Annotated in this window: 48 protein-coding genes (2 of these 48 running past the window's edge); 14 read left to right on the forward strand and 34 right to left on the reverse strand. The window is 45.8% G+C overall.

The features are described from left to right. From ACXHJ2_RS21960 to ACXHJ2_RS22010, 11 genes are all read right to left on the reverse strand, one after another. On the reverse strand, positions 1-5 hold the start of the coding sequence (locus tag ACXHJ2_RS21960; protein WP_165083171.1) for an FAD-dependent oxidoreductase. It extends 1,606 nt beyond the left edge of the window; the window shows 5 of its 1,611 coding nt (coding positions 1-5); the start codon lies at positions 3-5; its stop codon lies beyond the left edge, outside the window. A 23-nt stretch (positions 6-28) separates the two neighbouring features. Continuing rightward, positions 29-970: an ROK family protein gene (locus ACXHJ2_RS21965; protein WP_238791112.1), complete on the reverse strand. Its 942-nt coding sequence runs from the start codon at positions 968-970 to the stop codon at positions 29-31. A gap of 116 nt (positions 971-1,086) precedes the next feature. Further along, a complete protein-coding gene (locus tag ACXHJ2_RS21970) occupies positions 1,087-1,926 on the reverse strand; it encodes a MurR/RpiR family transcriptional regulator (protein WP_013369019.1) in 840 nt (279 codons plus the stop codon). Beyond that, entirely contained in the window at positions 1,904-2,623 is a 720-nt protein-coding gene (locus tag ACXHJ2_RS21975; RefSeq protein WP_013369018.1) for an N-acetylmannosamine-6-phosphate 2-epimerase, read from the reverse strand. Before ACXHJ2_RS21975 ends, ACXHJ2_RS21970 begins: the two co-directional genes overlap by 23 nt. A 5-nt stretch (positions 2,624-2,628) precedes the next feature. Next, positions 2,629-4,170: a DUF4127 family protein gene (locus tag ACXHJ2_RS21980; protein ID WP_165083175.1), complete on the reverse strand. Its 1,542-nt coding sequence runs from the start codon at positions 4,168-4,170 to the stop codon at positions 2,629-2,631. 95 nt (positions 4,171-4,265) lie between these two features. Further along, positions 4,266-6,092, reverse strand: a complete 1,827-nt coding sequence (locus tag ACXHJ2_RS21985; protein WP_165083177.1) for a protein O-GlcNAcase — start codon at positions 6,090-6,092, stop codon at positions 4,266-4,268. Between the two features lie 48 nt (positions 6,093-6,140). Beyond that, a complete protein-coding gene (locus ACXHJ2_RS21990) occupies positions 6,141-7,034 on the reverse strand; it encodes a carbohydrate ABC transporter permease (RefSeq protein WP_165083328.1) in 894 nt (297 codons plus the stop codon). Next, entirely contained in the window at positions 7,034-7,915 is an 882-nt protein-coding gene (locus ACXHJ2_RS21995; RefSeq protein ID WP_013369014.1) for a carbohydrate ABC transporter permease, read from the reverse strand. Before ACXHJ2_RS21995 ends, ACXHJ2_RS21990 begins: the two co-directional genes overlap by 1 nt. Before the next feature lie 64 nt (positions 7,916-7,979). Beyond that, complete coding sequence (locus ACXHJ2_RS22000; RefSeq protein WP_025674444.1) at positions 7,980-9,254, reverse strand: ABC transporter substrate-binding protein; 1,275 nt, start codon at positions 9,252-9,254, stop codon at positions 7,980-7,982. 185 nt (positions 9,255-9,439) lie between these two features. Then, positions 9,440-10,006: a DUF420 domain-containing protein gene (locus tag ACXHJ2_RS22005; protein ID WP_013369012.1), complete on the reverse strand. Its 567-nt coding sequence runs from the start codon at positions 10,004-10,006 to the stop codon at positions 9,440-9,442. A 284-nt stretch (positions 10,007-10,290) separates the two neighbouring features. Next, positions 10,291-10,566: a GNAT family N-acetyltransferase gene (locus ACXHJ2_RS22010; protein WP_013369011.1), complete on the reverse strand. Its 276-nt coding sequence runs from the start codon at positions 10,564-10,566 to the stop codon at positions 10,291-10,293. A 193-nt stretch (positions 10,567-10,759) separates the two neighbouring features. Between ACXHJ2_RS22010 and ACXHJ2_RS22015 the strand changes: the two genes are divergently transcribed. From ACXHJ2_RS22015 to ACXHJ2_RS22025, 3 genes are all read left to right on the forward strand, one after another. Then, complete coding sequence (locus tag ACXHJ2_RS22015; RefSeq protein ID WP_185156542.1) at positions 10,760-11,722, forward strand: ATP-dependent DNA ligase; 963 nt, start codon at positions 10,760-10,762, stop codon at positions 11,720-11,722. A gap of 111 nt (positions 11,723-11,833) precedes the next feature. Beyond that, the gene (locus tag ACXHJ2_RS22020; RefSeq protein ID WP_165083179.1) at positions 11,834-12,373 is read left to right on the forward strand and encodes a MarR family winged helix-turn-helix transcriptional regulator; all 540 of its coding nucleotides are present in this window, start codon (positions 11,834-11,836) and stop codon (positions 12,371-12,373) included. Continuing rightward, on the forward strand, positions 12,370-13,293 hold the full coding sequence (locus ACXHJ2_RS22025) for an alpha/beta hydrolase (RefSeq protein ID WP_165083332.1): 924 nt from the start codon (positions 12,370-12,372) through the stop codon (positions 13,291-13,293). The genes ACXHJ2_RS22020 and ACXHJ2_RS22025 overlap by 4 nt, the downstream gene beginning before the upstream one ends. A 68-nt stretch (positions 13,294-13,361) precedes the next feature. On the opposite strand, the gene ACXHJ2_RS22030 is transcribed toward ACXHJ2_RS22025, so the two are convergent. Then, positions 13,362-14,297 (reverse strand): manganese-dependent inorganic pyrophosphatase, encoded by a 936-nt coding sequence (locus ACXHJ2_RS22030; RefSeq protein ID WP_269203392.1) that lies wholly within the window; start codon positions 14,295-14,297, stop codon positions 13,362-13,364. 362 nt (positions 14,298-14,659) lie between these two features. On the opposite strand from ACXHJ2_RS22030, the gene ACXHJ2_RS22035 reads away from it, so the two are divergent. Continuing rightward, positions 14,660-18,949 carry a S8 family serine peptidase gene (locus tag ACXHJ2_RS22035; RefSeq protein ID WP_165083181.1) on the forward strand — a complete coding sequence of 1,430 codons (4,290 nt, stop codon included), beginning with the start codon at positions 14,660-14,662 and terminating at the stop codon, positions 18,947-18,949. Positions 18,950-19,032: 83 nt separating this feature from the next. Here the strand turns inward: ACXHJ2_RS22035 and ACXHJ2_RS22040 are convergent, their stop codons facing one another. Both ACXHJ2_RS22040 and ACXHJ2_RS22045 read right to left on the reverse strand, forming a co-directional pair. Next, complete coding sequence (locus ACXHJ2_RS22040) at positions 19,033-20,529, reverse strand: sensor histidine kinase (RefSeq protein ID WP_165083183.1); 1,497 nt, start codon at positions 20,527-20,529, stop codon at positions 19,033-19,035. Beyond that, on the reverse strand, positions 20,526-21,212 hold the full coding sequence (locus ACXHJ2_RS22045; protein WP_014599406.1) for a response regulator transcription factor: 687 nt from the start codon (positions 21,210-21,212) through the stop codon (positions 20,526-20,528). Before ACXHJ2_RS22045 ends, ACXHJ2_RS22040 begins: the two co-directional genes overlap by 4 nt. A gap of 241 nt (positions 21,213-21,453) precedes the next feature. On the opposite strand from ACXHJ2_RS22045, the gene ACXHJ2_RS22050 reads away from it, so the two are divergent. The 5 genes from ACXHJ2_RS22050 to ACXHJ2_RS22070 all read left to right on the forward strand — a co-directional run bounded on the left by ACXHJ2_RS22050 (position 21,454) and on the right by ACXHJ2_RS22070 (position 27,119). Then, positions 21,454-23,736, forward strand: coding sequence for an ArnT family glycosyltransferase (locus ACXHJ2_RS22050; RefSeq protein WP_185156543.1), 2,283 nt, complete (start codon positions 21,454-21,456; stop codon positions 23,734-23,736). A gap of 17 nt (positions 23,737-23,753) precedes the next feature. Beyond that, positions 23,754-24,845 (forward strand): glycosyltransferase family 2 protein, encoded by a 1,092-nt coding sequence (locus ACXHJ2_RS22055; protein ID WP_058831192.1) that lies wholly within the window; start codon positions 23,754-23,756, stop codon positions 24,843-24,845. 3 nt (positions 24,846-24,848) lie between these two features. Beyond that, entirely contained in the window at positions 24,849-25,271 is a 423-nt protein-coding gene (locus ACXHJ2_RS22060) for a GtrA family protein (RefSeq protein ID WP_025674426.1), read from the forward strand. After that, positions 25,268-26,149: a UTP--glucose-1-phosphate uridylyltransferase GalU gene (galU, locus tag ACXHJ2_RS22065; protein WP_040102337.1), complete on the forward strand. Its 882-nt coding sequence runs from the start codon at positions 25,268-25,270 to the stop codon at positions 26,147-26,149. Before ACXHJ2_RS22060 ends, galU begins: the two co-directional genes overlap by 4 nt. A gap of 142 nt (positions 26,150-26,291) precedes the next feature. Next, complete coding sequence (locus ACXHJ2_RS22070; RefSeq protein WP_165083187.1) at positions 26,292-27,119, forward strand: class I SAM-dependent methyltransferase; 828 nt, start codon at positions 26,292-26,294, stop codon at positions 27,117-27,119. Between the two features lie 164 nt (positions 27,120-27,283). On the opposite strand, the gene ACXHJ2_RS22075 is transcribed toward ACXHJ2_RS22070, so the two are convergent. The 14 genes from ACXHJ2_RS22075 to ACXHJ2_RS22140 form a co-directional block, all read right to left on the reverse strand. After that, on the reverse strand, positions 27,284-28,030 hold the full coding sequence (locus ACXHJ2_RS22075; RefSeq protein WP_025674420.1) for a glycerophosphodiester phosphodiesterase: 747 nt from the start codon (positions 28,028-28,030) through the stop codon (positions 27,284-27,286). Between the two features lie 90 nt (positions 28,031-28,120). Further along, positions 28,121-29,182, reverse strand: coding sequence for a hypothetical protein (locus ACXHJ2_RS22080; RefSeq protein ID WP_165083189.1), 1,062 nt, complete (start codon positions 29,180-29,182; stop codon positions 28,121-28,123). Between the two features lie 24 nt (positions 29,183-29,206). After that, positions 29,207-31,102, reverse strand: coding sequence for an HSP90 family protein (locus ACXHJ2_RS22085; protein ID WP_165083191.1), 1,896 nt, complete (start codon positions 31,100-31,102; stop codon positions 29,207-29,209). 414 nt (positions 31,103-31,516) lie between these two features. After that, positions 31,517-33,031: an arabinosylfuranosidase ArfA gene (arfA, locus tag ACXHJ2_RS22090; protein WP_013368995.1), complete on the reverse strand. Its 1,515-nt coding sequence runs from the start codon at positions 33,029-33,031 to the stop codon at positions 31,517-31,519. A gap of 247 nt (positions 33,032-33,278) precedes the next feature. Continuing rightward, positions 33,279-34,061 carry a muscle M-line assembly protein unc-89 Uncoordinated protein 89 gene (locus tag ACXHJ2_RS22095; protein WP_165083193.1) on the reverse strand — a complete coding sequence of 261 codons (783 nt, stop codon included), beginning with the start codon at positions 34,059-34,061 and terminating at the stop codon, positions 33,279-33,281. Between the two features lie 431 nt (positions 34,062-34,492). Continuing rightward, on the reverse strand, positions 34,493-35,386 hold the full coding sequence (locus tag ACXHJ2_RS22100; protein WP_238791106.1) for an ABC transporter ATP-binding protein: 894 nt from the start codon (positions 35,384-35,386) through the stop codon (positions 34,493-34,495). 45 nt (positions 35,387-35,431) lie between these two features. After that, positions 35,432-36,340 (reverse strand): ABC transporter ATP-binding protein, encoded by a 909-nt coding sequence (locus tag ACXHJ2_RS22105; RefSeq protein WP_238791107.1) that lies wholly within the window; start codon positions 36,338-36,340, stop codon positions 35,432-35,434. A 63-nt stretch (positions 36,341-36,403) separates the two neighbouring features. Next, positions 36,404-37,549 (reverse strand): hypothetical protein, encoded by a 1,146-nt coding sequence (locus tag ACXHJ2_RS22110; protein WP_165083195.1) that lies wholly within the window; start codon positions 37,547-37,549, stop codon positions 36,404-36,406. Further along, positions 37,546-38,235, reverse strand: a complete 690-nt coding sequence (locus ACXHJ2_RS22115) for an ABC transporter permease (RefSeq protein WP_025674410.1) — start codon at positions 38,233-38,235, stop codon at positions 37,546-37,548. The genes ACXHJ2_RS22110 and ACXHJ2_RS22115 overlap by 4 nt, the downstream gene beginning before the upstream one ends. Positions 38,236-38,239: 4 nt before the next feature. Next, positions 38,240-39,085, reverse strand: a complete 846-nt coding sequence (locus tag ACXHJ2_RS22120; protein WP_457874355.1) for an ATP-binding cassette domain-containing protein — start codon at positions 39,083-39,085, stop codon at positions 38,240-38,242. A 23-nt stretch (positions 39,086-39,108) separates the two neighbouring features. Continuing rightward, positions 39,109-40,530 (reverse strand): PapB family radical SAM/SPASM ranthipeptide maturase, encoded by a 1,422-nt coding sequence (gene papB / locus ACXHJ2_RS22125; RefSeq protein ID WP_165083197.1) that lies wholly within the window; start codon positions 40,528-40,530, stop codon positions 39,109-39,111. 712 nt (positions 40,531-41,242) lie between these two features. After that, entirely contained in the window at positions 41,243-42,097 is an 855-nt protein-coding gene (locus ACXHJ2_RS22130; protein ID WP_013368987.1) for a carbohydrate ABC transporter permease, read from the reverse strand. 18 nt (positions 42,098-42,115) lie between these two features. Continuing rightward, positions 42,116-43,000: a carbohydrate ABC transporter permease gene (locus ACXHJ2_RS22135; protein ID WP_013368986.1), complete on the reverse strand. Its 885-nt coding sequence runs from the start codon at positions 42,998-43,000 to the stop codon at positions 42,116-42,118. A gap of 36 nt (positions 43,001-43,036) precedes the next feature. Further along, positions 43,037-44,290, reverse strand: coding sequence for a sugar ABC transporter substrate-binding protein (locus ACXHJ2_RS22140; RefSeq protein ID WP_165083199.1), 1,254 nt, complete (start codon positions 44,288-44,290; stop codon positions 43,037-43,039). A 572-nt stretch (positions 44,291-44,862) separates the two neighbouring features. On the opposite strand from ACXHJ2_RS22140, the gene bglX reads away from it, so the two are divergent. The 3 genes from bglX (at position 44,863) to ACXHJ2_RS22155 (ending at position 51,662) form a co-directional block, all read left to right on the forward strand. Beyond that, positions 44,863-47,037, forward strand: a complete 2,175-nt coding sequence (gene bglX / locus ACXHJ2_RS22145) for a beta-glucosidase BglX (RefSeq protein ID WP_185156545.1) — start codon at positions 44,863-44,865, stop codon at positions 47,035-47,037. 13 nt (positions 47,038-47,050) lie between these two features. Next, a complete protein-coding gene (locus ACXHJ2_RS22150; protein WP_165083203.1) occupies positions 47,051-50,491 on the forward strand; it encodes a GH36-type glycosyl hydrolase domain-containing protein in 3,441 nt (1,146 codons plus the stop codon). A 166-nt stretch (positions 50,492-50,657) separates the two neighbouring features. Beyond that, positions 50,658-51,662, forward strand: a complete 1,005-nt coding sequence (locus tag ACXHJ2_RS22155; protein ID WP_165083205.1) for a LacI family DNA-binding transcriptional regulator — start codon at positions 50,658-50,660, stop codon at positions 51,660-51,662. 93 nt (positions 51,663-51,755) lie between these two features. On the opposite strand, the gene ACXHJ2_RS22160 is transcribed toward ACXHJ2_RS22155, so the two are convergent. From ACXHJ2_RS22160 to ACXHJ2_RS22185, 6 genes are all read right to left on the reverse strand, one after another. Continuing rightward, on the reverse strand, positions 51,756-52,433 hold the full coding sequence (locus ACXHJ2_RS22160; protein ID WP_238791109.1) for a hypothetical protein: 678 nt from the start codon (positions 52,431-52,433) through the stop codon (positions 51,756-51,758). Positions 52,434-52,523: 90 nt separating this feature from the next. Beyond that, positions 52,524-53,741: a stalk domain-containing protein gene (locus ACXHJ2_RS22165; protein WP_165083209.1), complete on the reverse strand. Its 1,218-nt coding sequence runs from the start codon at positions 53,739-53,741 to the stop codon at positions 52,524-52,526. Between the two features lie 362 nt (positions 53,742-54,103). After that, positions 54,104-54,589: a cytochrome c biogenesis protein CcdC gene (locus tag ACXHJ2_RS22170; protein ID WP_016820221.1), complete on the reverse strand. Its 486-nt coding sequence runs from the start codon at positions 54,587-54,589 to the stop codon at positions 54,104-54,106. A gap of 39 nt (positions 54,590-54,628) precedes the next feature. After that, positions 54,629-55,396, reverse strand: coding sequence for an ABC-2 transporter permease (locus ACXHJ2_RS22175; RefSeq protein WP_165083211.1), 768 nt, complete (start codon positions 55,394-55,396; stop codon positions 54,629-54,631). Then, complete coding sequence (locus ACXHJ2_RS22180; RefSeq protein WP_165083213.1) at positions 55,393-56,106, reverse strand: ABC transporter ATP-binding protein; 714 nt, start codon at positions 56,104-56,106, stop codon at positions 55,393-55,395. The genes ACXHJ2_RS22175 and ACXHJ2_RS22180 overlap by 4 nt, the downstream gene beginning before the upstream one ends. Then, positions 56,103-56,516: a GntR family transcriptional regulator gene (locus ACXHJ2_RS22185; protein WP_017425681.1), complete on the reverse strand. Its 414-nt coding sequence runs from the start codon at positions 56,514-56,516 to the stop codon at positions 56,103-56,105. The genes ACXHJ2_RS22180 and ACXHJ2_RS22185 overlap by 4 nt, the downstream gene beginning before the upstream one ends. Positions 56,517-56,729: 213 nt before the next feature. On the opposite strand from ACXHJ2_RS22185, the gene ACXHJ2_RS22190 reads away from it, so the two are divergent. Beyond that, a complete protein-coding gene (locus ACXHJ2_RS22190) occupies positions 56,730-57,302 on the forward strand; it encodes a hypothetical protein (RefSeq protein WP_165083215.1) in 573 nt (190 codons plus the stop codon). Between the two features lie 259 nt (positions 57,303-57,561). After that, positions 57,562-57,671, forward strand: the start of a protein-coding gene (locus ACXHJ2_RS22195) for a GNAT family N-acetyltransferase (protein WP_165083217.1). Its footprint extends 436 nt past the window's final position; only the first 110 of its 546 coding nucleotides appear in the window; it begins with the start codon at positions 57,562-57,564; the stop codon falls past the right edge of the window.

Here is a 57,671-nt window from a genome sequence, read left to right on the forward strand (position 1 = left end):
GTCATGGTTCGTTCCCCTTTCATTTTTACTAAGATTCCGTCATCTCAAAAGCAAGCCTGGCAGCGCCAATGAATCCAGCGCGGTTTCCCAACATTGCCCGACTTACTTCTGTCTGAACTCCCAGTCGGTCCAGATGCTTTTCCAGCAAGGGCCACCAGACATCTCCCGCGTCCGCTACTCCTCCCCCAACAATGATCAACTCAGGATCAAGAGGCACCGATATATTAGCCAGAAGAACAGCTAAATCTGCTGTGTAGTCATCTAGCGCCTGAATTGTCTTCAGGTTGCCGTGAGCGGCCTCTTCCACAATCTCGTTCCCAGAACAATACAGTTTTCCGGTGCATTCACTACCTCGACGTAACAGGGCGCTACCTGATACGTATTGCTCAGCACATCCCTTTTTCCCGCAATTGCAGAGGTGACCTCCAGGAAACAAAATACTGTGCCCCCAATCGCCGCCGCTCCAATGAGCACCTCTACACAAGAGGCCATTTTCCATATACGCGCCTCCGACCCCTGTTCCCAAGGTGAGCATGGCTAGGCGCTGCTTACCCTTCCCGGCCCCCTGCCAAGCTTCTCCAAGTAACGCAGCGTTCGCATCATTATCAGCAACCGCACGTAAAGCAAGCTTTTCTCTAGCCCACCTCACCAAGGATGTACCCTGCCAGCCAGGTAGGTTATCTGTAGCGTACACAACTTCACCGCTCTCCACATTCACTCTGCCAGCAGTAGCAATACCTAAAGCGCCTATACCTACAGGGGTACTCACACTGGTATCCCCAAAAGAACGCATCAGTCCGAATACAGACTCAGATACACGCGACAACACCCAGTCACGCCCACGGGAGGCATCTGTATCCATTCGAATTTCATCAAGTACAGATCCATCCCGTGCCACTATGGCGGCCTTTACAGAAGTCCCTCCAATGTCGATCCCAATGACTTTGTTCAATGCAACTGCCACCACCATATCCTCCTTGTTCCCCCACATAAAAGCTTACGAGCTCTTAGCACAAACCTTCTATAGATAGAAAAACATGATGAACTGTCGGAGCGTGCCGTATTCCAATCCACAATCGCAGAATTTCAATAACTTCGTTCAATCACCGCTCTCGCTGTTTTTTCCTTCATTTGTTTGGTGTGACTCGTGTGCTTGCGAGCAAGTCCTTCACAGATGAGGTCAATCACGAATAGCTGTGAGATTTTGGCGCCGATTGAACCGCCTTCTATCGGAGCTTCCTTCCCTGCGGTCAGTAAAACAATATCTGCAATGGAGGTAATAGGTGATTTTGCATAATTCGTAATTGCGATAACTGTTGCACCGTTCTGCTTGGCCTTGTGCAGCATGTCGTTCGTATCCAGCGTACTTCCTGATACACTGATACCAATAGCGACATCACCAGGACTCATGGACACCGCCATCATCGACTGAATATGTCCGTCTGCCACAGCCTCGGCGCGCCGCCCAATCCGCAAGAAGCGGTTTTTAGCATCCTGCGCGGAAATGCCAGATGCACCTACCCCGAAAAATTGAACATAACCCGCTTGATCGAGACACGCTATCGCACGACTAAGCTCCGAACGATCCAAGAGCCCCATACTGGAATGCAATATATCGAGCATATTGTGATACACCGTGCGGGTAATATCATGTTCGTTATCTGGGTCGATGTTCTCCTCGCTCATATCAGTTTTGCGATAAGTCTGGTTTTGTGCCAACGACAATCGGAAATCCTGATACCCTTTAAAACCAATTTTCCGGCAAAAACGCATAACAGTCGTTTCGCCTGTACCTGCAAAGTCAGCCAGCTCCGTCACGGAGAAATATATGATGTCAGCGGGGCACTCCAGTACGCACAAAGCGACCTTTTGCTCCGATTTCGTTAATGAAGGATAATACGTGTTAATTCGGTCGTTCATCTCCATAGATGCATTTCACTGCCTTCCTTGCGGCATCGGCAAACCGCTGCGTAATCAATTGGGGTCTAGTAATCGCCGAGCCTACAACCACTGCATGTGCACCCAGCCGAAACGCTTCCTCTACTTGTGCCGGATCATGGATTCTGCCCTCTGCAATGACAGGAACAGGAACCAGCTCTGATGCTCTCCGAACTAATTCCAGATCCGGACCCTCTATCTGAGTAGAATATGGCGTATAACCGGATAACGTCGTGGATACGCAGCCTATACCAAGGGAAGCCGCATGAAGTGCTTCCTCTAGTGTCGATATATCCGCCATGGAAGCGACTCCGTGCTCATGGGCGTAATCTATGAGGTGTTTCAACTTACACCCCGCTGGGCGCGGTCTCAATGTGGCATCCAGCGCAATGATATCCGCACCTGCCTCCACCAGTTCCTCCATTTCACGGAGGGTAGGCGTAATGTAAATATCAGAATCATTATAATCCCGTTTAATCAAACCAATGACTGGTAGAGGGATCGCCTGTTTAATCGCACGTACATCCGATGCACCATTGGCACGAATCGCTACAGCTCCACCCTCCTGTGCAGCACGCGCCATTTTGACCATAGAATCTGCTCCATGCAACGGTTCGCCTGGTAGCGCCTGACAGGAAACGATCAGTCCATGCCGAACCTTGGATAATACACCTTCCATTCCCATAGGAATCACTCCCTCCCCTCGGCATAATGCCGTACAGTCAATCCAACTTCAAAGGTACGGTTCCACGGCATGTAGCAATCTGTAATTTCCACGCGACCTTCCGGCCCGTTTACATATTCATCGAGCGCCTGCTCCAGCCGTCCGCGAATGACCTCAGCTACCGATCCTCTAGAGCCATCGAGCATAAACTTGTTAAAACCCATCTGCTCCACAATTCCATTATTCATAGCTGTACGTACCACAGCGCAATAACAGGCATCCTCAGCGTAGCGTAGCCCCAGAAATTCCAGGTGTTCCTCCGTAGGACCATAGCGGACATAAAGCATGGACTGGGCAATGACGGTACCGAGCGTATTAGAACTGGTATTCCAGCCTGCATAGCCTGCCAGTTTAAAAAGCAGTCCTTTTTGCTTCAATAGTCTAAGCAGCTTGAGATCGGCGCCGTTGGCGTAAGCTACATCAGCAATTGCAATATATTTATTGGCATCATGCTGCATATGAGCACCGTACTCCACCAGTTCTACCAGATTCCGATGTACATCATATCCGGCCATCGCATGCTGCTGGGATGAAGCTTCTGCCATCGTGTCACCAGGTGTGTTGGCCAGCAAAATCAAATCAGCCTCCGCTGCTGAGGAAGCAATCAGCCCACCTGCCGCTATAATCTGATACTTTAACGTCTCGTAAAAATAACGATCCTCAAAAAGCGGGACTACAAATGCTCCCTGCAAAGCAGACAATCGAGGATATACCAGTGGAACTACATGATTCGTCTGATTCACCCAACGAGCTAGCAACGTACAACCCACTTCGTCTGCCCCCGGGTACATATATACTTTCAAATCTAACCCAAGCTCGGAAATACGACTTCTTAGCCGTTGTTGATCCTTGGCGGTATAGCCGTAGGGAGCCGAATCATCCTGTGGGATGATCATAAAATCAATCACGCCTTCTGCTACCAGTTCCAGTGCTACTTGATTGGCTTCCAAATTCACACGGCGACGCCCTAGATAATCATCCAAAATCTCTATAGGCAAACGCTCATCGATGTACGCTAATTCCAGCAACTCTTCTGCGGTAGCGATCGCTAGCTCCTGACGATGCTCAATGAAACCCTTTCTGAATATCTCACGGCCCCAATCAGCATAGTAGTCTGGTTCCTCATCAGCTAAAGAGTACTGCGGACAACGCATAATCAATTGAAATGCATACAGAGTCAGTTGCGGGTATAGTTGCTTTAACCTGCGAAGACGATTAGCCCTGTTCCTGACCTGCTCACTTGACATTCCGTGTAGCCGAGAGGGTACGATCCCCCCGTACAGCAGCGTATCCATCGCAATAATAGCTCCATCAGCACTCGCCGCACGTTCTTCGAGCCATGCCCATAGTCTGGTCGTATCGCCAGGGGTTTTCTTTTGTCCCATCCATTCCAATGGAGGGCGCTCCATTTCAAGGTCTGTGCCCTGTGCCAGTAAGTAAGGAAATTGATAATTACAGGGCCGCTCATCCAGCGGCACAAAAAGTAATCGAGTATTTGGCTTCACCATACGCTCCACCTCTCCTGAAAATCACCGTTATCCTAACGGCAAATGGTAATTTTCAAGGCAGCTATGCTGCCTTGTCTCTTAACCATCACAAATTCTCACAAGATCAGTCGATGTTTGCCTTGTTCATCCTGATCGACATAGCCCCACTGCACGGCGGCACGGATCGCCGGATTGCTTCCCAGCCGAGCCTCCGCTTCCAGGCAAGCCGTAATACTGCGTCGTAGTTCGTCCACGACCTCGTCCGTCAGAGGCGGCGGCTCTTGTCCGTCAGTTGCTTCGCTCTGCATGAGATTTCCTAGCGACTGCACATCCTTCTGGCGCTCGCTACCGAGCGCAGCTTGGCGCAGCACTTGCCACAGGCTCACGTCCAACTTGGCACGTTCCAGCCAAGGCGCAGCCTGTGCCACGAAGCCTGCCGCCGGATCATCGGCAGATATATTCTGTAGGACGCTCACGACGTAAAGCAGCCGCTCGAAGTATATATCCAGCGCAGGGATATCGCGCATTTGCAAAGCAAGGTCCACATCCTCATACGTGCTGCCGCCCAGTCGGCTGTTCTTGTTTTGGCGACAGAAAAACATCAGTTCATCTGTATGCTCCCCCGCCAACTCCCGCACAGCCCATTCCCAGGACAGCTCTGGCATATACCGCTCACTGTTCCACATATAGTGGGACATCGTAATGAGCGTCACTTTGGAGCACTCCCACTGGTTCATCGGGTTGGCTACCATGCCGGTATGTCCGCAATCTGGAAGACCGGAATACCGTCCGCGCAGTGGATCGAGGAATAACCGATCATGGTCACAATCATTCACCGGAACGTTATCCCACAACCACAGCTCATGCCCATAGAACGCATGATTATCGGCAGCATGCTGGCGACTAATCTGTGGAGCAAAAACAAAGTATCCCGTCCAGAACACCTTAATCTCCGGATGCAATCGCTCCCGGAAATCCTTTTTGTATTCGGTATCCCAATAGGACCAATATTCCGAAGGACAGACTGTCAGCGTAAATTCAGGCAGCCGTTCAGCCAACCATGTATGAACCTTATTCGTCAAAAAGACATGGGCGTGGCCCGAGCGGCCCAGCAAATGTCGATTTTCTCCTTTAAGGACATAATCAATGTCATCCATTAATATAGAAAAATGGCGCACGCCAATCGCCATCATGGCCGCCAGCTTTTCCGTTAATTTGAGGAAATCTTCATCGCTGCCAAAACTCAGGTCATTCCCTGGACTGATACAATAATGAAAATCAACCTCGTGCCGTTCACAGGCTTCCTTTAATTCGCGGATTTGGGCAAACGTCTCCTCAGGGTACGGTTCCCTCCATAGCTCACGATGATATGGATCGTCCTTGGGAGCGTACATGAACGTGTTCATCCGATGTGCAGCCATAAAATGGACGGCATCCAACCGATCCGCAAAACTCCACGGTTTTCCGTAGAAGCCTTCAATGATTCCTCTGACCGGAAAGGAAGGCTCATCTCGAATAGATATCACCGGTAGCGTACATCGTTCCTGTTCTACTTGAAGCAGGAGATGCAGGGCATCCATGCCGTACTTGAGCCCTCTTTTATTGGACGCATGGATTTCAATTCTACCTTCCTTCTGAATGTCCAAACGATATCCATCTGCAGTAAGCGTTCCGTCATACTCAAGTACCAACTGCACGCTTCCCCTTGTTTCAGTCGGAACACCGGGTCCCGGAGGTGCAATGAGCCTGATCGGTCCCTCGGGGTCCAGTGCACCTTCATATTCCTGGTTCATTGCGAAGCGAGAGGACAGTTCACAGATCAGGTTCGGTTCAGAGATAACCAGTTTGTCCCCACTGTCATACACATCACGAAAATAATATTGAATCTCCTGCGGTGTTAGCCCTACACCCGAATTAGGCCGCATTCCTTTGGACAGTTCCATCGCAATCGTCTCCTTCCATTTACAGACTCTCCGTAGCCGAGACTTGAATTATCCCTTTACCGCTCCCGCCAAGCCTTCCATATAATAGCGCTGTGTGAACAGGAACAATATAATGATCGGCAATACCGAAATCATTGTGCCTGCAGCAATCCAGCCAAAATTATAAGCAAACTGACCATTGAGATACGTAAGTGCAGCTGCCAGCGGGTATAGCTCCGTATCGTTCAGAATAACGATAGGCCACAGGAAGCTGTTCCAGAACGACATGGCCTCCAACAGAGAAATCACAGCAAGCGCCGGCTTGACCAGCGGAAGCACCAACTGCCACCAGATTCGAAACTCCGAAGCACCGTCCATTTTACCCGAATCACGCACGTCGGCGGGGATATGAATAAACGTCTGCCGCATTAGAAAAATGTTGAACACAGAGACTGCCCCAGGCAAAACTACACCCATATATGTATTGCCCAGATGAAGTCCTTGAATGGTCAGATAATGCACAATAAATGCCGTATAAGAAGGAATAATCATTGTAGCAATCAGCAACGTAAACACCACATTTTTACCTTTAAAACGAAATACAGCCAGGGGATATCCCGTCAAACTGGCCAGTATCACATTGAGCACAACGCCCAACACCGTAATGATGACTGTATTCAGCATATATTTAGGAAAATCCATGAACTGCCACACCTGACCATAGTTGTCGAAATCAATAAAGGTCGGGAAGATTGCAGGCGGCGTTGAAAAAATATTACGACCTGGCATGAGGGATACACTAAGCAGCCATAGAAACGGTCCCATTAAAAAGAGGGCTAGCAGCACTAAAAGCAAATACATTATCGTCATTCTGAGCACTCGACCAAGACTACGCATGATGCGACTGCTGCTCTCCTTTTTAGGAAGAGACGAGTGTAGCATTTTATCATTCTGTAGATTCATCAATAGGGATTGACACCGCCTTTCCTATTGAATCGGAATACGATAATACTAAGTACCGCAATCATTGCACCGACAATTAAGCCAAGTGCCGAAGCGTACCCAAAATTAAACTGCTCCATCCCCTTTTGAAAAATATACAAGCTGGATGTCAACGTGGCCGTTCCCGGTCCACCCTTGGTTAACACATATACCTCATCAAAAACACGAATAGCTGCCATAAGCGATATGAGGGTACAGAATAAAACGTAAGGTTTTAGCAGCGGAAGCGTAATATGAATAATCAAACGCCATCGACTTGCTCCGTCCACCCTAGCGGCTTCGTATAGATCATGAGGAATGTTTTGTAATCCTGCCAGATAGAGCATCATATAATACCCGAGTCCCTTCCACATCGTGATGAACATCAGTACATACAAGGCTAAATTACTGTCCGATAGCCAGTGTATGTCTTTGCTTATCAAACCTGCTTGTATAAGCAAATAGTTCACTACGCTGTTATTGCCCAACAGCCAACTCCAAATTAAGGCCACAGCTACCATTGAAGTCACAACAGGGATGTAGTAGGTCGTACGAAATATTTTAATTCCAGGGATACGGCTGTTCACCAGCACAGCCATCAGGATAGAGAAAAGTTGAAGAAAGGGGACAATGAGCACGTATAACAATGAATTCCAAATCGAAATAAGAAAGTTACGGTCCTTAAACGCTGCTTCAAAATTATCCAAGCCGACAAAATGGGTATCTGATATGACAGAGTAGTCCGTCAATGCCAGCGGAATGCTGTAAATAATAGGCCAAAATACAAAGACGGCAAGCAATAACAGTCCCGGCGTCATAAAGGCCCAGGCCGTAAAGGACTCCGACCTCAACCATTTGATCATGCTGCATCACCACCTGATTTTGATAAATGAACAGGGGAGTATTCGCATTACTCCCCTGTCATACCTATTGCTTTAAAATATCGTTTACTTCCTGCTCCAGGGCAGTAAGCGTCTCCTTCGTATCTCTTCCGTTCAATAAAATATTTTGCAAGGCTCGCGCGATCGCGCTGTTCACATCCTTGGCATTAGGCACACCGACCATATAATCTGTCGCCTTATCCAAGCTTTGTGCAGATACTACCTTGGCTTGTGCTTCTAATGATTGGTCAGACTGAGTAAAATACGAGTCTTTAATGGATTCTTTCGTGGAAGGTAGCGTATTGGCCTCTTTAGAAAAAGCCGTTTGACTCTCAGCATTTGTTAAGAAAACAGCAAATTTCACCGCCTCGTCTATATGTGCAGACTTGGTAGGTACGACCAGGTCCATAGAGTTGGAGAGCCGCACATCAGCTTTGCCGGTTGGGACCGGAACAGCAATCGTATTCTTATATACGTCCGGCGCCGCCGTTTTGATAAAATTGATGAACGTCGGACCTGCCAGCTCAAAGGCAACCTGCTCGCCGGCATAATATTTCACTTGCTGTGAAAAATCAGCATCTTCCTTAAGCACGACACCATCTTCCATCTGTTTTTTTAGATTATCAATCATGGTGACTGCGTCTGGAGTGTTGAATGCAGCTGCTGTCTTCTCTTTATTTAGAATGGGAATACCGTCAACCGCAAAAAGCTTGGATACGAGCTGCTGAGCATAGCCAGCCTTACCGATTTTTCTATTGATTTGGCGGCCCCATTCTGACAATTCCTCCCGCGTTTTGGGCGGATGAGCAGGGTCCAATCCAGCAGCTTTAACCAGCTTTGTATTCATGTAAAGTACTTCCGTGCCAGTATACCAGGGTAGTGCATAAGCTTTACCGTTAATAACCGTAGAATTATAAATACCCTCGAAATAAGCAGCCTTTTCCTCGGGCGACAAGTGTTCATTCATATCAACAACAGCACCCTTAGAGCCCATTTGGCTAGCAAATTCCGTATTGAGATTCACTACATCCGGGCTGCTGTTGCTAGCAATACTCGTCAATAACTTATTGGTCACTGCATCATACGGGTAATCCTTCCAATCAATTTTGACATTAGGGTTCTTCTGCTCATAATCGGCAATGACCCGATTAAAATACGGGGTAAATGTAGGTTGTAGCGCAATGGTCCAAAATTGCAGTGTCACTTTCCCTCCGTCTACCTTTTCCGGCTTTGAGCCTCCGCCACCGCAGCCGCTCAGCAGTACAACCAGTGCCAGCATAGATACAAGCAACCGTAACCTGCCTTTCGCTTTCTTTGTCACATGGTGACCCCCTTGTTCTTAGTTGATTAAGGTAAATTATAACAGAAATACCGTTATAGAAGGAACATTTTTTCAATAAAATAAATTTAGAAGGAATAATTTTTCTTTTATTGGATACAAAAAAAGACGCCTCTTCAATAGAGACGCCATGTTTTCCAAATCAACCTACAAAGGATTCACATCTATTAATAATATGGAGCCATGAAAACGTACACCAAAACCCCAGTCAAGCTCACATATAGCCAAATAGGCATCGTCCAACGGGCAATTTTACGATGTTTCGCTACCTGCATCGTCCATCCCCATACAACTGTGAATAGCGCCAGCGGTACGATAATTGCAGCCAGTATACTGTGCGAAATCAACAGCGTAAAGTAAATCGGCCGAAGGATACCCACACCACCATATTTTGCAGTTTCCGGCGAAATGTAATGGAAGGTTAGGTAGGAAAATAAAAACAAAACGGTACTGGCAAAGGCCAGCAGAATAAAGGTTTTATGCACCTTAATGTTTTTCTTGAAAATCGCAACCAATGCAGCCACCAGGAAAATAAATGTGAAGCTGTTAAAAATCGCATTCAACCTTGGGAAAATAGTGAGATCAAAACTAACACTCCCCTGGTATCCGATCGGCGAAAAGAACAGTAGCAAAATAATCACATTGGCTATAATGGAAACGGTGATAATCAAGGCTGTAAAATTACGATTGCTCGTTGGAACGTACTGCTTGTCCTCACTCGCTTTATTCATCATGAGCGTCTCCTTCGTTTAAATTCTGGTTTTCGTTATTTTTGCGGTCATAACCATAATATATTATATAGAACTCATAGATAGCCTGTGAAGTGACAACAGTATGAACAATTTCACAGCGATTCTCCTGAAAATATGCTTCATCATTTGGGAATCGCTCTTATCTCCCCATATCAACGGTAGAATGCATTCATTCTACAAGCTTTATGACACAAAAAACACCGAAAAGGGATCGTTCCCCACTCCGGTGTTGTGTCGGCTATGCAATACGCTGCCATGATATATATCTATTGCTGCCAGACGTCACTGTATTCCTGATGACGCTTGAACAGAGCCAGCGCGTACGAGCAAGCAGGGATCACCTTTTTATGCTGTTCCCTTGCCATAGCAACAACTTTGTCGATAAGCTCCTTGCCAATTTTTTGACCCCGTAACTGCTCGGATACAAATGTATGGTCAATGACCAAAGAGTGGTCATCTACGGATTTATAACCTACTTCTGCAACTACCTGTCCATCATCCACCATGACTACTGCATGGTCTTCCTCGCGAATTTGTCTCATGAGACCAATCCCCTTTCTGACTGAAGAAAATGCCGGTACAACTCCATGCGAACGAGTACTGCAATCACTTGATGCCCACGCTAGATATCCTTATCATTCCCCTATTTAGGGGACAGCGAAACATCACATACATAAAAAAAGAACTATCGTCGACACTATATTTATTCCAATTAAGGTAAAGGGAGGTGCTGTGTTGGGTACGGAAATGAAGCCTGTCATCCCGTTTGAACCAGAACTGAGCGAAAAGGTCCCTGTAGATGCAGGCCTTTGGCGTTACGAAATAAAATGGGACGGTACAAGAATTTTAACGTATCACGATCAGGGCAGCACGCGTCTGTTCAATCGCAAGCAGCATGAACGAACGCTATTGTACCCGGAGCTTGCTCGCTTCTCCTCCTACTGCAGGGCAGATTCAGTCATACTGGACGGGGAGATGATCGCACTTGGTGCCGACGGTAAACCGTCGTTCCATGAAATTATGCGCCGGGATCTGATTCGCCGGACGGATCGAATTCAGGCAGCCTATAAAGCCGTACCCGCTACTTACATGCTGTTCGATATTGTTTATCTAAATGGGGAATGGGTTCATCGCAAACCGTTACAGGAAAGGCTTGAACTGCTGCATCAGATCATCATACCGAGTGAACGGATCCAACTGGCTCCTGCTCATCCTGATGGACAAGCTCTATTTCAGGTTATGTGCAGCCAAGGAATGGAAGGTATTGTGTGCAAAAAACTGGATAGTCCGTACACATTGGGCGGACAGGACAGACGATGGGTCAAGGTCAAAAATTATGGTGATATCATTGCCGTTATCGGTGGCTATACCCTAAACGGAGGCGTTATCAACGCTGTATTGCTGGGCCAGTATGATAGACAAGGAATACTGCGCTATATCGGGCACGTGGGTACAGGTAAGCTGACTCGTGGAGATTGGCGTCAGCTAACCGAGCGCCTCTTGCCACATACCATATCGGAGCGACCTTTTATTAATAAACCGGATCGGCATCAAGACGCATTTTGGGTAAAGCCCATGTTTACCGCCAAGATTCAATATAGTGAATGGCGATGGCAAGAAGGACGTACCTTGCGTCAGCCCTCCATCCAAGCTCTTGTGGATCAAGGTATTGAACAGTGCATCGGACCTTGGAAGTGACGTTTTGCCGATACTTTTTCAAAAAAATGCAGAACAAAGTTTGTATAAATCATTGCAACCAGTGGTTAATTAAATTACAGTTAACTAATTAACTACATCGAGGTGGATCGCATGTTCTTTTTTTTGGACTCCGAAATTCGTCAACTGGCCTATAATCTATTTCCAGGTGGCAATAAGCCGATTGGTGTTTTGGTAGATTTATTTTCTATAACGTACGAAATAAGAAAAAATATGGAAAAACGTTCGCGTGAATTTGGTCTCTCCTACGGGCAATATATTGCACTTTGTGTACTTTCTGCGCAAAGAGATGAAATGTCCTCTCCTTCTGCTTTAGCTGAAAAGATGGGTGTCAGCCGAGCAGCAATCAGTTCTATGGTCATTTCTCTTGAACAAGAAGGATTCATTAATAAATACGACGATCCCAATGACAAGCGGGGAGTGTTTGTTTCCCTGAATGATAAAGGAAGAAGTAAAATTCAGCAGATGGACCCTTTTTTTATAGGGCTGGCTTCACGTCTGATGTCAGACTTTACTGAAGCGGAACTCTGCCAGTTTCAGACCTATTTGTCACGCGTACGAGATGCTTTTGAAGATGTTAAAGGTTCGCGTCTAACCCCCCCCAGTGCCCTCAGAGAGGAGAAAGACAAATAGTGCGAAGACTGAGACAAACTCTGTTCGTCAAACTTGCCCGCAGATCGGCTGGCCGGATGATAACAGCATCCGATTTTAAACCTTCGCATTCTCCTAAAGTACATCGGACAGAGAGGATGATTCCCACCTCTGTAGGTGATTCCAGGGTGATTGTATATGAGCCTTCCCTCAGGTCTGCTGATCCACTCCCCGTATTCGTCAATTTTCATGGTAGCGGATTCATTATGGGCAGCGCTGAAATGGATGACCCCTGGTGCCCGGTCATTGCCGAACGTGCGAATTGCGTCGTCGTTAATGTCGATTATCGCTTGGCCCCGGAGCACAAATTCCCTATTCCGCTACAGGAAAGCTATGATGTGACCCAATGGGTGTACAAGCATCCTAAAGTGCTGAACATCGATCCCCAACGCATTGCGGTCGGCGGACATAGCGCAGGAGGTAATCTTGCAGCAGCACTGTGTCTTATGGCCCGAGATCGCAAGGAATTCCCGATTGTGTATCAGGTGCTGGATTACCCTTCACTGGATATCGCTACAGATCCCAAGCTGAAGCCTCAATTTGAGAAGGCCATTCCGCCTCGCGTGGCAAAAATCTTCAATGAAAGCTATTTGCGCTCGCCAGATGAGGCGCAAAATCCGTTGGCTTCTCCTATTTATGCAGAATCGCTACATGATCTCCCTCCTGCGCTGATCATAACGGCCGAGCTGGACTCCTTGGCTGATGAAGCTGAGTTGTATGCCAAGCGGCTGATTGAAGCGGATGTACCCGTAATGTATAAGAAATACATGGGTGCCGCACATGCTTTTACTCATAGCGGGGATCTCGCTGTAGCTGAAAGTGCCTGGCACCTGATGAGCGACCAGTTGAAATTGGCATTTGAATTTGGGATTGAGGATACTCTGGCAGAGCTGAGGAAATAAAAATAAAAATAAGCCTCCTGCTACCACTGCCTTCATGCAGTCGGGTTCAGGAGGCTTATTTTATATCATTACAAACTGTTAAAAGCTTCTGTCAATACAGGCACAATTTGCGATTTGCGCGATACGACGCCTTTCAGAACAGCTTTATTGTCATCCAACTGTACATTGTAGGCTTTTTCAACTGCTTGGGCTTGGCTTCCTAGCGCAATACCAATGGAATCACTGTTCACAATGTCTGTTACGACGAACAAGAACAAATCAAGATTTTTAGCTGCAATGGTTTGAGCCAATGCAGCTTCCAAATCAGCTTGACGGGACAGCACATCGTTTACGTCTACTGCGTTCACTTGTGCAATTTCCACTTTGCGTCCATTCATCTGGAATTCTTTTGCGTCCAAGCTTACTAATTGCTCAATCGTGTGACCACTCAAATCAGCACCCGCTTTAAGCAAGTCAAAACCGTAACGATCTGCATCTACACCAGCAATTTCGGCCAGTTCGCGGGCAGCGGCTACGTCCTGATCTGTGCAGGTCGGGGATTTGAACAACAGGGAATCGGAAATAATCGCGGACAACATCAGACCTGCGATTTCTTTGGGAATGGCTACACCGTTTTCCTTGTAGAGCTTGTTCAAAATGGTGGCTGTGCAACCTACTGGCTCAGCGCGGAAGTACAGCGGCTGGCTTGTTTCAAAGTTAGCGATCCGGTGGTGATCGATGACTTCAGTTACGCGCACCTTGTCAATGTCTGTTGCGCTTTGCTGGCGTTCATTATGATCGACCAGAATGACGCTGTCTGTTTCAGCAGCAACCTGCTCAACCAGACGCGGCGCGCTCACTTTGAAATAATCCAGCGCATACTGCGTTTCCCCGTTAACCTCTCCCAGACGAACCGGCTCTACGTCCGCACCCAATTTGGTTTTCAAGTCTGCATAAGCAATAGCTGAGCAAATGGTATCCGTATCCGGATTTTTATGCCCAAAAATCAATGTTTTTGCCAACATAATCGACTCCTTCACCTTAAGCATTTTACGTGATTGTGTAACCTCAACAATTCCAATGCAGATTATATCATTAAATCTTGCATTCTCCCATTCCCCTTCGATTGATTTCAAAAATAATCTAGTAAATTCATAACATTTCCATGGAATCTACATGTGAAGTTAACCTTATTTTTTCTAAAAATATAAAAAACATATAGTAATATATCCCACCAATATGGTAAGATATGCCTCAAAACTGGCAAGTTAGTCACCAGTGGTCAATTCTATTATTTTAGATATTAAGGGAGGCGTGAGAACAACGGCAGTGGCTTCAAATCCTAGTATGTAGAGATATCATATTTTGATTGAAAAGAGGGAAATCTTTGAAAAAGCCGATCATTTTGCAAAAAATACCTGTCGTATCACTCGCTCTTGCCTTGACGGTAAGCTTATCTCTGCCGTCTTTCAGTTCTGCCGCTACCGCAGATCTACAAATCAATTCATTTTTAAAAGCTCAGGAAGCATTAACTATTGAGGCGGCTCCGGCCTTTATCTCACCTGAGCTGAGTACAGACTCCTCCCGTCAGGTCAGAGTCATCGTGCAGCTTGATGGTGAGCCCCTAGCAGTGGACAAATATGCAGCACGTTCAAGCGCCAAAGCTTTCACCGCTCAATCCGAGCAAAAAGCCGAATCTGCGATCGCCACCGAGCAAACCACGTTCGTAGACCAAGCCGCTGAGCACGGTATTTCTCTTCAAGTAAATTACCAGTACAACACGGTGCTTAACGGACTGGAGGTTACAGTGCCAGCCAATAAAATTCCAGAATTGGCTAAACTACCAGGCGTTAAATCCATTCACGAAAACAAAACATATTATTCTATCCCCGTGCAGGACCCGCCAACACTTACAGCCAACGAAGCCACTTATGACAATGCGCCACTGGACCAAATTGGTGTTCCTGAAGCCTGGGCCAAAGGATTGAATGGCGAGGGAATCAAGGTCGGGGTTATTGATACCGGTATCGATTATGAGCATCCGGATTTGAAAGAAGCCTACAAAGGCGGTTATGACTCTTTTGAACAGGACAACGACCCCTACGAGGAACCGTTCCTTGAAAAAGAGAATGATCCATACGGCACAGGTTTTAGTGGAACGACACATGGTACTCACGTCTCCGGTACAATTGCCGGGAAAGCCGCGAATAAATCCTCAGATATTGTACAAAAAGGGATTGCCTATAAATCGGACTTATACGTATATAAGGTGCTTGGACGCAATACCAAGACCGGTCGTTCCTCCGGTTCCTCGGCACAGGTCATTGACGGTATAGAACGTGCTGTCAAAGATGGCATGAACGTCATCAACCTGTCGCTAGGCTCGGATTCTGAAAAGGATCCCAACTCCCCAGACGCCATTGCCATCAATAATGCGGTACTTTCCGGGGTAGTCGCGGTCATCGCAAACGGTAACGCTGCACAACAAGGGCCCTATTTTTACTCCATGGGTTCTCCCGCAACATCCCAGCTGGCGATTTCCGTTGGTGCAGCCACTTCACCGAGCAAAAGCTTCTCGGGCACAGCCTCGGTCACACGCGACTCCTATTGGGAGGCTAACGGTGAATTAAAGAAAACCGTAACTGCTGATGCTTATGCACATTACGATTTTAATTTGATGGGCTGGGAGACAGGCAGAGAAGACTTTGCCTCGGTTTTGGGAACTGCCCCTTATGAGCTTGTATATGCTAATTTGGGACAACCTGATGATTTTGAAGGAAAAGACGTAGCAGGAAAGATTGTTCTCGTTTCACGGGGCAACTTGGCATTCGTAGATAAAATCACAAATGCGAAAGAAAACGGCGCGAAAGCCGTGATCGTTTTCAATGGAAATACGAAACCTGGTGACATTACCAAGGCTGATTTAGGGGAAAGTATTTCAGGTCGCGATGACTACGTTAATTCCAATTTGGGTGACAGCTTCGACTTTATTCCAACTTTTGACATGAAAGGTAAGGAAGGCCGTGCACTTGCTAAGCAAATCGTGGACAACGCTGGAGAAAAGTTCTCCGTTTCCTTTGGAGCAAACTATATTCGCACAGATAATGCAGGTAATACCATGGCCGATTTTAGCTCCCGTGGACCAAATGGAGATGAACTGCTGAGTATCAAGCCAGACGTGAGCGCACCGGGTGTTGGCATTTTGTCGACGTACCCTGCCTTCGCCAAGTTCTATCCAGATGCATCCTATGAGCAAGCTTACAAACGCAGCAACGGAACGAGTATGGCATCCCCACATGTAGCTGGACTGGCTGTGCTGCTGAAGCAGCAGCATCCGAACTGGACACCGTTTGATATCCGCGCTGCTTTGGCAAACACTTCGGTTACACTCTATGATGAGGATAAAACTCAATATGATGTGTATTCCCAAGGTGCAGGTCTTGTAAACATTGCGAATGCGATTCAGACTCCAGCCCTGCTGGAAACCGTTGAAAAGATTACGATTCTTGACAAGAACTTTAATCGGCAGGAGGTTGTGAATTATAATCCTTCCGCCAGCTTCGGGCTGTTACGACCTGGTAGTGATGCGAAGCAGATCCAGCTTCAACTCAAAAACTTGTCCGCAAACCCTGTGCAGTATGAAGCCAGCTACGTTTTACATGATAACGTCACCTCTGATCCAACTAAGCCTATTGCAACACCTGACGTAAGCAACATTGCCGTTCAGTTGCAGGGGGTTGGCGCGAATGGATCTATCTCGGCAGAACCAGGCAAATCGCAACCGTTCTTCCTGTCTGTACAACCAAGTGCGAATGCAGCTACTGGTGTATATGAAGGAGAGGTTATTCTAAAAAGCGCTGGACAGCCGACACTTCATCTTCCGTTCGTTGTGCATGTCGGCAAAGAAAATCCAACGACAGGCTTCGGCTTGCAGGACCTGAGTTTCACGAACCCGATTATTTACCCAAATCGTACAGGTGCGCAGCGCACAACAGATTTGGCTTTCCGTCTGACCACAGATAAAACCAATCAGATCGCGCTCTATGTATATGGATTAGATGATAAGCTGATCGGTCTGATTGATGGGATTGCCACTACCAAGGAGCAAGGTACTAACGCTCGCCTCAAACAAGGCGCATATTCCTTCAAGGGGATTGGCGGAAGTTACGTTGAATTTGATGACAATGGCAAGCCTGTTCTGGATGCTAACGGTCAGCCTGTTATTCAGCACTTGAAGGATGGCGTGTACAAGCTGGAAGTCAGCTCTCCAGAACTGAATGAAAAGGGAGAAGTCGAACGCAATACCGATGGTCCTAAACTGTTCACTGCCACTAAATCGATCCGTGTGGATAATAGTGCCCCATCCGGTGGTAGTAGTGGCGGCGGGGGTGGAGGTGGCGGCAGAAGCAATACTACACCTTCTGCTGCAACTAATACATCCACCCCTGTCGCTACATCTGCACCTTCACTGCAAAGCGTAGTGAAGCAAGGACAAGCTGTAAAAGCTGTGCCTACAGCCGTTGCGTTAAACAATAATATACAGTCACTGACAGTAGCTGATGCAGACCTGCAGGCTGCTGTGACAACAGCTGGCTCCAGCCCGACAGCTATCGTATTGTCGGCTACTAGCCAAGCAGGCCAAACGACTAAAGCATCACTCACTTCGTCACAGCTGGCAACGCTGGGCAAAGCCGCAGCAGGAAGCAGCCTGATTGTGGGCAATACAGGTTCTTCCCTAGCATTGCCAGTATCAGCTCTAAAAAATGCACCTCAAGGTGCAGGCATTGAAGTGAGTATCAGCAGCCAAGCAGAGGCGAGCGGCACATTTACAGGCAAGCTTAAAGGCTCGAATGTGATCGGCACCCCGGTAGGGTTTGAGGCCAACGTAATCACTGGCGGTAAGAGCCAACCGCTCAAAGTTGCGCCAGGACAATTTATTAGCCGATCCTTTACCGTACCTGGTCAAATTGATCCTAATACAGCCGGTGTGCTCTATACAGCGAACGGAAATGTCTATCCCGTCCCATCCGTCTTCACCAAGCAAGTTGATGGATCTACCGTCGTTAAGGTAAGCCGTCCGGGCTTCTCGACGTATGCAGCGGCGACACGACCTGTTAGCTTTGAAGATATTTCATCGTCGTATGCCCAATCCGAAATTCAATCGCTTGCAAATAAATTGCTCATTAACGGCACAACCGACACGAAATTCTCACCGAAGCAAAACGTGACGCGTGCAGAATTTGCAGCCTTGGTCACCCGGGCACTTGGCCTGACACCAGGTACTGCTGCACCATTCAGTGATATTCCGGCAGGGAGCTGGTATGCCGGGGATGTGGCGGCCGCTTATGAGGCCGGATTGATTACAGGTCGCAACAACGACAAGTTTGATCCGCAAGCAAATATCAGTCGTCAAGAAATTGCTGTTGTGCTGGGCAAAGCAGTAGACCTGCTTCAAATCAAAACAGCAGCCGATGGTCCTGCACGCACACCGTACCATGATACTTCATCCTTTGCAGGCTATGCCAAGGACAGTATTGAAAAAGTAAGTGCGGCAGGTATTATTAACGGAGCCACGATTAAAGGCTCTTCCTACTTCCAACCGAATGTACCTACAACACGTGAGGCATCTGCCAAGGTGCTGCATGTTCTCTTACAAAAAGCTGCACTCATTAACTAACAATTACAAAGCCCCCCGAGCCGTTATTTAACCAAAGTCGCGGTTCGGGGGGCTATTCTTATGTTAGACCATAATCTGCGATACTATACTGTTCCTGCTAAAGGCAGCGTTACTTTAAATATACTTCCCGTTCCCAGTGTACTTTCAGCTGTAATGCTCCCTCCGTGTGCTTCCACGATTGATTGCGTAATAGCCAGACCAAGGCCCGCTCCGCCTGAGCTGCGTGTACGCGATTCATCTCCACGATAAAATCGCTCAAATATCCGCTCCAGCTGTTCCTTCCCCATGCCGGGTCCATTATCACGAATTTGAATATCTGCTAGCTTCTTACCAGCCGATAAGTTGACATGGATCACTCCCTGCTCCATATCGGTATGTTGAACAGCATTGTGAAACAGGTTAAGTACGACCTGTTTGATCTTATCGCCTTCTGCCAATACCCGAACACCTGCCGTCATATCAAAAAATACCTTACGTGTGCCTGCCAGCATAAGGAGCTGTGGCTTCATTTCCAGCAGCAATGCATCTAGCGATATATCTTCCAGCTTCAACTCCGGTGTTCGGTCCAGCTTAGCCAACAATAGCAAATCAGAGACAAGCTTGTTCATGCGCTTGGATTCACCATACATACTTTCTAGTGCTGATTGGAGCTGCTTCGGATTGGATGCTGCTCCACGAAGCAGCACTTCCAAAAACCCGTGGATGGATGTGAGCGGGGTACGCAGTTCATGAGAAGCATCCGCAATAAATCGTCGCATTTGCATCTGCAATTCCCGCTCGGCAGCAAAAGAATGCTCCAGCCGCTCCAGCATTCCATTAAATGAAACTGCCAGGCGATCTACCTCATACTGACCCTGCTCTGCGTCAAAGCGCTCGTCCAAATTGCCCGCATCAATACGTTTGACTGCCTCGACCATTCTGGAAAGGGGCACCAATGTACGGCGAAGCACAGGAAGCATAAGCGCCAAACCAATCGCAAGTGCAATCAGAGACAATAAAATAAAGGTGCGGAGTTGATTAATCAGCTGCTCTTGCATGGAATTCGTGGAGACGCCCATTTGAAGTAACCCTGACGAACGGTCTGGTGGACCGAGCGGTCGAAACACAACCAGCTGCTCTTTTCCCTGTGCATCCGTAATTAATTGATAGCCGTGACGCATGCGCTTGCTCTGCTGCATTGCTTGATACTGCTGAGTGGTGAGGCGCGGCGGTTTAAGCCCATTTTCGTTGGACAAGCTCTGAAAGGTGCCGTCTATACCTATAGAAGCAAGCGACATATCCGGCCAAAACAGAAACGGCCCCGGTCGATTACCTCTCCGATTGGTATCATCTTGGGGAGCGGCGATCCCATTCCCACTATTTTCCTGTGAATCCTTAATCAATAAGTCGACAGGAATTGAATTCAGCTGTGTATTCATAGCGTCTGCTCGACTGCGATACAGAAAATCTTTCATTAGAAAGTATTGGAGAAAACCGATCAACACGAGCAGCAATGCCAAAATGAGTAAGGTTCTGGCCAAAAGCTGGGACCGGAGAGAACGAAGCGCATATTTTCTCCGTTTTTTCCTCCCCGCCTTCATAACAGATCCACTCGGTACCCAACACCACGCAGCGTCCGAATGACCCGATGCTCCTTATCTTTGAGTTTTTCTCGCAAGGAGCGAATATACACTTCCACAATATTATCCTCGCCCCCAAAGTCATACCCCCAGACTCGGTCCAGAATACGACTTTTACTCAGTACGATTCCGTGGTTTAACACCAAAAACTTCAATAGTTCGTATTCGGTAGGCGATAGCTCCAGCACCTGACTCTGATAGCGAATCTCCTTTCGTCGGTCATCCACTTGAAAGGGTCCGTGAACCACTTCCCCCAACAGGTCAGGGAACTGATTTCGCAAACGCGCTTCAATACGAGCCAGCAGCTCATTAAAACTGAAGGGCTTAACGATATAATCATCCGCGCCGAGCTTGAGCCCTTTTACCCGATCATCCACATCATCCTTGGCGGTCAGCATAATAACTGCGATGTTATCCTCTGTCTCCTTGAGACTTTGGCATACCTCAAATCCGTTCATTTCAGGCATCATTACATCCAGCACCGCTACATGCGGACGAAACTCTCTTGCCAGATCGAGTGCATCACTCCCGTTCTCGGCGGTTCTGACTTCATATCCTTCATTAATCAGTCCAAGCTCTAAAAATTGCAAAATATGAGGCTCGTCATCCGCCAGCATAATCTTAACTCCGTGTATTGGATTCATTATTAATCTTCCCTTTCATATTGCTTCATTTTTATCATATTAAAAGTCGATTCATTTTTACCTGTATCTAATATACCTGAATCCTGCCGTAAAAAAAGCACCTCACCCCAGCTTTCAGCTAACGTTCAGGGAGCGCTCAGAACCCATTAAGGTACGTCTGGCATGATAATAGCAAGCCGGTAGTTCACCGGGCCAAGATCGGAATAAATACAAAGAAACTTTCACAGGGAGTGGAATGAACATGATTAAGAAATGGTTTAAGACCAGGGCGGACATCCCCCTGATCATCATTATGCTGATATCCGCATTTTTGAACGGATACAACATCTGGCAAGACAAGTACGTAAACACCTACTACACGACGGCAGTAGCAAGCATGCTGCAGAGTTTTCACAATTTCTTTTTCGCCTCACTTGATTCTGCAGGATCGGTAACGGTAGACAAACCGCCTGTGGTGTTCTGGATTCAGACGTTGAGCGCCTATATATTCGGACTTCACGGATGGAGCGTGATCCTGCCGCAGGCACTGGCTCAGGTCGGATCGGTCTTGCTCGTTTACTTACTCGTCAAACCGAGCTTTGGTACACTGGCCGCACGTTTGGCTGCCTTCGCCATGGCAACCACACCGATAGCCGTAGCGGTTAGCCGCACGAATAACATTGACGCCATGTTGGTCTTCACATTATTGCTCGCAACTTGGCTATTGTTCAGAGGCCTTAAAAATAGCAAAACCGGGCTGATCCTGGCTGCTTTCGCAGTCGTCGGCATTGCCTTTAACGAAAAAATGTTGCAAGCCTATATGATCGTTCCTGCGTTGGGCCTGTTCTATCTGCTGGCTTCCAAGTATAACTGGAAACGAAAAGCAATAACGTTGGCAGGATCGGCAGTGGTTCTCCTGATTGTATCGCTCTCTTGGGCAGTCGTAGTGGATTCCACTCCGGCCGATGAACGTCCTTATATGGGGAGTAGCGGAACCAACTCTGTACTGAATTTGGCCTTCGGTTATAACGGCCTGTCTCGCCTGACAGGAGATCAGGGAACAGGTGGCAATCGTGGCGGTCAACGCTCAGAGCAAAACAATAACGCTGCAACGAATAGCAACATTACGAACACGGATCAGATCCAGACGACTACATCCTCCAACAGCACTACCACTACGGATGACTCTGGTGCCAACAATATGGCAGCAGGCGGACCCGGTGCAGGTGGTCAAATACCACCCGGCGGATTCGGGGGGAACGGACAAGGTGGAGAGGGCCAGGGTGGTCCAGGCGGTGGCCCGGGTGGAAATTCCGGTGGCAGCATGTTCGGTACTGGTGAAAAGGGACCTTTGCGGTTGTTCCAATCTTCCCTGTCAGGCCAAGCCAGCTGGCTGCTTCCGTTCGCAATCATTGCTTCCATCGGCCTGCTTGCCAGTATTCGACGCCGTAATATCACACGGAAACATAAAGAAGTTATCTTCTGGCTCGCCTGGTTGATTCCCGTAGCTGCATTTTTCAGCGTAGCAGGTTTCTTCCATCATTATTACCTAATTATGCTCGCACCACCGATTGCAGCGCTCTTCGGAGCAGGATTCGTAGAATTGTGGCAGCAGTATCGTGAGCGTTCCAACTGGCTCTCCTGGCTGTTACCCGTGGCAGTATTAGCAACATCGGTATTTAGCTGGTTCATTCTACAAAATTACAACGATACCATCGGCAGTAGCTGGTCCATCGCGGTATTGATCCTAGGGATCATCGGCACAGCACTCCTGGTGGTAGCACGAATGAAATCCGAGAAGTTCACAAGATATGCCATTATCGCAAGTGTACTCGCTATGTTTATCGGCCCTGTGTACTGGGCATTGACACCAATCGTCTACGGGGGGAACAGCATGATCCCACAAGCTGGACCGACTCAATTTGGCGACGGCGGTGGCGGAATGCCAGGCCGCAATGATGGCAATAGAGGTGCAAGCTTCAATGGTCAACAAGCCGAAGGAACTCAAATGAATAACCAGACTCAAAATGCAGAGAATTCCAACTCTGTTGGAAATACTTCAAGCACACAAACAAGTACAGACACGGAACAAAAAACTTCTACCCGTTCCAGAGGAATGGGAGGCCCGAACGGTAGCCAAAGTTTAGATCAAAAAACATTGAGCTACTTGCAAAAAAATAACACAGGTGAAACCTATCTTTTCGCAGCAAGCAATTATTCAACAGCCGCTCCTTACCTGGTCGAGGCCGGACAAAAAGTAATTATTATGAACGGTTTTGTGTCTTCCGATCCGGTCTATACCGTCGATAAAATCAAGGCGCTGGTCGAAAGTGGGCAAGTGAAATACTTTATGATTTCTGGTGGCGGCGGTGGACCGGACGGCGGCAACTCCGAAGTCACTGCTTGGATCAAGGAACACGGCAAAGTAATCCCTACAGATGAATGGAAAACAACAACCACAGCAGAAACAAGTACAGCAGTGAAAGCAACGAACAGCGGAGACGAGCGTGGCGGAAGCGGTACTTTATACGAAATCACATTATAAATGAGGAGGAACTACGAATGAGTGAACCTATCCGTTATTCCATAGTTATCCCGATGTACAACGAGGAAGCCGTTATTACGGAAACCTACCGGAGGCTGAAACAAGTTATGGGCTCAATGGGCGAGCCCTACGAGCTGATCTTCGTCAATGATGGAAGTTCGGACCGCAGCGTTCAACTCATCAAGGAATTCAGTCTCAGAGATGACACGATTGTATTGATTGATTTCTCTCGCAACTTTGGTCATCAGCTAGCAATTACCGCCGGGATGGATTATGCGGTGGGAGAGGCAGTCGTCGTCATTGACGCTGACCTCCAGGACCCGCCGGAACTGATTGTTGAGATGGCTAACAAGTGGAAGGAAGGCTATGAAGTCGTCTACGCCAAACGACTCAAACGCAATGGTGAAACTCGCTTCAAGAAATGGTCTGCCAGCCTCTTTTACCGCGTACTTAAAGCATCAACGGATATTAATATCCCGGTCGACACCGGGGACTTCCGCCTAATGGATCGCAAGGTCATAGATGAATTGAAACGTCTGCCGGAAAATAACAGATTCGTGCGCGGTCTGGTCAGTTGGATCGGTTTTAAACAAACTGCTGTTGAATATGAGCGCGATGAGCGGCTCGCAGGCGAAACCAAGTATCCGCTAAAACGCATGATCAAGCTCAGTCTCGACGGGATCACATCCTTTTCGATTAAGCCGCTCAAGCTGGCAGGTTATATCGGCGCACTTTTGTCCATGTCCGGCTTCCTGTATCTGATGTATGTGTTGTTTCTTAACTTTTTCACCGATTCCTATGTGATGAAAGGCTGGTCATCCATGATTAGCATCAGCCTGATCTTCGACGGAGTGATTCTGATTATTCTCGGTATTATGGGTGAATATATTGGACGGATTTATGACGAAACCAAAGCACGTCCACTCTACATTGTCCGTGAGCGTCTGGGTGGACAATACGATAACGGTCCGACACATGCTATGAAGGTTCCTGAACAACGCGAGTCCCTGTACATGAAAGGAGCCCGTGACAGTCTGATTTCGGGCGGACGTACAGTACGCGACAACAGCGCGGTATATACTGGACCCAAATCCGGTCATGGGGCCTAATCTATGAAAAGTCGCATGGCCCAGCTGCTTCCTATGATCCGATTTGGCATCGTAGGTCTGGTGAATACAGGAGTAGATTATATCATTTTTATGCTACTGGCTTGGACCGGAGTGCCGGTCGTGGTAGCGCAGATCATTTCGTACAGCTGCGGCACAGCCAACAGTTATATTTTGAACAGCAAATGGACATTCAGCAAACAACAAGCAAACAACACAAGCAAAGGTCAGTTACTCAAGTTTATCGTCATCAACCTCATCGTATTGGGGATAACCTCCTTATTGCTGCAAGTGCTTCACACTGAAACCGAGCTGCCGCTTGCTTTAGGCAAGCTGATCGCCACCGCAGCCGGAATGATCATCAATTATATCGGGAGCCGATACTGGGTGTTCGGTTCCCCATCCCGAAAGGAAAGTGAATCTCTATGAGAAAAATTACAAAAGCCGTTATCCCTGCCGCCGGTTTGGGAACCCGTTTTTTGCCAGCTACGAAAGCTTTACCAAAAGAGATGCTTCCAATCGTAGATAAACCAGCCATTCAATATATCGTTGAAGAAGCCATCAAATCTGGAATTGAGAGCATCATTATCGTTACGGGGCGTAATAAAAAAGCCATCGAAGACCATTTTGACAAGTCTGTAGAGCTGGAGCAAGTACTGGAGAGCAAGGGAAAATATGATCTTCTGCGTGAAGTTCAAAGCATCGGAGGCAAGGCAGTCATCCACTATATCCGCCAAAAAGAACCGCTCGGCTTGGGACATGCGGTACGCTGCGCCCGTCAGTTCATTGGCGATGAGCCCTTCGCCGTGTTATTGGGCGATGATATTATGAATTCCTCCACTCCGGCGATTCGTCAGATGATGGATGTATACGAAGCCACTGGCAAGCAAGTGGTCGGCGTGCGCACGGTAGAAGAACAGGATGTAAGTAAATACGGCATTATTGACTCCACTCACCAAAATGGCCTTATTCATGAAGTCGGCGGACTTGTTGAAAAACCATCCCCGGCAGATGCTCCTTCGCGGCAGGCTGTCATTGGTCGCTATGTATTGGAGCCTTCTATTTTCTCCATATTGGAGAACATGTCCACTGGAGCGGGCGGTGAATACCAATTGACAGATGCTCTGCATCAAGTAGCATTGCAAAACCAGCTGCTTGCATTGGAACTGGAGGGCACACGCTACGATATTGGTGATAAAGCTGGCTATCTGGAAGCAGTGCTCCACATGGGCATGCAGCGCGAAGATTTGCGTCCAATGCTTGACTCCATGATGCGTGAGTGGGCGCTTGCTTCAATGATTAAATAGGCAAATTTCCTCCTACCGAAATCCGATGATGTTGTGAAATCACGAAAGTAGCTGGTTAAGCACATAAACTTGTACAATGTAAAAGTACAGAGCATCGGAATTTACGCGGTCGCCCGGCCGAAACTAAGGAGGAAAAGCCCCGATGATACCTGAGGGAAATCTGCAAAGTAATGTGGATCGTTTCAATGGCTTTGCTGACAACTACGATCAACACCGTCCAGAAGCGTCATCACTCGTCGTGGAAATCATCAGCCGCTATCTGGATCGGAACGTAGCGCTAGTTGCCGATATTGGCTGCGGTACTGGGCTCTCTACTTTCATATGGAAAGACACCGCTCGTCGAATCGTCGGCATCGAGCCTAACCCGGACATGAGAGGAATAGCGCAGCGCAAGCTGGAGAGAGCAGGAACGACAATGACAGGTACCATTTCCTTCGAAAGCGGGTTCTCCAACAACCTGCCCTTTGAGGACGGCACTGTAGATGTCATCACCTGTTCTCAGTCCTTTCACTGGATGGACCCCGAGAGCACACTCCAGGAAGCAGGCAGGGTCTTGGCACAAGGCGGCGTGTTCGCAGCCTTTGACTGTGACTGGCCTCCTGTGCTGCAATGGCAGATAGAGCAAGCTTATACAGAGCTTATCACCAAAGCTGATACCGTTTTGGAACAGGAAGCTCCTGTAGAGCAACAGGCTCATAAATGGAGCAAGGATCAGCATCTAGCTAATCTGCACCATAGCGGGCAATTCCGCTATATTCGGGAGATTGTCTTCCACAATCGTGAGCAATGTGACGCTGCTCGTTATACTGGGCTCGCTCTTAGCCAGGGAGGAATTCAGAGCCTGTTCAAACTTGGCAATCGAACGCTTGACGACGATATAGCCCGCTTCGTGAAGCTGGTTGAGAATCATTTTGAAGGCAGAACACTGGATATCCTGTTTAGCTATCGTATGAGAATCGGCATCAAGTAGAACGGAATCAAAATCGTCGTGATGATATTCACTTCGGCTCAAGCCAAAAAAAAGACTCTCCTTGTCTCGTGAAAGCGAGTACGTAGGAGAGTCTTTTTTCTTTTAATACATAGCTACATCTACTTCCCTACAATCCCTAGCTGTAGGTTTACTGCGTCTTCCTCTTAGGAAGAGTGGACAGCTAGAATGTGCGCCAACCGATCAGGATAGTCTGTGATGATGCCGTTCACTCCGGCCTCCAGCAGACGCTCCATTTCCTCCGGCTCATTCACCGTCCATGGGTGGTAGACGACGCCTAATGCCAAAGCCTCGGACACCGCTTCCGGTGTAACCACTTGCTTGTAGGCATGAAGTGCTGTAGCCCCGAATTGGGTTGCATACTCCGATGGGCGAACCATAATCTCAATATAGAGCGCTCCCGTCTTGATCTCGGGGGCAATCTGCGCACAGAGCGCGAGCGATTCATGATTGAAGCTGGATAAGATCACCCGCTCTTCTAATCCAAAGCGCTTCACAGCGGCAATGACCTCTTCCTCCATCCCCGGATAGAGATGAATGCTATTTTTCAGTTCCAGATTAATAATGGTATCCGAGGACTGTGCCAGTTCCAGTAACTCACCCAGCATCGGTACCCGCTCGCCTCGAAATTTCTCATCAAACCAACTGCCTGCATCCAGTTTATTTAATTCTTCCAGCGTGATATCTCTTACATCCAGCGGGCAACCTGTCGTGCGCTCCAGCGACTCATCGTGAATCAGCACCAAATGCCCATCTTGGGTACGCTGCACATCCGTTTCAATGCCTGTTGCTCCCAGTTCCAACGCGTGGCGGAAAGCCGCCATCGTATTTTCAGGACATACCCCGGAAGCTCCGCGATGCGCAAAATTAATTACCTTCTGGGTCATAGTCACGATATAATCCCTCCTGTCATTTCAAACAAGAATATTCTACTCGTTCATTGTTTGGGCTGTATAAAATATTCGCCACAGTCGCCTGTTCTTCTACGCCGGTTGAACAATCTTCCCAATCCATTCCGAATAAAATGCATTCCCATTCCGTCGATCAAATTCAGCTGCCGCAGACTCTGCCAGTGGTCTGAAGTACGCAATGATCTCTTCTAATGTACGTTCCTGTTTGCCCCATTCAAAAGATGCAGGCATCCGAATCAAACGAAGTTTTCTCGAAGTATCCAGCTTTTGCAGCAGCCCTACCATCGCTGCGTAAAAATACATTTGCTCGAATCCGCTCTCATAGTCCAATGCGATGTGCAAATGACGTTCCACCACTCCGATTCCTTCAATCGGATTTGCAACCGTCAAATACTCAATATGCTCTGCTATCGTTTTCAGGAAGTCACGGTCATCACGAACCAGGCGATAGCCTTTGCGATACTGCTCCTTCGCCTGATCAACCTCGCCTTGACGATACAGCGGCAATAGCACCTGCGAGAGCGTCACATGCGGCACTTCTGCACATCTCATCCGTCCCGATAAAATCGGTTTTGCCACGGCAAGCGCCTGCTCGTCTTCTCCGGTCAAATAATAGAATCGCACCATCTGGCTCTGCTCACAGGCTTCACAATCACTCATACTGTCTGGCTCAATTACGCGGAACATATCCAGATACCGCCGTGCTTCATCCAGTTCACCCATGTCCATCGCGATGCGGAACTTATAATAGTAATATGGTCGCTCATTATACCCGTATTCAGCATAACGTCTGCGCATATCCTCTACCAGATCCTCGATTTGAGTTTTTGATATATTCGGAAAACTGCACACCTTTCCAAGTATCCATTTATAGTTCCACAACAGCTCAACGGGGTCGTATTCCTCTGGATTTTGGTCAAATTGACCCAGCTGCCATGAAAAAGCAATCAGCGACTTCAACGGATATCCGTTAAAAATAGCACAGTCTACAATCTCTCCCCGAATTTCATAAGCGAGCTCCTTCAAACCTGAGGTATCCGCCAGGCGAACAGCCTCTTCCAGAATCGCCAGCTTTGCTGCCCCTCCGGGCGTATCCTGTGCCTGCTCCATCATTTCATATATCGTCTCTTCCATTTGAATCCTCCTTTAATTACGCAATTACGTATTCTGTCCGTTCCCTAATCCCCAATTGATAAAATGCAGCACACTCCGGTTCATCAGCCCTAGCTCACTGCGGTTCATCGGATAGTGACCCATCATAAGCGCATTCACATACATCATTTCTGTTGCAGCCGTAATCATCTGTGTATCGGTAGCTTCAAAAATCCGCGCCACTACCGGGTTGCTTAAATTAAAATACAAGGTCGAATAGCCCGCGTTCTGCTGGACTCCCGCTTTTAGACTATCGAGCACATTGGAAAAAAGCGAAGTGGTCTCTTCAACTGTGTGTTCCATGGAGCGCAAGGTTAGTGCATCCTGTGAAATGGTGTACAGCACAGGCAAGCTCGCAGGCTCAAAACGCTTCAACTCAGCACGGCAGCGCATCGGCTGCAAAGCAGCATCCATCACACGTAGCACATTGTAATACTTGGTGTGCTCTTCCTGCGTCAACCCGGTAAATGATAAAGATACATCCTCAGGGCTGAGTCGCTCTGTTTGCAGGGTAGCGTCGAACCAGTGCAGCTTATCCAAAATTTCTGAATCATAGATATATCCGCCGTTGATCACCAGCATCGATTGCGCTGCCGCCACATGCGTAATCTGGCGATACTCATCCACGGTCGCCGTGTAATGGAGCGGACGCCCGCCCGCCTCTCGGATAAGTTCACTCAGCTCGCGCCGCCCAAAAGTACTTTCGAAGGAAAACCAGCGGTGCATAATCCGCAGAAATTCATCATCCTCAACCGCGAGCGCCTTCATGGATAGCTCGTGCAAACGAATCCAGTGCTGCAAGCGGTCTGGCTCATATTCCGCCATGCGAAGCAGTTCTTCTCGAATACAGGTTCCCAATTCGGAACGAACCGCATCAAGCTGCTCATTTTCATAAAAGTATTCACGAGATGCCGTTGGTTGCAATTCGTCTGTCCAAATCAGGCTTTTAATGAAAAATGCCCATTCTGGCAATACATTTTCCGCTTTGTCGGACACGAGCATATGCTTCAGATACACCCGATGCAGCCGCTTGCTGTTCAGATTAACACTGCGAGGCAAAATGAATGCAATCCCGCCGGTTCTGCCCGATGCCGTCCGCAGCGGTATAAAATCACTGAAGCGCTCACCCATTAGGCGATAGCCTAAATCCAGCACCTCACCGCGTCGACTCCGTAATTGTTCCGGGTCCTGCATCCAGCTTGTCGATGGAAGATTGACCTGCTTAGTCTCCCCGTCTACAGACAGCAGGACAGGATATGGCAGCAAGGCTCCATAATAAAATAAGGAGTCTTTCACCTGCGCTGGCTCATAATAAAACTCGCTCCCCGGCTTACAGCGCAAATAAATTTGCGTCCCTATAGGCAGCTCAGTCTCTAATCGACGAATCGTATACGTCCCATCCGGCTTCCCTCTCCATTCCATAGAGATGCCTTCCTTCACCGAACGGGTCAGTACTACAATTTCATCGCTCACCATAAAACAAGACAGCAAGCCAATCCCAAAACGCCCGATAAATGAAGTCTCCGAGGTTAGCAAATCAGCCCCCTTCTTGGAAGACTGCCCGATGATCGACAGAAACCGATGAATGTCTTCTTCAGACAATCCAATACCGTTATCCTGAATCATCAATACCTGCTGATCCCCGGCACCGGATAGCTCTACGATGACTTTGCCTTCATAGTCGTTACTCTCAGAAACTGTATCTTCAAGGGTATTGTCTTCTTTCAATGATCTACTTTCAGCTTCAGTCTTCCGTAGCTCCTTGCGAGCCGTGATCGCATCTGTTGCATTTTGTAGTATTTCACGTATAAACACTCGTGGACTGCTATATAAATGATTGGCCAAAATATCAATCATGCCGCCCAAATTTACTTGAAAACGATATTCGTCTGTTTGACTCATAGAGATCATTCCTTTCACGAAATGCTACAGCCATCTTTTATTTAAAATAGCTATCTTTTAAAGTATAACGTGGATTTAAGACGGATTACACACCTTCATTTCAGATATCAATTCATTGACAACGGTACAACAGGGTCTTTTTTCACCCAGGAGGGTGGGCACTGGGTCTAATTAACTTCATAAAAATGTACGAGGCACGAACACTTAGTGATTAAGGATCATCTTTAGCTAGTTAAATTTAGGAATAAATATAATATTTATTGGAATTACCTCTTCCTTTCGAGCACTATGTTGATGGAGGGACAAATGGCTCATTTTATACAAAAAGCCCGCATTCCTGCTCTTGTAGTAGCCTTACAAGAGAGAATGCGGACTTATTAGGTATAACTCAGTCCGTTCCTTTTAGAAAGAGAATTAATGAGATTTAGCAAGACGAATAACGTTCCACGAGGCTTTGCCCAAATGAGCTTTTACAATTCCGTCTTCAAGCTTGGCATTGCCACCGTTATGAGGCGTAACCTTTTCTCCAGCTGGGCTATTGGTCGCTTTGAGATCATCATGCTCCAGCACGGTATGCTCGACAATACGGTAGCCTTCGAAACTGCGTACATCCACCGTCAGCTCCAGCGATTCAGACAAGTGACGGTTCACTGCAAAGACAGTCAGCGCGTCTCCCTCTTCATCATAAACCACAGCGCTATCCAGATAAGGAATGTCTGTAAAGTCCTTGGAATCGTATTTTTCGGAATCCACTACAGGCATCAGTGATACCCCACGACCATAACGGGAAGCATGCAGATACGGATAGAAGATCGTTTGCTTCCACGCTTTTCCGTTATTCTCGGTCATGATTGGCGCAATAACGTTGACCAGTTGAGCCAGGCAAGCCATTTTTACACGGTCCGCGTGACGCAAGAACGTAATCAACATGCTGCCCACCAACAATGCATCCTCAAAGTTGTAAATATCCTCAAGCTGCGGTGGTGCCACAGACCATGGATCGATTTTTTTGTCTGCATCATTGGAGTGGTACCATACGTTCCATTCGTCAAAGCTGAGCATCATTTTTTTCTTGCTACGTTTCTTCGCTTTGATATAATCACAAGTCGAAATGACAGTATGAATAAAATGATCCATGTCCATGGAACGTGCCAGATAATTAGCCGTATCATTGTCATGGTTGCCGTAGTATTGGTGCAGGGAAATATAGTCGGCTACCTCGTACGTATGATCCAGTGTGGTTGCCTCCCATTCCGGGAACGTCGGCATCGTGGAGCTGGAGCTTCCACAGGATACAAGTTCAATGTCAGGATCAATCAGCCTCATGGCTTTTGCAGATTCTACAGCCAGACGACCATATTCCTCCGCTGTCTTGTGCCCAATCTGCCACGGTCCGTCCATCTCATTGCCAAGACACCAGGTTTTAATCTTATGTGGCTGCTCTATACCGTGACTACGACGTAAATCACTCCAATAGGAGCCTCCTGGATGATTGCAATATTCCACCAGATTACGAGCCGCATCAATTCCACGCGTACCCAGATTTACCGCCATCATTACTTCAGAGCCAACATCCTTGGCCCATTTAAAAAATTCATTCGTTCCTACTTCATTCGGCTCCACTGTTCTCCACGCCAGCTCCAACTGTCTAGGTCTGGATGCAACAGGGCCGACACCATCCTCCCAATTGTAACCGGATACAAAATTGCCGCCCGGATAGCGTATAATAGGAACATCCAGCTCTTTTACCAGTTCTTTAACATCATTGCGGAAACCGCTTTCATCACTAGTCGAATGAGTAGGCTCATAAATTCCACCATATACAGCACGCCCGAGATGCTCTACAAAAGAACCATAAATGCGTTTATCGACTTCAGCAATACGAAAAGATTTGTCTACAATCATCTTTGCTTTTACAGCTGCTGCCACCTAAACCATCCTCTCTGAATGCGAAAATAAAATTTGTTGTACCTAAAATTAACAAGCCACCTTATTAACGCTTCCAATATAACACACCGTAATTAGCATAGTCAATATTATTATTAAATACTTAATATATGTATTAAGTATTTAATAATAAACGATAAGCATTTGGTTACGTATTTTTGAACACTTCATTTTATAAACAAACCTATTGAGCAAATAGCCTCTTTACTAAATAGCAATAATAGTCCGATCAAACTGCAATATTAATCTTCACACCTGCATTCTTAGCTTCGTCTTTAGCCGAATCCACATAGGCATTGATCTCTTGTTCAGTCCACACCCTACCAACCTCTATACTTGATTCTTTCTCATCCTTTGGTTCATCTCGATCTATTATCGTCGCTTCCTCATTCACTGCTTTTCTAATGCACTCATTGATATTTGAGGCAATCTCCATAATTTTCCCATTAAGGCCTTCTGCCTTCTCACGCAAAGTAGTTGATCTTGAAGGGTTAGTGTTTTCCCAACCTTTAGCTTCGCTTTCTAATGTAATTTGTGCCCTTTTAGTGATTTTGGAATTCTTCAGCTGGTTGTTTGCTGATACAATACTATGCATCGTATAAGTCATGAGACTTTGCTTTTGCTCCTCTGCAGTCTTGTGCGTATATTGTTCCTTTTTATCTTCCTGGGCTTCTTTTTTACTTTCCTCATCCATTCCAAATGCTTTTTTTTGTTCTTCTATTGATTGCTTCTGAATATTCTCGTCAATTTGTTGAATCTGCTTATCTATCTTTTCCATTTCGGCTTTTACAGCTTCCGAACCGAGGCCACGTTTTAGAGCATTACTTATATAGTCCGAACGCCTCTCCATCAGATTTTGCTTCTGCTCAATCAATTGCTGAATAATCTTGTTTTGCGGCTTGCCTATACTCTTCCTTTCAGCCTGAGGGGAGAGGGGATGCCGTAGTTCGAGTCGGTTGTTATCTGTGGTGTGGAACGGCGATTGGTGAGATGATGTAAAAGATACATTCATCTTAAAACCTCCATTTCTCTTCTAAATAGTAATTCTAGAAGTATATCGGATTTTTTGTATGTTTTTGTATATTTTATCATCACTTTTCACAAATTCTTCATTCCTTTTTCACTGTTAAGCAGTCCTTTATCGTCTATCAATTTGTTATATGTAAGCAACCTCTCCCAATATAACGCTGTCTATGTCCTTCCTCGCTGACAAATATAATATTTCAGTTACGGCGACAACGACCCGCATCTACAGACTGAAAAGAAAGATTCGTGCACTATCCCATCAATATTGGCTAACTCATATAGAAAATGTCCAATGTGAAGCCCAAAAGCAGGGCCTCTCGAAGGGAAGCTCCGCTTTTTTTGTTATAGTCTACTTCTCATAAGGTAAAAAACAGTTCTGTTCGCAGTCCCACTATTGGCCAGAATCTCAATACACAGTTAGCGTACATCATTAATAACTAGCGCTTTCTGGAATGTATGAATTTCGTCAGAAAATAAATTATAGTAAAACCCTCTATTTTCAATTAGTTCTTGGTGGGTTCCTCCTTCTACTATCTGACCCTTTTCCATAACTAAAATTTTATCTGCATATAAAACAGAGGTATAGCGATGAGATATGTAGAGGCATAGTCTATTATCAATGAATTTTTGAAATTGTTTAAATACTTGTTTTTCCGATTCTGGATCAAGAAATGAACTAGGCTCATCTAATACATAAACGTCAGCATCTTTGAAGAGCGCTCTCGATATAGCAATCTTTTGCCACTGCCCTCCTGAAAGCTGTATCCCCCCTTCGAAGTTTCTTCCTAGCTGTTGTTCTAATTGATTAGGCAAATCTCGTATTACCGAATCTACTCCTGTATGTTGCGCCGATTCCCATATCCTGGTATCAAGTTCAAGATCCCCTATACTCCCAAAACCTATATTTTCTCTTACTGAAAAATCAAATTGGACAAAATCTTGAAATATAACACCTACTTTCTTGTAAAGCATTTCTTTATTGTAATTTCGAACCGAGATAGAATTGATTAAAATATCTCCTTCAAAATCTTCATATAACCCCGTTAAAAGTTTTATCACTGTTGTTTTCCCTGATCCATTCCTGCCCACTAGAGCAAGAGATTCACCACGTTTAATTTTAAAACTTATATCTTTGAGAGCCAATTCTTTTTGATCTGGGTAAGCAAATGAAACATTCTTAAATTCTATGCATTCTATCGTTGAATCAGCTTGTATACCTGACTCTCTTAGCAACATTCTAGAACTGTCTTGTTTAGGTTTTATGTTAAAAAAAGCGAATAATTCATCTAGATACAGATTATGATCACACAATGAAATCAATCCTTGAGATACTGTGTTAATATTTTGATTAGCTAATTATACTGCTTGAACTAATGCATAAATACTGCCAACGAGAAATTCTTCTTTCCATGATATTTGTATAATCATAATCAAATCAATGGCTATAAATAATGTACTTATTACTTGAAAAGACAAATATAACGCAATACGTTTTTTGGCTAAATACTTATCCTCTTTGTAGAAAACATCAAAAATGTCCTTATATTTTGCTGTAAAGTAGTCACTAAGTTGATACAATAGGATTTCTTTAAAAGACTTCTCATTAGTCAATAAGTAATTAATATACCTGGATTTACGTTGTAAAGGAGCCCGTTTTTTCTTGGCTACATATTGAATTTGTGTGAATCTCAATAAAGAATAAAAAGATGCCAGGGGGGAAACAACAAGAATGAGTAATATCCACCATCTGAATGCTATTAAAATGGCAATACTAGAGCATAACGTAACCATGGAACTTAACAAATTAATGAGTTCTTTATAGATCTGAATAGGTCTATCTATTGAGTCGTTCTGTACTCTTTTGAGCTGATTGTGTACTTGCGGACTCTCAAAATCCGCAAGATTAAATGTTGATGCTTGTGATACTATTAATGTTTGTAATTTATTTATCAGTGAAATTTGGAACAATTTATCAGAGTATTCAATTAAACTTGAAATAAGCAAACTAGAAAACATCACGATAATTACAGGGAAAACTGCGCTGATTTGAAGCTTATGCCATACCGTGTTAGTCTCAAATTCAGAAACCAAATACTGTATGGAAAGAAGGTTAGCAATCGGGAGTGTTCCTTTTAGTAGATAGCCAAAAATAATGATAATAAAGTAGATAGGTTCTGTACTCCATAGTAACTTAGTTAACTTCGGCCAATATTGGAATGAATGAAATATAGCTCTTATATTCAAATGGTCTGCCTCACGTTCCATGCATTCCATCCCTTTCTTTATCTACTATTATTCGTTCTTCATGAAATCTCACTATTTTAGCTCTCAGTCACCCTGAATTGTATAGATATTTTCGGGATTTTTTTCTCTAACTTCCAAAATAATTTCATTTTTGAGGCGTTTAAAAGCGTCAACTTGCTCATTGGACAAGTGGGTCAATTGTGGCAAAATGTAATCAATCCACTTACTCGCCCAATCCATTCCGAAATTAAACTCTAAAAGCTTATTTGAATAAATATTGATTTGAAGTTTATTATGATTTTGCACTATTATTTTCGGCTCGAACGATGACATGGAGTGTATTCGGGTGATTTCCAAGGTATAGCGAATCGGGTGTGTCTCCTTTTTTTTAGCCACTTGATACAGCGTTTCAAAAAGGGTGGCAAATTGCCTAGCCTGATACGAACTAATCCCCTTATACTCTACTTGTGTTTGTCCCACAGTTATTTTTTGAAACGACGATGTCTGTACATTCTCATTAAATAGCCTCTCATATCCCCATACGCCCATCAGTATACTACAAGCAAGGACCGTACTAATCCAAGGGATTATAGACTTTTTGCCGCCTCCGCGCCGACTGGATAACAATGAGCCTAATCCGTAAAATAATAAACTACAGCCTAAGAGTCCAAAGAGATTTCGCCAGTTGATCATATAGGGGTTGAATATATTCACTACAGGAGATATGTAACGTAACTTTTCATTAAATGACCAGGAAACTAAACCTATAGGAAGGTAAAAAGCAATGAGAAAAGTGAAGGCCAACCCATAATGCTTTACTACCTGCCCCAGGAAGAGACCCAACATCGATGAAAAAACACTAGAAAAAAATACAATGATAACCAAATTCCATAATGATACATCAGCGAATGATTTCCATAAAAGTCCTACCATCATGAGCAAGAGAGGAAACGAAAGAATTAAAGAAACATAAAGCTGGTAAGCGATTAGACGATAATTAGGAAAGACAGAAATATATATATACGGTTCTGTATGATTACGATTGTGTATACTCGCAATCTGTAAAGAAAAAAAAGCTACAAATAACAAGTTAACACTATAAGTTATTGCAATACCTTCATTCATTATTAAATTGAATAAAAGAACCACACTAAAGGAAACCAGCAAGGTTACTGCTTGTTCTCTTCGAAGTAAAAGCTGTAGCCAGAAACGAACTATAATTCCATTCATTCTTGTACCCTCGCCATCCATAGATGATTACTGACTTTCATCAATACCCACATAAGCAAAAATAGGAATACTCGCCCAAAAGCAAACGACTGTGTGAAGAAATTGGAAATAATCCAATCTGGATTAAACCAGATTGAAATGTAAGGCAAGTTGATAGTAATACTGATTAAAAGGTAAACGAGCACTACAATGTTCACATACAGTTGTTTACGTAAGAGCAAGTTCAATATGACGGTAATTTGAACAGAATATCCAGTAGTTGCTACACCTGCTACTGTTAGATGAAGCAGTATCAAGAATGGAGCCTTCCCATGAGTCGTCCATTGAACCACACAAAATATAGCTAAAGCGACAAATTGAAATAAGCAAACCACTCCCCATAATACACAACTCTTACAATAAAAATATTGGGCTCCTTTAGGCAATTTAGGCATAATAACAGAAGAAATCATTTTTTGCTTCTCGCCATCATAAAGAACAGAATACATTAATGGCATAAGTAATATGGTAAAGAACATTTGTCCATGATGCAAAAATATCCATAACGCGTTATTCTTATTCCCTGCTCCTAGATATAAAAATAAAGGAATTAAAAAACAAGAGAACGTTAGTGCTATAAAAAATACTACACTTTTTTTCATAAGCAAAACTTCAAATTGAACTAGGGCTCTGATTACTTGTCCCATTCTGCTAACTCTCCTCCGGATCGGAAATGTACAGATACGCATCCTCAAGATTAGCCGTTTCGGGTGTGACTTCTGTACAACAATCTGGAGGGTAGTTACACAATAATCGAGCCTGAACTCTTCCTTCCTTCCGCACAATGGAAGTGATTCGAGCTTGTTGGCTTAATTGTTCCAATTGACGCTTGCCAACATCAACCAACCACACTTTACCCTCGACAGTTCGAATCATATCGTCTATAGCCCCTTGGTACAGACAACGGCCTTCTTTTAAAACGAGTAGTTTGTCACATGTGCTTGAAACGTCAGGAACAATATGAGTAGATAACAATATAATCCTGTCTTCTCCATAATTTTGAAGCAAGTTTCGAAAAGCAATTCGTTCTTTGGGGTCCAGTCCAACCGTAGGCTCATCAACAATTAACAACTTAGGCTGTCCTAACATAGCTTGAGCAATTCCTAAGCGCTGCTTCATTCCCCCAGACAGCTGTTTTATTTTTTTATCAACTTGATCGATAAGTCCCACCTCAATTAATCGCTGTGATGTCTCCTCTTGAATATGATGTTTACCTTGAATACCTTTTAAAGCCGCAAAATAGTTCATGGATTCCAAAATAGTCACATTTGGAAAAAAATCAAAATACTGCGGCAAGTAACCTAGTAAAGAACGAATAGCATCAGGTTCTTTTTTCAAAGAATGTCCGAATATTTCAACTTTCCCTCGGTCGAATCTAAGTAAAGTGGCAAGAATTTTCATTAAAGTGGTCTTACCTGCTCCATTGTCTCCGAGCCAGTCCGAATATACCATTATCAATGTGAAAATGAAGCTCGTTAAGTACTTGGTGAGAACCATATGACTTACTTAAAGCTTGAATATCAATTGTCAAATGAGGCATCCTCCAATAGTTGCTCTCGCTGCCGCTTAGCAGAGAACAGGTTTTTCTTGTCTTCTTTAGTTAATCGTAAATACAATTTCATACAATCCATTATTGCACTACGAGTAGAGTTACAGTATTTATCCACTGGCTCATTAATTGAACCACTAAGCACCATATTTTCTTGAGGACAACCTCCACCACATAGATTCTTAGCCCAACATTCTCCGCATACAGTTCTCTTCTCTAAACGCATCTCACTAAGCATGCCACTCTTCTTTCTTACATCCATCCCTTCCCTTACATTTCCTAAAGAGTAATCCTTTTCATTAACAAATCGTTGACAAGGATAAAGATTACCATGCACATCAACGGCAAGCATATGCGAGACCGCTCCACAAAAATAATCTCGCTTAGAAGAAGAATGAATCATCTTCAAGTATTTTAGAATGTTCGATATTTGACGTGCTTCCCCATATTTTTTGACCCGAAGCAAAGATTCAAAATGAACAACCAATTTGGTGAATTCTTGTGCATACTTCTCAAAGTCATCATCACTAAGCATCTCGACTGCAGGATACATCGCAACATGGCGGATACCAATCCCCAATAAATGTGTAAGTGTATGTGTTATATCCAATTGTACTGGTGAAATCGTAGCTCTTGCTGTTATGGCACCTTTTTTTCTTAAACTTTCTGTTCTATTTAAAATGATTTCATAGGTACCTTTTCTGTTCTGATAATATCGATTGAAATCGTGCGTCATTTGATCACCATCTAGACTTATCTGAATAGAAACATGATGATCTAATAAGAAATTTTCAATTTCTTTGGAAATCAAGGTGCCGTTCGTTGTCATACTATATGTAACACGTTTATTTGATTTTTCTTGTTTAAGCTTAGTGTAGGCTACAACTTCTTTAATCACTTCAATGTTCAGAAGTGGCTCCCCTCCAAAAAAGCAAATATTCAGTTCTTCTTCCTCGCCAGAATGATTAAACAGATAATCAACTGCTTTTAATGCGGTCTCTGTGTCCATGCGTCCTCGATCATTATATTCTCCGTCTCCTCCATAACAGTAAGAGCATCTTAGATTACACTCTTGAACCAGCATAAGGATTATAGATGATAGACTCACTTGCTCATCATTGCAACTTTTACATTCCTTTTGAACAGACAAATCTTTATTATATATAACCGATGCTTCCTTCAGACTGGCTAATAACCTATCTACCTCTTCTCTACTAGAACGATGCTTAAGTAATTCATATATTTCTTCAATTTCCTTACCTTCGCTATTGCATATATCTACTACGACATCATCAATCTGAAAAAGCCCATTTGTTTTTATATTGTATAAGTATAACTTTTCATTTTGTTCTATGATTTTGACGGGATTTTTTTCAAATGGAGCACTAATCACTATTAATCATCCTCTCAAAGTTACAAAATAGGAGGAAGTCCAAGAAGATTAGTTCCCAGACCTCCTAAGTTGACTACCTGTGTTTGAAAGCTCTATCGTTGCGAGTTTTACTTCAATTAATCGAATTAATCGCTATCATTATTAGTACACCAATGACCACTTTCTTTGCTACAAAACCAGTCGGTAGCATCACAACCTACACAACGATCACGTGTATCACAAAAAACACACGTCATAGGAGAAACACTGCCTTCAGCTGCTTGGTTAATAGGATCAAACAATTTGATTCACCTCATTTTTTGTATTTTTTTATTTCTTTTCCAATATAATCATTTTTTTAGTTAGCCTCTATACTTTTTTTGAAGTAATTATGTAAAATTTGTTAACCTATTATTTTGAAATATTTTCAAATAAATATAATAAAAGTATAGTTCACTTTGCTGAAAAAAGCCGGTCGTTGTTAATGTAATGCTACCCTAATGATTCTGGAGACCGAAACTTTTATTCACCTTCGTAACACTCAATCTGAATTCTAACTTTTTCATATTTCCGTTCCCCATATATAAACAAAATCCTGATGCAGCTTCTCTAAGAATGAACATGAGCTGACCAGGAATTTTCGTTTTTTTATACACAAAAAACGGAGGGCTTCTTTTGCTCAAACTAGGAAGTCCTCCGTTTTTGTGTTTTTATCAATTTACGTATTAAGCTATTACTTAATCCCCGAAATCGTATAATTCTCGATAATATACTTTTGGAAAATAATGAAGATAATCATGATCGGCACGACCATGAAGGTCGAGCCCGCCATTTGCAGAGCAAATTGACTTTCGTTCTGTCCCTTGAGCAGTGACAGACCGACGGACAAGGTGTACAGCTTTTCATCGTTCGCAATAATGAGCGGCCATAAGAAGCTGTTCCATCCGCCGATGAAGGTCAGGATGGCCTGTACCGCGATAATCGGCGTCGAAATGGGTAGCACGATTTGTAAAAAAGTGCGGAACTCACCTGCTCCATCAAGTCGTGTCGCCTCCAGCAGTTCTTCTGGGATATCGGACATGAACTGCCGGAAGAGGAAGATCGCAAACGCGCCCACCAATCCAGGAAGGACAATCCCCAGCATAGAATTGGTCAACCCCATCTGGTTCAGAATCAAATAGACGGGAATCATCGTCACTTGACCTGGAATCATCATGGTAGCCAGCACCAGATAGAACAGGAAGCCCTTGCCCTTAAACTGGAATTTGGCAAAACCATAGCCCGCCATGGCGTTAAGAAATAATCCGAAAAAGGAAGCTAGGACAATGATCAGCGTATTCGTCAGATAGGTTCCAAACGCCATGCTATCGAATAGGATTTTAAAATTATCCAGTGTAAAATGCTCCGGCCAGATGGTTGGAGGAATTTTGGTTACCTCGCCCTCTGTCTTAAAGGAGGATAAAATCATCCACGCAAAAGGCAGCACCATCAACAGACCTCCCACAGTCAGGAGAATCGCCACGAACCATTGAAATGTTTTTTCACCACTGCGCGTATTGGCGCGGGCTTGCTGAACAGCTGTTTTCACGTTCATCACCTCTCTCTATCAGGACTCCGCTTTATTTTGCAAACGGAACTGAATCAGCGTCACCGCGATGATCGCGAAGAATAGAATGAACGATCCCGCCGCGGCATACCCGAATTTACTAAATTGGAAGCCGTTATTGTAAATGAACAAGGAAGCCGTTAGCGTGCCGTCCAGCGGTTTCCCTTTGGTCATGACAAAAGGTTCCTCGAAAAATTGCAGCCAGCCGATCATCGTTGTGATGGACACGAAGAAAATAGCATAACGAAGCTGCGGAAGCGTAATATAACGAATTTGCTGCCATGTATTGGCCCCGTCAAGCTGTGCCGCTTCATAATAAGAGCCCGGAATCCCTTTAATAGCCGCAATAAAAATAATCATGTTTAAGCCGATGCCCCGCCAAACCGCTAACACAATCAGCGAAATTTTCGCTACTGTTGGATCGGTCAGCCATGGGACGGGACCTAAATTCATCAGACCAAGTACGTAGTTGAATAATCCAAGCGTCGGATTATACAGATAGCTCCAAACCACTGCGACCGCAACTACATTCGTTACGGACGGCAGATAGAACACGACGCGGAATATTTTGAAAGCACGTGATTTACCCATGTTAATCAGGATCGCGATGCTGAGCGAAAATATCAGCACCAACGGAACACCAATGATGACAAAGAACAACGTATTACCAATGGACTTCAAAAAGGAAGGGTCCAAAAGCACGTTCGTATAATTTTCCAATCCTATAAAGCGAATACTTTCATAATTAACGAGTCCGGACAGATCCATATCCGTGAAGCTGATCACGAGCGCCAGTAGTATCGGCAACAACGAAAACAGCGTTAACAGGATGATGGAGGGACCGATAAACAAGTATGGCGCAAGCTTCTGCGAGCTTCCTTTCATGCCTTCACTCCCTTTGACAATGACGGATATGGATCATTATTTTTTCATTATACTTGCAGCCTGCTGATTAAAGTCATCCATTTCCTTCTGTACATCGGCATGACCGCGGTAAATACGCTCAAAGCTCTTGATGAATTGTTGAGAAACTTCTTCCCATGCAGCCAGTTGCGGCAATGCTGCGGAATGATCCAGCTGTTTGCGAATCGTCAGAAGCATCGGATCACTCTTCATTTTGGCATCTTCCCACGATTTAGTAGTCGCAGGCAAGTTACTGGACAGCTCCATCCATTTCAGTTGTGTTTCTGGTTTGCTCATGTAAGCCAGGAATTTGGCTGACTCCTCTGGGTGCTTGCTGAATTTCATAATTGAAAGGTTGGCTCCACCCAAAACGGATAGGTTGTTTACTTTGCCAGGAAGCTCCGCAATATTCCACTTGCCTTCCAGTTCTGGTGCCTTGCTCTTGATTTCTTTAATCATGAAAGGACCGCTGATAAACATTGGAACGATCCCCTCGCCTTGCAAACCTTGAACGGAATCAATTCCAATATCCACTGCGTTAGAGCCATTTTGGAAAAAGGTATTTACATACTTCACAGCATCTACAAACGGTGCTTGGTTGAATAGCGGATTGCCCTGCTCGTCAACCAGCTTGGAACCGTTCTGGAGAGCAAACATAAAGCCCATGGACTGCTCCTTTGCACTAAAGGAGATACCATATTTGCCTTTACCCCGAGCCGCTAGCTTTTGAGCAGCATCGGACAGTTCCTCCCACGTTTTAGGTGCTTCATTGTATCCAACCTGTTTCAGTAGGTCCGAACGATAGAATAAAACTCGCGTTTCAGTGTACCAAGGTACGGCGACCGGTTTAGCTTCAAATTGAGCCGTACTCACAGCGCCCTTGAAGAAATTTTTCGCTTCAAGCTCAGGGTATTTGCTGATGTAAGGCGTGATGTCTGTTAGTGCACCCGCAGATGCTAATTCCGGCACCCATGATGTACCGAGCTGGACAACATCTGGACCTGATTTTGAGGCAACCGCCGTGAGCAATTTGTCGTGAGCGTTATCCCAAGGCAACGCCTGTACATCAACGTGAATATCTGGATTTTCTTTTTCAAAATCTTTTACAATTTCAGGCAGCAACTTCCCTTCCGCTCCCATTCCCCACATGGTGATGGTCGTCTTGCCATTTGCATCTTTGCCCGACGAATCATCCTTGGATGAACAGCCTACCAACGCACCCCCCAGTAATAAGGTGCTTGCCAAAATGATCCCCAATGTTCTTTTCATCATACGAATTCCTCCCGAGATGATCAGTTTACCGATCATGCAATATGATAACGGATTCAAGCACATGAATTTTGCAAAAATTCAATAAGCGACTTCCAATGTCCAAATATTGCAATTTGGAGCGACTGAAATCGAATTTTGCAAAATCCTGATACATGCAAATACATAGCAGTTAAAGCATACCGTTATAACAATTATGTTTAAAGCCTAAGGACCATACTCATCAATAGAAACGTTTCGATAGTCATTATAGAACAAATTGAAACCGTATTCAATAGGGATATTATTTTTTATTTACTTGGAATCGCATCTCTTTTTCATTTATTTCAATCTTTATTACGCTATTTGTCCTATAAAAAACCCCCGTTTTGCATTTGACTCTCCATTTGGGAGCGTATATAATCCAACTGAGTCCAACAATAGAAACGTTTCGATTAATAATACAACAGAAGATTATGCTTCTATACTAGCTATTAGCCTGTTCAGCACTTTTTTGAATCAACTTTATCCAAAAAATCTCATGAATCTGAAAAAGAGAGCTGTTTTACCAACCAAACAGCTTACGGAGGATTATGATGGAACAACACCTGAATTCCTATTTACAAAACATGACTCTTGAAGAAAAAGTTGACCAACTGCTTCAGCTTGTGGGTGGCTTTTTTGAAGAAGCGGGTACAGAGGGCCAAATTACTGGGCCTATGGCTTCTCTCGGCATCACAGAGCAGACGGTTCACAACGTTGGTTCCGTGCTCGGCCTTGCAGGAGCCCAGGAAGCAATTCGTGTTCAGCAGGCTCATTTGAGTAAAAACCGTCTGGGTATCCCGCTTTTAATTATGGCAGATATTATACACGGCTTCAAAACGATTTTCCCTATACCGCTGGCTATGGGTTGCTCATGGGATATGGAACTTGCAGAAGAGAGCGCTACTATCGCTGCTCGGGAAGCAGCCGTATCCGGTGTTCACGTCACATTCGCTCCTATGGTCGATCTGGTACGTGACCCACGCTGGGGTCGTGTAATGGAATCTACTGGGGAAGACCCTTATCTCAACAGTCAATTTGCCCGTGCGTTTGTGCGCGGATTTCAGGGTAATGATCTGACGAATGATACCGAGCGGGTAGCCGCATGCGTGAAGCACTTTGCTGCTTATGGAGCCGGTGAAGGTGGACGTGATTACAATACCGTAGATGTATCTGCATGGCAGCTGCGAGAGTATTATCTCCCTTCCTACAAAGCTGCTTTAGATGAAGGCTGCGAAATGGTGATGACGTCCTTCAATACCGTAGAAGGCGTAGCGGCAACGGGCAACAAGCGCCTGATGCGTGATCTGCTTCGTGATGAATGGGGTTTTGACGGTGTGCTCATTTCGGATTGGGCCGCGATCAAAGAGCTTATTCCTCACGGCATCGCCGAGGATGAACGGGAGGCAGCAAAAAAAGCATTGCTGGCAGGCGTAGATATTGAAATGATGACCTCCTGCTACAATGGGCACCTGCCTGAGCTGATTCGCAGCGGACAGCTGGATGAAGCGCTCGTTGATGAAGCAGTGATGCGTATATTGAGGCTCAAACAAAAGCTGGGCTTGTTCGAGAATCCGCTACGCGGCGCAGACCCTGAGCGTGAACGTGAAGTGGTATTCTGCGAAGCCCACCGTGCGGTTGCTAAAGAACTAGCCATTAAATCATGCGTGCTGCTCAAAAATGATTCTGTGCTTCCATTGAATCGCAATCAACATATTGCATTGATCGGACCTTTTGCAGAGAGCGGCGATATTCTGGGCTCTTGGTCATGGAGCGGTTCACAAGAGGAAGCCATTCGTGTTGTTGATGGATTCCAATCGAAAATATCCTCCTCGCTGCTCACGGTGGCGGCAGGATGCTCTGTAGACAACATAACAGAGGAGCAATATGCAGAAGCTCTGCATGCTGCCAGTCAAGCAGAGATCATCGTACTAGCGCTTGGCGAGCGCTCAGATATGAGTGGTGAAGCAGGTAGCCGTTCAAATATTCGCCTGCCGCAGGCTCAATTGGAATTGGTGAAACGCCTGAAGACACTGAACAAGCCCATGGTAGCCGTATTGTTTAATGGTCGTCCATTGGATCTGCACGGCGTCATTGAAGAAGCAGACGCTGTACTGGAAGCCTGGTTCCCTGGTGGCGAAGGCGGCGCGGCAATTGCCGATTTGTTATACGGTGATGCTGAACCTACGGGTCGTCTGACGATGTCCTTCCCGCAATCGGTCGGACAGGTGCCAGTGTATTACAATCATTTTAATACTGGACGTCCGCAGTTAGATCCGAACACAACAGAACGCTACGTGTCTCAATATCTAGACGTACCGAACGAACCTTTATTCCCGTTCGGCTATGGCCTGAGCTACACCGATGTAGCCTATGACAGCTTACAACTTTCAGGCGATACTCTTATTCCCGGTCAAGAACTGACCGTTAGAGTGCAGGTAACGAACACAGGAACACGTCCAGTCGAGGAGACCGTTCAGTTCTATGTCCGTGATATCAGCGGTGATACGGTTCGCCCCATGAAGGAACTGAAAGATTTCTGCAAAATCCTGCTTGCCCCAGGCGAAAGCCGGGAAGTGGAGTTTACATTGACCGAGCCTCAGCTGCGCTATCATCATGCAGATTTGAGCTTTGACAGTGACAGCGGTGAATTCGCCGTCTTTACAGGACCTAACAGCCGAGATACTACTGAAGGCCGTTTTCGGTTAGTAAAAGAAACAGGAAAGTGAGGCGTTCCCTTTGATGAATACAAGTCTAGACCAAAATATTTTGCTGCGGGCCGGAGACCTGTCTTTTACCTTCTTAAGCAGCGGTGATGTGTACAAGATCGCTCACGGCTCAACGATGATCAACCAACTGTTGACCAATTCAGTCGATGGTTCCCTGAACAATCTGTACTTGAGACTGTATCGTCCTTCCGGCGTAAGCATCACTCCTCTGCTGGGAGTTCGTTCGCCCGGCGTAATCCGACAAACGGATCAGCAGATTATATGGGAAGGGTTCACTGCCGGTGTAGGCTATCAGGTGACCTTCACACTCAGCCGCCTGGGAGTATGGTTCTGGGATGTAACCCTACAGGGCGATGATGTTGAAGCAGATATTGTGTACGGTCAGGATATCGGCATTGCCGATACCGCTGCTGTGCGCAGTAATGAAGCTTATTTGTCTCAATATATTGACCATACTGTCTATCATGATGAACAAAGAGGCTATACCGTTTGCTCACGTCAGAATCAGCCGCAAAGCCAGGCATTCCCTTACATTCAACAAGGCTCGTTAACCCGTACTGTCGGATACTCGACTGACGGATTTCAGTTCTTTGGACTTTCTTACAAGGAAACGAATGAGCCGGAAGCACTGCGCCGCGACTCGCTCGCCAATGAAGTGTATCAATACGAATTCGCTTATACAGCGCTGCAATCTGAGCGGATAAAACTCGCCGGGGAAGCTCGCTTTACGTTTTACGGTCTGTTCCAGCCGAGCCATCCGGCTGCAGTGACGAAGCTGGAGTATCAGGACCTGGTAACCAAAGCACGCGATGAAGTAGTTGGCGTTCTAGCGGACGCTTCCGCGAACATCATACCAGCGCGCATCGCAAGTGACTTCCAGGCAGAACGTGTAGCTACAGGGCAAACCATCGGTGAACCGCTGCGCACGCTGGACTTGACCGATGCCGAAGTGGATCAGCTTTTCCCGAAACGCCAGGAAGAAGAACGGGATGGCGATGAACTACTTTCCTTTTTTACGGATAGCTATGAGCATGTTGTACTCAAATCCAAAGAGCTTCGTGTAGAGCGTCCTCACGGGCACATTTTAATGGGTGGGCATTACTCTGGAGGTAAGGAAGAAACCATTACAACCACCTCCTATATGTACGGGGTATTCAATTCCCAACTCGTGATCGGTAATACCAATTTCAACAAAATGATCACCAACGTGCGTAATGCGCTCAATATTCCCAAGACATCCGGTCAACGTATCTACGTCGGAATTCAAGGAAAATACCGCCTGCTCACCATGCCTTCCCTGTTCGAGATTGGCTTTAATTATGTGCGCTGGTATTACAAAACGGCTGACGATACATTCATTATTACAAACCATACGAATGCCGATCGCCCAGAAGTGCGGCTTCACATGCGCTCGGCAAGCGGTAAAGCCTACCCATTCCTGATCACTCAGCAAATGTCTATGCATGTGAACGAATACGAGCTTCCGTTTCATATGGAACGCGAAGGTGACGAGCTGCTCTTTAGAGCTGATTCCGCTTCCCTAAGCGCCGAGGCTTACCCGGATCTTTTGTACCGAATGCACATAGCAGGCGCTTCGTTACAGCAAGTGAGCGATGCTCAAGCGATGCTACAGGGTGGGGCCTCTCCTGATGCATCGCTGGTCGTTTTGGAACTGGGCGACAGCAGCGAATGGACCTGCACTGTACAGGGCTGGCTGCATGGCCGTTCGACCGGGAAGGACCGAGCACATAAGGAGCTTCACACCTCCTTTGAAGATGAGCGTGAGCGCTACCGGGAATATTTTGCCGAGCTTATGAATGGCTTCCATCTGACGCTTGGCCAACAGGAAACCAGCGAGCTATTCCGTGTGAACGCAGTGGCTTGGTGGTACACCCACAATATGCTCGTCCACTACTCTGTGCCTCACGGTCTGGAGCAATACGGCGGAGCAGCCTGGGGAACACGCGATGTATGTCAGGGGCCTGTGGAATATTTTTCGGCGGTGCAAAAGTTTGATGAGGTTCGTTCCATTTTGCTAACTGTATTCAGCCATCAGTATGAAGACAGCGGAAACTGGCCGCAATGGTTTATGTTTGACAACTATACTCACGTGCAGCAAGAAGAAAGCCATGGGGATATTATCGTTTGGCCACTCAAGGTACTGGGCGATTATTTGACCGCTACCCGTGATTACAGTATTCTGGGAGAAAATGTGCCTTACACTCATCGGCATACTTTCGATTATACCAAGCAGACTGCGACCCTTATGGAACATGCCCTGAAGGAAATCGAATATATTCGGGAAAATTTCCTTCATGACACGTACTTATCGGCTTATGGCGATGGCGATTGGGACGACACGCTCCAGCCAGCCAATGCGCAGCTGAAGCAATACATGGCGAGCAGCTGGACGGTTGCCCTCACCTACCAAGTGGTTCGTAACTTTGCTGCTGCGTTGGAGCAAGCTCCTGCAGATGTAGTAAGCGAAGCTGATAAGATCGCACAAGATCTACATCAGATGGCGAACGGCATCCGTAAAGACTTCAATCGCTACATGCTGGAGAGTGGAATTATTCCAGGCTTCGTATATATGGAAGAGCCCGGTCAACCCAAGCTGATGCTCCATCCGTCCGACACCGAGACGGGAATCCACTACCGCTTGCTGCCGATGACACGCAGCATGATTAGCCAGTTGCTCACGCCTGAGCAAGCATTGGCTCACGAGCAGCTCATCCGCGAGCAGTTCCTCTGCCCGGATGGTGTGCGTCTGATGAACCGCCCTGCACAATATGACGGCGGTGTGAGTTCGCACTTCAAGCGCGCAGAGCAAGCGGCCAACTTTGGACGTGAAGTCGGGCTGCAATATGTGCATGCCCATATCCGCTTTGTGGAAGCTATGGCCAAATTAGGACGCAAGGATGACGCTTGGCATAGCCTGAAGCTCATCAATCCGGTCGGCATCCGTGCGACCGTACCGAATGCCGAATGGCGCCAGAGCAACGCGTATTTCAGCAGCTCGGACGGTAAATTTAACACCCGCTATGAAGCACAGGAACGTTTTGGTAAACTGCGGGAAGGAGCCGTGCCCGTCAAGGGTGGCTGGAGGATCTATTCCAGCGGTCCGGGAATCTACATGAATCAGCTCATATCGAATGTCCTTGGTATTCGTCAGTCAGGCGAGGATCTGATCCTGGACCCTGTGCTGCCAGACGATCTCGACGGATTGGAATTTAAATTTTCCTTTGCAGGAAAGCCAATCACCTTCGTCTACCGCATGCTGCAAGAGCATACGAGCGGTGAGCAAGGCCGTACAGTATTGAACGGTGCCCCTCTGGAAAGCGAGCCAGCCGATGATAATCGCTACCGTTCCGGTGCCTTGCGCATCAAACGCAAGACTTTCGAGCAGGCGTTAGCAGAACATGATGGTGTACACCGCCTGGAGATTATTTTATAAAATCGAATGATGCATAAGCAAAATCAGGTATAGGCAACAAAGTGATGGCGATCTTGCGGGATCGCCCTTTGCTGCTTGCATGTAGAACTACGACATTTGGAATAGATATGTGGTTAATAATGAATATACAATAGCAGATATAAGACGGACACAAGGAGGTGACGCTGTGGTCAGCATTAAAGATATCGCCAAACAGGCGGGCGTTTCCATATCTACCGTTTCATATGCTTTGAACGGTAGCGATAAGGTAACAGAAGAGACTTGCGCACGTATTTTGGCCATTGCCAAAGAGCTTAACTATGTGCCAAATGCCGCCGCACGGAATCTCAAAAAAAGGCAAACCAAAATTATTGGCGTATTCCTGACTGATTTCCGCGGAGATGTTTATGGAGATTTGCTGTACGGCATCAAGGAAATTTTGAACCGCAAGGGCTATGACCTCATTGTATGCAGCGGAAAGCAATCACATCGAATGCTGCCAGAACGCATGATTGACGGAGCTATTGTACTGGATCAGACGTTTGATAGTCAGGAGTTGCTGAACTACGCCGAGCGGGGACATAAAATTGTCGTATTGGACCGTGAACTGAATCATCCTAACATTAACCAGGTGCTGCTGGATAACAAAGCAGGTGCCGCGCTTGCAATAGAGCATCTATTGGAATTGGGACACCGCAAGTTATATGTTGTGACCGGACCAGAAGGTTCTTATGATTCCTGGCAGCGGATGCAGGCGGTCAAGCAGACCATTGAGCGTAGCGGCGTCGCCGAGATGATTGAAATAGGCGGCAATTTCGAGAAATCGGGCGGTGAACAGGCAGCTGAAATCATTTTACAACAGCAGGTTGGCCCGGATTCAGAACCTGTAGCCGTATTTTGTCTCAATGATGAAATGGCCGTAGGCTTTTATAATCGAATGGCTCAGTCAGAGCTTACCATTGGCAAGGATGTTCATATCGTCGGCTTTGATAATATCGAGCTGGCACAATATATTCAGCCCCGGCTGACAACGATTGACTATTCCAAGCGCAAATGGGGCGCTGTAGCCGCTGAACAGGTTCTCAAAATTATTGCCGGGGAAGACGTGGAGCATGAGCGGTTGTACGTTACGCTTGTTCAAAGAGAATCGGCAGGCGCAGCATTCATCACCCAAGACCAACAGAATCTCTAATGAACAGCAAAAGAGATGCCCCACCCGCCAACCTCCAAAAAAGAACTTCCACTGTCCCAAAAATGGGTTGGAAGTTCTTTTAGCTATACTTATTTAACCTAACAAAACCTTAATTAAATTCGCCAACGACCGTAAGGGATTGGCAATCGTCTGCCCCGTCTCCAGCTCTACTTGCAATGCAGCATCAACCATGGATAACTGTGCTACAGCCAGCCCTCTGCCTGGATCAGCCTTCCTCAGCTCATGCAATGAGCGAACCAGCAATTCCTCATACTCATCTTTACGTCCCTGCATAATCAGTTCAAAAGCGCTCTCCACCACCTTGACCTCTATCAGTGAAGAGAGTTCCGGCTTGCCTAATAGAGTGGCCGTATGATAAAGACGCTTCATCGTGCCCTCTACAGTAGCTGGATTCGTAAATACCAAGGTTCGTGGCAGCAAATCATCGCACATTTCATGAAAAAAGGGTTCATCCAGTGCGACTATTGGTGTAGACACGGCCCCTTGAGCCTTCTCCGCCAAAGCAATATAATTCGTGCACGTTATCAAAATAACGTCTAGATCGCTTTGAGACATCCAACTCAGTTGCTCTTCTACCTTGCGACTGGCATCATCCGCAGAAAAATGAGGGTCCGACGAGACCCGGCGCATAAGTCCCGGTTCCACAAAATGTACCAGTTCCACCTCATAAGAAGCAAAAGCCCGTTCCACATAAGCTATATTCGAGTGATGCGCATGCAGGCAACCCACACGTTGTTTCAAGTCTTTCACCGTCATCCCCCTGATCTATGTTTGCACCATTTTAACAGGAACCGGACGGTCTGGACAGTGCCAATCAGATCGCACTATATGTGCATTTTTTTAAAATTTACCGTTCGTATTTTTCCACTCTGTTTTAGCTGGAATCTCCTGAACTACATCCCAATGCTCGGCTATTTTGCCGTTCTCTACACGGAACAGATCATAGACAGCGGCTGAAGTCCCCTTAGGAGATTTCAATTCACTTACAACCAGCACGAAGTTGCCTTCTCCAAGAACCATATGCACCTGATCATATCCAATAGAAGCTCCCTGACCTGCTGCCGATAATGCTTGCTTCAGACTGGATACACCATCACCAAAAAGAGGATTATGCTGAATATACTGATCCCCATTATAATAGCTTTCCAATGCTGCACGATTTTTGCCAACCAGCACATCATCTACAAACTTGCGGATCAGCGTTTTGTTCGTCTCGGTTTGGTTGAGATCCGTGATTTGTGTTGTTCCGTCAATCATGGTATGTCCACTTGGATTGGTTGGAGCTGAGTCCTGCATGTTGTCCCAATGCTCAACAATTTTACCATTGCTATCGAAGCGGAAAATATCAAAACCAATACTCGTTTTCCCTGCAATAGACTTTTTATAATGTACTGCTACATCATTGCCGTCCTGAATAACCCGCTGGACTTCAACCAGCACGTTGGCTCCCTTCGATTGGCTAATCCCTTGCAAAAAGGCATCTCTCCCGCTAGCAAAGCTCGGATTATGCTGAATGTACTGATCTTTGCTGATCCAAGCCTCAGCTGCTTTCGTATTACCCGTTTCAAAGCTTTTCAGAATCTCTACAATCTTATCCTTATTACTCACCCCGATTTGCAAGGTTTGGCTGGCCGGATCCCAAATCACTTGCTTGCCCCACGCTTCTTTGACGACATCGACCGGCACATAGGTTACCCCTTGCTTGGTCAAGATGGTCGAGGTGGACAGTGGTACCTTAATCCCGTTAATTTGTGCTTCCGGACTGCCGGATACCAGTACAACCGTCGCTTGATCATAACGAATCGTCGTACTTTGACGCGCCGTATTGAATGTAATATGCTTGGCGTCCAGCGGAATTCCTAAACTAGTAGCCAATTGTCTCAGGGGGATCAACACCTGCTTATTTCTCACGATAGGCGCAATTTTGTAAGCCTCCTTCTTGCCATCTACCCAAACCTGGATACCCGTAGCAGGTTTTACGTCGGCTGCTAAAGCCGGTACAGCAGAAGACAGAACGAGCAAGCCAGCAAGTGCAGCAGTAACCGTATGTTTTTTCATGAATGTAAGCCCCTCTCAACCTGTAAAATAGAGTATGGAATGCAATTTCTCTTTATGTAACTAATGTGGTTGCAGTTAACTACGAAGGTTTGAACTCTTCCCCACCTATCTAACTTTAAACCCCATTTAAATCATTTGAAACCTTATTAACCCTCCTTTGAATTTTTATACTTATGACCGTTGTCATGCAAGTCACAAACCTTCGAATAAAGGATATGGAAAGCAATAACAATGTATGATCATCCTCATCATTTTATTATAAATAACATGTACTAATGAAGTTAGCTCAAAAAAAGCGGCTCCTATCACCAAGCGAATGGACGCTTTTTGAATAGAAAGCCGCTGTTACCTCATTCATATTGTTATACAGATAACGTCCTCCGAAACTTGATAAAGCTCCCAATTCGCCAGATTGAGATATATACCAGCGCCATCGTAATGGCCAGCATGCTAATTTCGGTCGTACCCAAACTACTGAGGTATTGAGTCAGAACAACGCGAATCAAAATAATAGCGATAATAATATACTTAAAATATTGGTTCGGCTTGGGATAGATGAGACCGTCATCCCGTCTTTCATACGCCGTATGCAGCAAAATAACGTAGCCAAACAGAACCCCTAATAACCCAGCAACCAGTAGCTCCCAAAAGGCGGGAGGCGCGTACGTTTGACCAGGAATATGCATCAATTGATATACCGATATCATCATAGCTGGGAAAGCGATAAACATAGGGAGCAAAATCCGAAATCCTTTTCCCTTTACCGGGCCCCTTCGTCTTTTGGTTCTCAACCAAATCATCAGACCCACCAGAACAGCCATCAATGCATAGATAAAGATTGTCGCCATGGTGAAATTCCTTTCTAATATAGAGTCATTTATCCTAAGTTAAATCGACAGTTTTTTCTCCAGCAAATAAGCGTTCAAGCGGATCAATGCATATGCAGCAACCCAACTAATCAACACCGCAACCGGAAAATGCCAGGTAAAAGGAAACCACTGTCCGTTGTGAACATGATGAAACTGCTCATAAATCCGCTGATCGCCTGACCAATAAAAGACGCTTCCTCCACCCATCAAAAGAATCCACAGGATTGGGCTAAGCGGCCGCAAGGTGCTGTATTTGGTACTGGCCGTCAGCAGACCCAGCGCAATAACCAACGGCGTAAAGGCGATAATCATTACAAACCAGTTTAAGCCGGCTATCATAAAAGACGCTGCATCCGCAAACGTATAAGCCTGTATGGTCGATGAGATAAATAGCGCGTATAGAGAACCTACTACAAACAAGAGCAATATCACGACAATGGTTTGTAAAATAGCAGCAATCCATTTGGCGCTAATTAGCCACATACGCGGATAGGGAAGGGTCAGCCACCATCCGTAGGTGTCATTTTCCCATTCTCTTCTCAGCATTCCCACACCCATGAAAACAATCATGTACGGCAAGCCCAGGGTGACATACCACAGCCTTGTCAATTCGAGTTGGTTGTGAAGAGCGAAGTACAAGGAGATCGCGAACGCCGCAACTAGAAATAGTGAGAAATATACAAGTCTCCACGATCTGGGCAGTCGATTGCGGCTTTGCTTTCTCCAGCTTCCTTTATTTCGAAATTCATGGCGTATTAAATCTTTGAACAGCCCGGATGAATTCACGCCTTCCACTCCCTTTTGTACAAATTGCGGAACACCTGGTTCAGCGAGCCATGCTCTGCACGCAGATCATCCGATTCACCAGACCATATCACTCGCCCGCGGTCCATCATGACCGTGTAATCAAACAAGCCTTCCACTTCCTGAATATCATGTGTGCTAATGAGTATAGATTGTTGCCGATCCTCCAAATAATCAATAATCCCAGCTACGATCGCTTCTCTAGAGAGGACATCAATGCCTACAAAAGGTTCATCCAGGATCATAAGCGGTACTTCTCGTGCCAGGCACAGAATCAGCAGCACACGCGCCTCCTGTCCGCGACTCAACCCGGCCATCTTTAGCTCCAATTCCACATCCATATGGTCAGCAAGTTTATAGGCATCCTTTAGATTGAAGCCAGGCAAAAGGGACTTCCCCCATTCCAGCGTCTGCTGAACTGTATGATTGGGATACCAGCGTGCCCGGTCAGGAAGATAGGATATATTCCGGTTGGTTTCCCAGCTTGGCTGTTGGCCCAGCACCTGAAGCTCGCCCCCGTCCGGCTGAATCAACCCCGTGACGGCTCGAAAGAAGCTGGACTTCCCGCAGCCATTGGGCCCAAGTATGCCTACAATACGTCCTGCTGGAATGACGACATCCAGTTGGTCCAATGCTTTTTTATTTCCATATTGCTTCATCAACTGCTTTGCGGTTACCACAGACTCCGTCATGCCTTTTCGCCTTCTTCCTTGTGATCTCCGTCCTGTCGGCTTCTTATATATTGCTGTACATCTTCCCAGGATAATCCCAGGCTGCTCATCTGTCCGAGAAACTGATCGATATACGACATAGCCAATTGTTCCCGAAAGCTGGCAATCCGCTCACTGGACGAAGTTACATACGTACCCAGACCGCGTCGCTTCTCAGTCAATCCGTCCCGTTCCAGCTCCTGATACGCCCGCATCACGGTATTCGGATTCATACGCAATTCCTGCGCCAGATCACGCACAGATGGCATTTTGCTTCCCATTTCAATCTCTCCTTTAGCAATGGAGCTTCGTACTTGATTTAATATTTGTTCATATAATGGCTGGCTAAAGTCTATTAAAAATCGGAACGAGCCAACCCGTTGTTCTTCCATGGGTGTTTCCCCCTAATTCGGCTGTATCTATCGTGCCTGTAGTGTATTATATCACTTAACACACGTAATACAATAGCAATTCGTTAAAATGCTAGTCCTGCCTTGCAAATTCCATTCAGTAAATGCTCAGCTTGCGCTCAGATAGCATTCAAGTTAATCCCTTATGATGTATCACGTACCAAATAAACCATAAACGAAAGGTGGAAAATGAAGATGAAGAGCACCAAGAAAGCAATTTTGGCCGGAACGATGGCGTTGGCATTTTTAGGAGGCGGAGCGCTGTACTCCACAGGCGCAGCCCATGCTGCTTCAACTACACCTGAGAAGGCTCCTACTGCAAGTAAAGCACAGGCACCTAAGGGAAACCCTGGCGATGCTAACGGTCCACAAATCGCAGGAGGAAACTATGCTGAGAACAAGGCTCTCCTGAAACTATTGAAATTGTCCTCCAGTCAGTTAGATACACAGTTGAAGGCTGGTAAATCCCTTGCTACGATCGCCAAAGCACAAGGCGCGAGCGTAAACTCCGTGATTGATGTGATGGTTTCGGATATGAAGTCGAAACTCGCTACGGAAAAACAAAATGGCAAGATTACCGCAAGTGAATATAACCAGCGTGTTTCCAATCTGAAGCAAATGATTACCGATATGGTGAATGGCGTTAAGCCCTCTAAGCCACCAGTAGACGGGGCTAAAGGAGAAGCAGGTAAAGCTCCAGATAAAACAGATGCGGCTAAGGCACCTGCTAAGCCAAATGCAGCTCAAGCCTCTGCTAAGCAAAAATAGCTACAGCTTCTGTTTTCCAAAAGCTGTAGCTCGATAAGTCACATTCATAAGAATCATTTGTTAATCTGACACAGCCACTCCACAATAATAAATCTCCATCCGGCCTCCCTGTACGGATCGAGAATGAATAAGCCTGCCCTCTGCTGCGATACAACAGAAGAGGACAGGCTTATTTTTCATGTACTTGATACAATATGTGGTAAACTAACTTAAGCCAGAGATCACACTTTTTATCCTGATTCAGCAAAAGGAGTATGTAATGAAAATAAATAAACAGGAATTTCATGTACAAGGAGTAAGCTATATCATTAGATCGGCTATGATTCAAGATGCGATGAATTTGTCTGAAATCCGCTTACGGATAGATGG

It is taken from the genome of Paenibacillus sp. ALE3 (assembly GCF_054113405.1).

What these genes read in the sequence shown, in the direction of transcription:
- ACXHJ2_RS22085 (WP_165083191.1), bottom strand. Translation starts at nt 31,102, where the DNA reads ATGAGTCAAACAGACGAATATCGTTTTCAAGTAAATTTGGGCGGCATG.
- ACXHJ2_RS22105 (WP_238791107.1), bottom strand. Translation starts at nt 36,340, where the DNA reads ATGGAACGTGAGGCAGACCATTTGAATATAAGAGCTATATTTCATTCA.
- ACXHJ2_RS22080 (WP_165083189.1), bottom strand. Translation starts at nt 29,182, where the DNA reads ATGGAAGAGACGATATATGAAATGATGGAGCAGGCACAGGATACGCCC.
- ACXHJ2_RS22020 (WP_165083179.1), top strand. Translation starts at nt 11,834, where the DNA reads ATGTTCTTTTTTTTGGACTCCGAAATTCGTCAACTGGCCTATAATCTA.
- ACXHJ2_RS21975 (WP_013369018.1), bottom strand. Translation starts at nt 2,623, where the DNA reads ATGGGAATGGAAGGTGTATTATCCAAGGTTCGGCATGGACTGATCGTT.
- ACXHJ2_RS22045 (WP_014599406.1), bottom strand. Translation starts at nt 21,212, where the DNA reads ATGAATCCAATACACGGAGTTAAGATTATGCTGGCGGATGACGAGCCT.
- bglX (WP_185156545.1), top strand. Translation starts at nt 44,863, where the DNA reads ATGGAACAACACCTGAATTCCTATTTACAAAACATGACTCTTGAAGAA.
- ACXHJ2_RS21980 (WP_165083175.1), bottom strand. Translation starts at nt 4,170, where the DNA reads ATGGTGAAGCCAAATACTCGATTACTTTTTGTGCCGCTGGATGAGCGG.
- ACXHJ2_RS22165 (WP_165083209.1), bottom strand. Translation starts at nt 53,741, where the DNA reads ATGAAAAAACATACGGTTACTGCTGCACTTGCTGGCTTGCTCGTTCTG.
- ACXHJ2_RS22070 (WP_165083187.1), top strand. Translation starts at nt 26,292, where the DNA reads ATGATACCTGAGGGAAATCTGCAAAGTAATGTGGATCGTTTCAATGGC.
- ACXHJ2_RS22110 (WP_165083195.1), bottom strand. Translation starts at nt 37,549, where the DNA reads ATGAATGGAATTATAGTTCGTTTCTGGCTACAGCTTTTACTTCGAAGA.
- ACXHJ2_RS21985 (WP_165083177.1), bottom strand. Translation starts at nt 6,092, where the DNA reads ATGGAACTGTCCAAAGGAATGCGGCCTAATTCGGGTGTAGGGCTAACA.
- ACXHJ2_RS22060 (WP_025674426.1), top strand. Translation starts at nt 24,849, where the DNA reads ATGAAAAGTCGCATGGCCCAGCTGCTTCCTATGATCCGATTTGGCATC.
- ACXHJ2_RS22150 (WP_165083203.1), top strand. Translation starts at nt 47,051, where the DNA reads ATGAATACAAGTCTAGACCAAAATATTTTGCTGCGGGCCGGAGACCTG.
- ACXHJ2_RS22040 (WP_165083183.1), bottom strand. Translation starts at nt 20,529, where the DNA reads ATGAAGGCGGGGAGGAAAAAACGGAGAAAATATGCGCTTCGTTCTCTC.
- galU (WP_040102337.1), top strand. Translation starts at nt 25,268, where the DNA reads ATGAGAAAAATTACAAAAGCCGTTATCCCTGCCGCCGGTTTGGGAACC.
- ACXHJ2_RS22180 (WP_165083213.1), bottom strand. Translation starts at nt 56,106, where the DNA reads ATGACGGAGTCTGTGGTAACCGCAAAGCAGTTGATGAAGCAATATGGA.
- ACXHJ2_RS22095 (WP_165083193.1), bottom strand. Translation starts at nt 34,061, where the DNA reads ATGAATGTATCTTTTACATCATCTCACCAATCGCCGTTCCACACCACA.
- ACXHJ2_RS21970 (WP_013369019.1), bottom strand. Translation starts at nt 1,926, where the DNA reads ATGGAGATGAACGACCGAATTAACACGTATTATCCTTCATTAACGAAA.
- ACXHJ2_RS22005 (WP_013369012.1), bottom strand. Translation starts at nt 10,006, where the DNA reads ATGATGAATAAAGCGAGTGAGGACAAGCAGTACGTTCCAACGAGCAAT.
- ACXHJ2_RS21990 (WP_165083328.1), bottom strand. Translation starts at nt 7,034, where the DNA reads ATGAATCTACAGAATGATAAAATGCTACACTCGTCTCTTCCTAAAAAG.
- ACXHJ2_RS22135 (WP_013368986.1), bottom strand. Translation starts at nt 43,000, where the DNA reads ATGAAAGGAAGCTCGCAGAAGCTTGCGCCATACTTGTTTATCGGTCCC.
- ACXHJ2_RS22185 (WP_017425681.1), bottom strand. Translation starts at nt 56,516, where the DNA reads ATGGAAGAACAACGGGTTGGCTCGTTCCGATTTTTAATAGACTTTAGC.
- ACXHJ2_RS22190 (WP_165083215.1), top strand. Translation starts at nt 56,730, where the DNA reads ATGAAGAGCACCAAGAAAGCAATTTTGGCCGGAACGATGGCGTTGGCA.
- ACXHJ2_RS22140 (WP_165083199.1), bottom strand. Translation starts at nt 44,290, where the DNA reads ATGATGAAAAGAACATTGGGGATCATTTTGGCAAGCACCTTATTACTG.
- ACXHJ2_RS22055 (WP_058831192.1), top strand. Translation starts at nt 23,754, where the DNA reads ATGAGTGAACCTATCCGTTATTCCATAGTTATCCCGATGTACAACGAG.
- ACXHJ2_RS21965 (WP_238791112.1), bottom strand. Translation starts at nt 970, where the DNA reads ATGGTGGTGGCAGTTGCATTGAACAAAGTCATTGGGATCGACATTGGA.
- ACXHJ2_RS21995 (WP_013369014.1), bottom strand. Translation starts at nt 7,915, where the DNA reads ATGATCAAATGGTTGAGGTCGGAGTCCTTTACGGCCTGGGCCTTTATG.
- ACXHJ2_RS22115 (WP_025674410.1), bottom strand. Translation starts at nt 38,235, where the DNA reads ATGGGACAAGTAATCAGAGCCCTAGTTCAATTTGAAGTTTTGCTTATG.
- ACXHJ2_RS22170 (WP_016820221.1), bottom strand. Translation starts at nt 54,589, where the DNA reads ATGGCGACAATCTTTATCTATGCATTGATGGCTGTTCTGGTGGGTCTG.
- ACXHJ2_RS22050 (WP_185156543.1), top strand. Translation starts at nt 21,454, where the DNA reads ATGATTAAGAAATGGTTTAAGACCAGGGCGGACATCCCCCTGATCATC.
- ACXHJ2_RS22030 (WP_269203392.1), bottom strand. Translation starts at nt 14,297, where the DNA reads ATGTTGGCAAAAACATTGATTTTTGGGCATAAAAATCCGGATACGGAT.
- ACXHJ2_RS22010 (WP_013369011.1), bottom strand. Translation starts at nt 10,566, where the DNA reads ATGAGACAAATTCGCGAGGAAGACCATGCAGTAGTCATGGTGGATGAT.
- ACXHJ2_RS22120 (WP_457874355.1), bottom strand. Translation starts at nt 39,085, where the DNA reads ATGGTTCTCACCAAGTACTTAACGAGCTTCATTTTCACATTGATAATG.